The organism is Actinosynnema sp. NPDC020468, from assembly GCF_040642015.1.
In the GTDB taxonomy this organism is placed as follows: Bacteria; Actinomycetota; Actinomycetes; order Mycobacteriales; family Pseudonocardiaceae; genus Actinosynnema.
In genome coordinates this window covers 1-57,671 of sequence record NZ_JBFAEO010000002.1, presented here as the reverse complement: position 1 = coordinate 57,671, position 57,671 = coordinate 1, and the positions used below count along the sequence as shown (strand labels likewise).

50 protein-coding genes (1 of these 50 running past the window's edge) are annotated in these 57,671 nt (G+C 72.0%); 20 read left to right on the top strand and 30 right to left on the bottom strand.

Annotated features, from left to right (window positions below):
* Positions 1-462, top strand: the 3' portion of a protein-coding gene (locus tag AB0G50_RS02425) for a GGDEF domain-containing protein (RefSeq protein ID WP_360101381.1). Its footprint begins 321 nt before the window's first position; 462 of the gene's 783 nt are visible here — the last part of the coding sequence; its start codon lies beyond the left edge, outside the window; its stop codon occupies positions 460-462.
* A 597-nt stretch (positions 463-1,059) separates the two neighbouring features.
* Here the strand turns inward: AB0G50_RS02425 and AB0G50_RS02420 are convergent.
* The 3 genes from AB0G50_RS02420 to AB0G50_RS02410 all read right to left on the bottom strand — a co-directional run bounded on the left by AB0G50_RS02420 (position 1,060) and on the right by AB0G50_RS02410 (position 7,373).
* The gene (locus AB0G50_RS02420) at positions 1,060-3,996 is read right to left on the bottom strand and encodes a hypothetical protein (protein ID WP_360101379.1); all 2,937 of its coding nucleotides are present in this window, start codon (positions 3,994-3,996) and stop codon (positions 1,060-1,062) included.
* Positions 3,997-4,196: 200 nt separating this feature from the next.
* Positions 4,197-5,021 carry a hypothetical protein gene (locus AB0G50_RS02415; RefSeq protein WP_360101377.1) on the bottom strand — a complete coding sequence of 275 codons (825 nt, stop codon included), beginning with the start codon at positions 5,019-5,021 and terminating at the stop codon, positions 4,197-4,199.
* A gap of 186 nt (positions 5,022-5,207) precedes the next feature.
* Positions 5,208-7,373 carry a hypothetical protein gene (locus AB0G50_RS02410; RefSeq protein ID WP_360101375.1) on the bottom strand — a complete coding sequence of 722 codons (2,166 nt, stop codon included), beginning with the start codon at positions 7,371-7,373 and terminating at the stop codon, positions 5,208-5,210.
* 125 nt (positions 7,374-7,498) lie between these two features.
* Between AB0G50_RS02410 and AB0G50_RS02405 the strand changes: the two genes are divergently transcribed.
* Entirely contained in the window at positions 7,499-8,650 is a 1,152-nt protein-coding gene (locus tag AB0G50_RS02405) for an AI-2E family transporter (RefSeq protein WP_360101373.1), read from the top strand.
* 4 nt (positions 8,651-8,654) lie between these two features.
* Here the strand turns inward: AB0G50_RS02405 and AB0G50_RS02400 are convergent, their stop codons facing one another.
* Positions 8,655-9,851, bottom strand: a complete 1,197-nt coding sequence (locus AB0G50_RS02400; RefSeq protein WP_360101371.1) for a diguanylate cyclase — start codon at positions 9,849-9,851, stop codon at positions 8,655-8,657.
* A 161-nt stretch (positions 9,852-10,012) separates the two neighbouring features.
* On the opposite strand from AB0G50_RS02400, the gene AB0G50_RS02395 reads away from it, so the two are divergent.
* The 8 genes from AB0G50_RS02395 to AB0G50_RS02360 are packed head-to-tail and all read left to right on the top strand — an operon-like array spanning position 10,013 to position 17,256.
* A complete protein-coding gene (locus AB0G50_RS02395; protein ID WP_360101369.1) occupies positions 10,013-11,155 on the top strand; it encodes a DUF5931 domain-containing protein in 1,143 nt (380 codons plus the stop codon).
* A complete protein-coding gene (locus tag AB0G50_RS02390; RefSeq protein WP_360101367.1) occupies positions 11,152-11,811 on the top strand; it encodes a response regulator transcription factor in 660 nt (219 codons plus the stop codon). Before AB0G50_RS02395 ends, AB0G50_RS02390 begins: the two co-directional genes overlap by 4 nt.
* A gap of 20 nt (positions 11,812-11,831) precedes the next feature.
* On the top strand, positions 11,832-12,380 hold the full coding sequence (locus AB0G50_RS02385) for a DUF1707 domain-containing protein (RefSeq protein WP_360101365.1): 549 nt from the start codon (positions 11,832-11,834) through the stop codon (positions 12,378-12,380).
* A 29-nt stretch (positions 12,381-12,409) separates the two neighbouring features.
* Positions 12,410-12,604: a hypothetical protein gene (locus AB0G50_RS02380; RefSeq protein ID WP_360101363.1), complete on the top strand. Its 195-nt coding sequence runs from the start codon at positions 12,410-12,412 to the stop codon at positions 12,602-12,604.
* Between the two features lie 27 nt (positions 12,605-12,631).
* On the top strand, positions 12,632-14,095 hold the full coding sequence (locus tag AB0G50_RS02375) for an SDR family oxidoreductase (RefSeq protein WP_360101361.1): 1,464 nt from the start codon (positions 12,632-12,634) through the stop codon (positions 14,093-14,095).
* 36 nt (positions 14,096-14,131) lie between these two features.
* A complete protein-coding gene (gene tdh, locus AB0G50_RS02370) occupies positions 14,132-15,163 on the top strand; it encodes an L-threonine 3-dehydrogenase (protein WP_360101359.1) in 1,032 nt (343 codons plus the stop codon).
* Between the two features lie 3 nt (positions 15,164-15,166).
* Positions 15,167-16,345, top strand: a complete 1,179-nt coding sequence (locus AB0G50_RS02365; RefSeq protein ID WP_360101357.1) for a glycine C-acetyltransferase — start codon at positions 15,167-15,169, stop codon at positions 16,343-16,345.
* Positions 16,342-17,256, top strand: a complete 915-nt coding sequence (locus tag AB0G50_RS02360; RefSeq protein WP_360101355.1) for a LysR family transcriptional regulator — start codon at positions 16,342-16,344, stop codon at positions 17,254-17,256. The genes AB0G50_RS02365 and AB0G50_RS02360 overlap by 4 nt, the downstream gene beginning before the upstream one ends.
* Before the next feature lie 65 nt (positions 17,257-17,321).
* Here the strand turns inward: AB0G50_RS02360 and ptsP are convergent, their stop codons facing one another.
* Together ptsP and AB0G50_RS02350 are read right to left on the bottom strand one after the other, a co-directional pair.
* Entirely contained in the window at positions 17,322-18,953 is a 1,632-nt protein-coding gene (gene ptsP / locus AB0G50_RS02355) for a phosphoenolpyruvate--protein phosphotransferase (protein ID WP_360101353.1), read from the bottom strand.
* Positions 18,954-19,017: 64 nt separating this feature from the next.
* Positions 19,018-19,848 (bottom strand): ribokinase, encoded by an 831-nt coding sequence (locus tag AB0G50_RS02350; protein WP_360101825.1) that lies wholly within the window; start codon positions 19,846-19,848, stop codon positions 19,018-19,020.
* 99 nt (positions 19,849-19,947) lie between these two features.
* On the opposite strand from AB0G50_RS02350, the gene AB0G50_RS02345 reads away from it, so the two are divergent.
* Entirely contained in the window at positions 19,948-21,825 is a 1,878-nt protein-coding gene (locus AB0G50_RS02345) for a DUF2339 domain-containing protein (RefSeq protein WP_360101351.1), read from the top strand.
* A 145-nt stretch (positions 21,826-21,970) separates the two neighbouring features.
* Here the strand turns inward: AB0G50_RS02345 and AB0G50_RS02340 are convergent, their stop codons facing one another.
* The gene (locus AB0G50_RS02340; protein WP_360101349.1) at positions 21,971-24,022 is read right to left on the bottom strand and encodes an MMPL family transporter; all 2,052 of its coding nucleotides are present in this window, start codon (positions 24,020-24,022) and stop codon (positions 21,971-21,973) included.
* Between the two features lie 165 nt (positions 24,023-24,187).
* On the opposite strand from AB0G50_RS02340, the gene AB0G50_RS02335 reads away from it, so the two are divergent.
* Positions 24,188-24,916 (top strand): TetR/AcrR family transcriptional regulator, encoded by a 729-nt coding sequence (locus AB0G50_RS02335; protein WP_360101347.1) that lies wholly within the window; start codon positions 24,188-24,190, stop codon positions 24,914-24,916.
* A 58-nt stretch (positions 24,917-24,974) separates the two neighbouring features.
* Here the strand turns inward: AB0G50_RS02335 and AB0G50_RS02330 are convergent, their stop codons facing one another.
* The 9 genes from AB0G50_RS02330 to AB0G50_RS02290 all read right to left on the bottom strand — a co-directional run bounded on the left by AB0G50_RS02330 (position 24,975) and on the right by AB0G50_RS02290 (position 35,256).
* Positions 24,975-26,120: an N-acetylmuramoyl-L-alanine amidase gene (locus AB0G50_RS02330; RefSeq protein ID WP_360101345.1), complete on the bottom strand. Its 1,146-nt coding sequence runs from the start codon at positions 26,118-26,120 to the stop codon at positions 24,975-24,977.
* Positions 26,121-26,313: 193 nt separating this feature from the next.
* Positions 26,314-26,640 carry a thioredoxin gene (gene trxA, locus AB0G50_RS02325; protein WP_360101343.1) on the bottom strand — a complete coding sequence of 109 codons (327 nt, stop codon included), beginning with the start codon at positions 26,638-26,640 and terminating at the stop codon, positions 26,314-26,316.
* Positions 26,641-26,665: 25 nt separating this feature from the next.
* On the bottom strand, positions 26,666-27,661 hold the full coding sequence (trxB, locus tag AB0G50_RS02320) for a thioredoxin-disulfide reductase (protein ID WP_360101341.1): 996 nt from the start codon (positions 27,659-27,661) through the stop codon (positions 26,666-26,668).
* 103 nt (positions 27,662-27,764) lie between these two features.
* On the bottom strand, positions 27,765-28,526 hold the full coding sequence (locus tag AB0G50_RS02315) for a hypothetical protein (RefSeq protein WP_360101339.1): 762 nt from the start codon (positions 28,524-28,526) through the stop codon (positions 27,765-27,767).
* On the bottom strand, positions 28,523-29,140 hold the full coding sequence (sigM, locus tag AB0G50_RS02310) for an RNA polymerase sigma factor SigM (protein WP_360101337.1): 618 nt from the start codon (positions 29,138-29,140) through the stop codon (positions 28,523-28,525). The genes AB0G50_RS02315 and sigM overlap by 4 nt, the downstream gene beginning before the upstream one ends.
* A 148-nt stretch (positions 29,141-29,288) precedes the next feature.
* The gene (locus AB0G50_RS02305; RefSeq protein ID WP_360101335.1) at positions 29,289-30,809 is read right to left on the bottom strand and encodes a protein kinase family protein; all 1,521 of its coding nucleotides are present in this window, start codon (positions 30,807-30,809) and stop codon (positions 29,289-29,291) included.
* Positions 30,810-30,846: 37 nt separating this feature from the next.
* A complete protein-coding gene (gene murJ / locus AB0G50_RS02300; RefSeq protein WP_360101333.1) occupies positions 30,847-32,478 on the bottom strand; it encodes a murein biosynthesis integral membrane protein MurJ in 1,632 nt (543 codons plus the stop codon).
* Between the two features lie 7 nt (positions 32,479-32,485).
* A complete protein-coding gene (locus tag AB0G50_RS02295; RefSeq protein ID WP_360101331.1) occupies positions 32,486-34,744 on the bottom strand; it encodes a DUF6049 family protein in 2,259 nt (752 codons plus the stop codon).
* Positions 34,741-35,256 (bottom strand): NUDIX hydrolase, encoded by a 516-nt coding sequence (locus tag AB0G50_RS02290; RefSeq protein ID WP_360101329.1) that lies wholly within the window; start codon positions 35,254-35,256, stop codon positions 34,741-34,743. The genes AB0G50_RS02295 and AB0G50_RS02290 overlap by 4 nt, the downstream gene beginning before the upstream one ends.
* A 1,347-nt stretch (positions 35,257-36,603) precedes the next feature.
* Between AB0G50_RS02290 and AB0G50_RS02285 the strand changes: the two genes are divergently transcribed.
* Both AB0G50_RS02285 and AB0G50_RS02280 read left to right on the top strand, forming a co-directional pair.
* Positions 36,604-38,040: a CCA tRNA nucleotidyltransferase gene (locus AB0G50_RS02285; protein WP_360101823.1), complete on the top strand. Its 1,437-nt coding sequence runs from the start codon at positions 36,604-36,606 to the stop codon at positions 38,038-38,040.
* Positions 38,041-38,145: 105 nt separating this feature from the next.
* Positions 38,146-38,424, top strand: a complete 279-nt coding sequence (locus AB0G50_RS02280; protein WP_360101327.1) for a LuxR C-terminal-related transcriptional regulator — start codon at positions 38,146-38,148, stop codon at positions 38,422-38,424.
* On the opposite strand, the gene AB0G50_RS02275 is transcribed toward AB0G50_RS02280, so the two are convergent.
* Positions 38,389-39,696: an MFS transporter gene (locus tag AB0G50_RS02275; protein WP_360101325.1), complete on the bottom strand. Its 1,308-nt coding sequence runs from the start codon at positions 39,694-39,696 to the stop codon at positions 38,389-38,391. The two genes, AB0G50_RS02280 and AB0G50_RS02275, sit on opposite strands and share 36 nt — an antisense overlap.
* 263 nt (positions 39,697-39,959) lie before the next feature.
* Here AB0G50_RS02275 and AB0G50_RS02270 point away from each other — a divergent pair, with 263 nt between their 5' ends.
* Positions 39,960-40,541 carry a YqgE/AlgH family protein gene (locus tag AB0G50_RS02270; protein WP_360101323.1) on the top strand — a complete coding sequence of 194 codons (582 nt, stop codon included), beginning with the start codon at positions 39,960-39,962 and terminating at the stop codon, positions 40,539-40,541.
* Positions 40,542-40,582: 41 nt separating this feature from the next.
* Here AB0G50_RS02270 and leuS read toward each other — a convergent pair whose 3' ends face one another.
* Both leuS and AB0G50_RS02260 read right to left on the bottom strand, forming a co-directional pair.
* Entirely contained in the window at positions 40,583-43,354 is a 2,772-nt protein-coding gene (gene leuS, locus AB0G50_RS02265) for a leucine--tRNA ligase (RefSeq protein ID WP_360101321.1), read from the bottom strand.
* 155 nt (positions 43,355-43,509) lie between these two features.
* Positions 43,510-44,595 (bottom strand): esterase-like activity of phytase family protein, encoded by a 1,086-nt coding sequence (locus AB0G50_RS02260; RefSeq protein ID WP_360101319.1) that lies wholly within the window; start codon positions 44,593-44,595, stop codon positions 43,510-43,512.
* Between the two features lie 118 nt (positions 44,596-44,713).
* Here AB0G50_RS02260 and AB0G50_RS02255 point away from each other — a divergent pair, with 118 nt between their 5' ends.
* Positions 44,714-45,112, top strand: a complete 399-nt coding sequence (locus AB0G50_RS02255) for an SdpI family protein (RefSeq protein ID WP_360101317.1) — start codon at positions 44,714-44,716, stop codon at positions 45,110-45,112.
* Between the two features lie 16 nt (positions 45,113-45,128).
* Here AB0G50_RS02255 and AB0G50_RS02250 read toward each other — a convergent pair whose 3' ends face one another.
* Together AB0G50_RS02250 and AB0G50_RS02245 are read right to left on the bottom strand one after the other, a co-directional pair.
* Positions 45,129-45,884: a metalloregulator ArsR/SmtB family transcription factor gene (locus tag AB0G50_RS02250; protein ID WP_360101315.1), complete on the bottom strand. Its 756-nt coding sequence runs from the start codon at positions 45,882-45,884 to the stop codon at positions 45,129-45,131.
* Positions 45,885-45,955: 71 nt separating this feature from the next.
* Complete coding sequence (locus AB0G50_RS02245; protein WP_360101313.1) at positions 45,956-46,600, bottom strand: GNAT family N-acetyltransferase; 645 nt, start codon at positions 46,598-46,600, stop codon at positions 45,956-45,958.
* 151 nt (positions 46,601-46,751) lie between these two features.
* Here AB0G50_RS02245 and AB0G50_RS02240 point away from each other — a divergent pair, with 151 nt between their 5' ends.
* Entirely contained in the window at positions 46,752-48,071 is a 1,320-nt protein-coding gene (locus AB0G50_RS02240) for a PLP-dependent aminotransferase family protein (protein ID WP_360101311.1), read from the top strand.
* A 14-nt stretch (positions 48,072-48,085) separates the two neighbouring features.
* Positions 48,086-49,030: a D-alanine--D-alanine ligase gene (locus tag AB0G50_RS02235; RefSeq protein ID WP_360101309.1), complete on the top strand. Its 945-nt coding sequence runs from the start codon at positions 48,086-48,088 to the stop codon at positions 49,028-49,030.
* Between the two features lie 83 nt (positions 49,031-49,113).
* Here AB0G50_RS02235 and AB0G50_RS02230 read toward each other — a convergent pair whose 3' ends face one another.
* The 4 genes from AB0G50_RS02230 to AB0G50_RS02215 all read right to left on the bottom strand — a co-directional run bounded on the left by AB0G50_RS02230 (position 49,114) and on the right by AB0G50_RS02215 (position 52,366).
* Positions 49,114-50,091: a ParB/RepB/Spo0J family partition protein gene (locus AB0G50_RS02230; RefSeq protein ID WP_360101307.1), complete on the bottom strand. Its 978-nt coding sequence runs from the start codon at positions 50,089-50,091 to the stop codon at positions 49,114-49,116.
* Positions 50,088-51,005, bottom strand: a complete 918-nt coding sequence (locus AB0G50_RS02225; RefSeq protein ID WP_360101821.1) for a ParA family protein — start codon at positions 51,003-51,005, stop codon at positions 50,088-50,090. The genes AB0G50_RS02230 and AB0G50_RS02225 overlap by 4 nt, the downstream gene beginning before the upstream one ends.
* 86 nt (positions 51,006-51,091) lie before the next feature.
* On the bottom strand, positions 51,092-51,769 hold the full coding sequence (gene rsmG, locus AB0G50_RS02220; RefSeq protein WP_360101304.1) for a 16S rRNA (guanine(527)-N(7))-methyltransferase RsmG: 678 nt from the start codon (positions 51,767-51,769) through the stop codon (positions 51,092-51,094).
* Positions 51,770-51,913: 144 nt separating this feature from the next.
* Positions 51,914-52,366, bottom strand: a complete 453-nt coding sequence (locus tag AB0G50_RS02215) for an NUDIX hydrolase (protein WP_360101301.1) — start codon at positions 52,364-52,366, stop codon at positions 51,914-51,916.
* Between the two features lie 72 nt (positions 52,367-52,438).
* Between AB0G50_RS02215 and AB0G50_RS02210 the strand changes: the two genes are divergently transcribed.
* Positions 52,439-52,891 (top strand): hypothetical protein, encoded by a 453-nt coding sequence (locus AB0G50_RS02210; protein ID WP_360101298.1) that lies wholly within the window; start codon positions 52,439-52,441, stop codon positions 52,889-52,891.
* Between the two features lie 91 nt (positions 52,892-52,982).
* Here the strand turns inward: AB0G50_RS02210 and AB0G50_RS02205 are convergent, their stop codons facing one another.
* Genes AB0G50_RS02205 through rpmH form a run of 5 tightly spaced genes read right to left on the bottom strand, consistent with a single transcriptional unit; the run spans position 52,983 to position 55,477 of the window.
* Entirely contained in the window at positions 52,983-53,525 is a 543-nt protein-coding gene (locus AB0G50_RS02205) for a R3H domain-containing nucleic acid-binding protein (RefSeq protein ID WP_360101295.1), read from the bottom strand.
* A gap of 18 nt (positions 53,526-53,543) precedes the next feature.
* Entirely contained in the window at positions 53,544-54,608 is a 1,065-nt protein-coding gene (gene yidC / locus AB0G50_RS02200; RefSeq protein ID WP_360101292.1) for a membrane protein insertase YidC, read from the bottom strand.
* Between the two features lie 3 nt (positions 54,609-54,611).
* A complete protein-coding gene (gene yidD, locus AB0G50_RS02195; RefSeq protein WP_360101289.1) occupies positions 54,612-54,884 on the bottom strand; it encodes a membrane protein insertion efficiency factor YidD in 273 nt (90 codons plus the stop codon).
* 31 nt (positions 54,885-54,915) lie between these two features.
* The gene (gene rnpA, locus AB0G50_RS02190; RefSeq protein ID WP_360101286.1) at positions 54,916-55,320 is read right to left on the bottom strand and encodes a ribonuclease P protein component; all 405 of its coding nucleotides are present in this window, start codon (positions 55,318-55,320) and stop codon (positions 54,916-54,918) included.
* Between the two features lie 13 nt (positions 55,321-55,333).
* Entirely contained in the window at positions 55,334-55,477 is a 144-nt protein-coding gene (gene rpmH, locus AB0G50_RS02185) for a 50S ribosomal protein L34 (RefSeq protein WP_073897783.1), read from the bottom strand.
* 410 nt (positions 55,478-55,887) lie between these two features.
* On the opposite strand from rpmH, the gene dnaA reads away from it, so the two are divergent.
* Entirely contained in the window at positions 55,888-57,468 is a 1,581-nt protein-coding gene (dnaA, locus tag AB0G50_RS02180) for a chromosomal replication initiator protein DnaA (RefSeq protein WP_360101282.1), read from the top strand.
* The last annotated feature ends 203 nt before the right edge of the window (positions 57,469-57,671 follow it).

Below are 57,671 nucleotides of genomic sequence, written 5' to 3'. Positions count from 1 at the left end.
GACGTGCCGCACAGCGCCGGGTTGTTGGACCCGCTGACCGGGCTGCCCGGGCGGACGCTGCTGTTCGACCGGCTGGCGCAGGCGTTGACCAGGGCGCGGACGCACGGGACATTGGCCTCGCTGGTGGTGGTGGACGTGCACCGGCTGTCCGAGGTGAACCGGGCGCACGGGTTCGAGGGCGGCGACGAGCTGCTGACCGCGCTGGCGGGCCGGCTGCGGGACGGGTTGCGCGCGGACTACACGGTGGCGAGGTACGGCGGTGACGAGTTCGCCGTGGTGACCGAGCACCAGAACGGCACCGGAGAGGCGGTCGCGGACCTGGTGCGGGAGCTGGCCGACCGGCCGGTGCGGGTGGCGGGCACGCGGGTGCGGCCCGGGGTTCGGGTGTGCTGGGTGACGACGGACGGCGAAACGCCCCTGCACTCGGTGATCGCGCACGTCGAGGAACGCCTGCGGCACTGACGCGCGCCGGGTCCCGGCGGCCTTCGGCGGTGGCGGCTTCGAGCTCGGCGGAGACCTGCGGTCGCTGCCGGTGGCCGACCTTCGGCGCCGCACGCGGCAGACCATCGGCAGCGACCGCGGTCGGCCCCGGCGGGGAAGCTCACGGCGGGGAGGCTCACGGCGGGGAAAGCGGAAGGTGGCAAACCGCAGGGTGCGCCGCCATGCCGGGGAGGTCGCCGGGATTCCGCGAACCGCGCGGCCAACAGTCGACACCTCACGCCGACCCCGCGTCGAACACTGGAAGGTCCCGGCATCGCGGCAAACCCCAGGGTGCGTCGCCGAGCCGGGACGGTCGCCGGAGTTCCGCGAGCCGCGCGGCGACCAGTCGGCACGTCGCGGCGGTCCGGCGTCGAGTGCGGGAAGCCCCGGCAGCGCGGCAAACCCCCTGGCCGAGACGTGCTCGGCACCGGGCTCGGGGCGGCTCCGGGCGGAGAAGTTTCGGGTGCGTCGCCGTGTCGGGGGCGCTCCGGCGGGCGTCGGGTGGCACGTGGTGGCGGCTCGCCGGACGCGGGAAGGCCCCCGGCGGGGAGCCGGGGGCCTTCGCGGGTCGGGCGTGGATCAGAACAGGGTGCCGACGATCCGGGTGATGCCCGCGGTCGGCGTGCTGAAGGAGCGCGCGGACTGGGTGGGCAGCGCCGGCAGGCCCTGGAGCGGGTTGAGGTCCAGGTTGGTCAGCGAGGCGCCGGACGGGAGGATGCCCGCCAGGCCGGGGACGGCCGGGAGTGCGCCGGTGCGGGGCTGGGCGAAGCCGGCCGTCGGCAGGCTGCGGCCCGCGGGCACCAGGCTCGTGAGGCCGCCCAGGCCACCGATGGTGCCCAGGCCCGGCAGGCCGCCCTGGGTCAGGTTGAGGCCGTCGCCCACCAGGGGCAGCTGGCCCTTGAAGGACCGGTCCTGGGCCACGGGCAGCTTCGGCAGCTTGGTCAGACCGCCCAGGGCCGGCACGCCGGTGGCCGGGAGCAGGTGGTCGACGCCGCCGGGCAGCTCGATGCCGCGGGCGTTGGTGGCCGAGGCCTCCTCGCCGGTCAGCTGGGTGTTGTCGTCGGTGACCGTGGTCAGCGCCTGGCCCGCGATCTCGGCCGGGATGTCGTAGGCGCGGACGGCGCTCTCGATCGGCGCCTCGATGACGCTGCCGCTCAGGGCGTGGTCGCCGGTGGTGGTGGCCTTGCCGCCGGCCGAGGTCAGCGCGGTGCTGTCGGCCACCGTGGCGGCCTTGCCCAGCGCGGTCACGGCGTTGCCGTGCGCGGACGGCTGCCCGTTCACCGGCACGTTGGCGAGGATGCCGGACACCGCGGCGTCGGTGCCGTCGGTCGTGCTGTCGCCGCCGGACACCAGGGTGGAGTCGTTCGTGGTGGTGGACTTGCCGTTGCCGCCCACGGTGACCGCGTCACCCTGCACCTGCGACGGGATGGCCGGCGCGGCGGAGACGCCGTTGCCCGACAGCGACCCCTCCTTGCCGGTGGTGGTGACCTTGCCGCCGGAGAAGTTGGTGAGCGTGTTGTCCACAGTGGACTCGGTGTTGCCGAGCCCGTTGATCGCGTGGCCGTAGACCTGCGGGGACGAGGTCTGCGGCGCGGTGATCACGTTGCCCGCGAGCGAGCCGCCCTCGCCGGTCGACGTCGAGTCGCCGCCCGAGGTCGCGTCCAGCGAGTTCGCCACCGTGGACGAGCCGTTGCCGCCCAGCAGCACCGTGTCGCCGAAGATCTGCGCCGGGTTCGAGGTCGGGACCTGCACGATGTTGCCCGCGACCGAGCCGTGCTTGCCGGTCGCGGTGGCCTCGCCGCCCGCGGTCAGCGTGGTGTTCGAGTCGCCGGTGGCGGTGGGGTTGGAGAACGCGCCGCCCGCGAGGCCGAACGCCTGGGCGCCCAGACCGGTCGGCACCGACACCACGTTGCTGGAGATCGTGCCGTTGTCGTCGCGGGTGTTCGTGTCGCCGCCGACCCGGACGCCCTTGTCCTCGACCGCGGTGCCCGAGGCGTTGCCCGCCACGCCGATGCTGTTCGCGAAGCCCTCGCCCGGGATCGCGACCGGGAGCTGGCCGATGTTGCCCGAGCCGACGCTGTCGTTGCCGGTCGTGCCGTTGTAGCCGCCGACCTCGGTGATCACGTCGTTCTCGCAGACGGCGCTGGAGTTGCCGCCGCCCGCCACGCCCGTGCCGCACAGGTCGACCGCGCCGCCCACCGGGGCGTTCGCCGAGTTCGCGCCGAGCACCGAGCGGTCGCCGTTGGTGTACGTGCCGCTGCCCGCGACCGCGGTCACGTCGTTGGTGTGGTCGGCGCGCACGTTGCCGAGGCCGCCGACCGCGTTGCCGCCGCCGGACACCGGCAGGGCCGCCGGCGCGTCGACCAGGTTGCCCGCGAGCGAGCCGCCCTCGGCGGTGGTGCTGGTGAACCCGCCGACCTTGGCGAAGTTCGTGGTGGAGCTGGTGGCGCTGCCGTTGCCCGCGCCCGCCACCGCGTTGTCGTCGACCGAGACCGGCCCGGCCAGCTGCGGCTGGATGACGTTGCCCGCGAGCGAGCCGTCCTTGCCGGAGGTCTCGAGCCAGGTGTCGATGTCGTTGACGCCACCGGTGTGCGTGCTGCCGGCCTCGGCGGTGGAGGTGTTCTCCGCGACCGTGTCCGCCTTGCCGGCGACGGCCGCCGCGTTGCCGTTCACGGCCGCGATCGGGGCCAGCGGCGCGCCGAGGACGTTGCCGCCCAGCGCGCTGCCCTCGCCGGTGGTGGTCAGCGAACCGGGCGCCAGCGCGGTGTTCTCCGCGGTGGACTCGCTGTTCGCCCGCCCGCCGACGGTGGCCGCGTTGTTGGTCAGCTGCACCGGGACGGCGCTCTGCACCGCGGCGATGTTGCCGGACAGCGAGCTGTCCTTGCCCGAGGTGGTGATGTCGCTGCCGGCCGACGCGCTCTGCGAGGCGGTCGTCTTGGCGTCGGCGGTGGCGAGCACCGACACCGCGTTGCCGGTGATCTGGGTCGGCGTCGCGTTGGCGATCGACACGACGTTGCCGGACAGCGACTGGCCCTCGCCGTCGGTCTCGATGGCGTCGCCGCTGACGATGTCGTCGTACGAGCAGTCGGCCTCGACGGAGGCGTTGCGCAGCACGGCGACCGCGTTGCCGCACGCCCGGATCGGGACGACCACGTCGGCGTCGACGCGGTTGCCGGTCAGCGAGCTGCCGGTGCTGACGGCGCTGACCTTGTCCTGCGCGCCGCGCACCAGCGGGTTGGCCGCGCCCGTCTTGCCGGACAGCGCGCCGGTCACGCCCTCGGTGCTGATCGAGCGGTGCACCTCGGGGGTGGTGATGGTGCCGAGGGGCGTGGCGACGACGTTTTCCTTGAGGTCGATCGGCACGATGACGTTGCCGGTGACCCTGTTGCTGTCGATCGCGCTGGGTGCCCGGTCGGGGCTCACGTTCTCGTCCGCCGACGCGATGCCCGTGCCGAGCATCAGCAGGCCACCGGTGACAATGGCGGTCTGGATGCCGCGCTTCGCCCAGGTCTGCATGGTGTTCTCCTTCATCGGATTCCCTTGCTGGGAGGTGAGGGGCGGCCGGACGCTCACCGCGTCAGGCAGACGACCGCCCCGATGGGTTGGGTGGTTCAAGGAAGCGCGGCTTCAACGACCGGGTGTCGGTAGCGCACGCGAACGGCGCGTCGGTCGAATCCCGTTGCCGCCCTTGGGAGGCAACGAACCGCGCGCGTCGGTCAGTCTGGGGTGGTGCCGGGCTGCTTGCCGGGCGCCACGGCGTTCCGCTCGTCGGCGGGGAACAAGGCCCGGGCCGATGCGGAAGCGGTGCGGGCGGAGGCGTACGTCGTGAAGAACGTGGTGCCACCGCTGGGGTTTCCGGAACCGTCGCCACCGCAGGTGCAGTGCGCCGGCGCGCCCACCGGGGGCACGGGCGGCAGGAACGGGGTACCGGAAGGGCCACCGGGGAACGAATCCCGGTGGTAGGTGGGCAGCTCGGTGGTGACCGGCTGCCGGGTGGCCGACGTCCAGCTCTCGCTGAACTCGGCGAAAGCCCCCTGCACCACCGGGGTGCCGGCCTCGACCGGCTCGGCGACGGGTGCGGGGACCGCTTCGGGAGCCTGCTGCGGCACGACGGGCGCGGCGTCCGCGAACTGCTCGGGGACGACGACGACCACGGTGCCCGACGACTGCTCGGCGGGCTGGGCCTGGAGCGGCTGGAGCCAGGTGGTCACGGCGTCGGTGAGACCGGCGGTGACCTGACCCAGGTCGGGTTGGGCGACCTTGCGCACCTTCTCCTGCTGTGCGCGCAACGTCGTGTCGAGGTCTCGGACGGCCTGGTCGACCGGCGCGAGCGCCTCACCCAGGGGGTTGGCGGCCAGGATCGACCCGGTCAACGAGGTCACCGCGTCACCGCGGTCGACCTCCTCCGCGTCGGCCGCGCCCGTCGACAGCGACCACAGGGCGGCGGTGCCCGCCAGCGTGCCACCGGCGACCAGCAGCGCACGGGTGAGCAGCCGCCGCACGCGGCGGGCTCCCGTGGACTCGCGGTCGACAGCGGACAACGCAGGTACCTCCACCTGTGAGCACATCTCGGGGATTTCGGGCCGGCGAGGCGATCGTCGTGATCAAGCCGACGCCGAGAGATTGCCAGTGGGCGAGGGTTGCTCGCACCCTTCTCCGGACCTGTTCCCCGGATCGTGTGACGAACACTGTGTGTTCCCGCACGTGACCCTAAGTAGTGATCCAGGTCAGACCCGCTTGAGCACCCGGGCCGCGCCCGCGGCGGCCGTCGACGCGAGGATCCAGCCGACCGCGATCAGCCCGCCGGCGATCCACTGGGACGCGTCGGTGAACCGCCACTTGCCGTCCTGGCCCAGGTCCACGATCGGCACCAGCAGGTCGACCGCCAGCAGCCACGGGTTCCACACCGGGTTCTCGTCGTCGTTCAGCTTCACCATGGGGTGCCCGAGGAACCACAGCGAACCGGCCAGCCAGAACCCCAGCAGCCAGGTGATCGCGAGCCACGGCCGGTACCCGTAGCCGACCGTCCAGCGCTGGAGGAAACCCCAGACCCGGCCCGCGCGGCCCAGCTCGGAGAACCGGCGGTGCTGCTTCTCCAGCTGCACGGCCTGCGCCAGCTCCTCCTCGCCGCCGTCCCGGTACACCGCGGCCAGCTGCTCGTACGGCCCGGGCGCGAAGTCCGGCTGCACCTCGCGCAGCCACCGCAGCCGGGTGCGCACGTCGACGTGCGGCGTGGACGAGATCGAGCCGAACGTGAAGTCCTCGACGTCCACCCCGCCCGACGCGGCCCACAACCCCGGGCCGTCGGACACCGCCGCGGCCGACACCCGGCGCAGCGACACCCGACCGGTCGGCGCGTCCTCCGGCGCCAGCCGCAGCACCAGCTGCTGGGTGGTCAGGCCGTAGGCGTTGAGCGCGATCGCGCTGCCCGGCGCGCCCAGCCGCGCGCCGGCGAACGTGACCATCTTGCCGATCTCGGCCAGCCTGATCCGGACGCCGCCCTCGGCGGTGAAGCCGTGGCTGCACAGCAGGTCCTTGCCGACCGTGGCGACCCGCGCGTCCAGCGACGGCTTCATCGTGCCGTCGGCGCGGCGGCGCGGACTGGTCAGCCGGGCGCCCGAGCAGTCGAGGGTCGAGCCGATGTCGGCGTTCTGAAGGCGCAGCGAGCCGGTGGCCTCCAGGTCGCGCAGGAACAGCGTGCCGCCGATCTTGAGCCGGTCCGCGAACAGCACGTCGATGCCCGGCCCGTGCAGCCGCACGCCGGACAGACTGGCGCTGCCGCGAACGTCGGCGTCCACCAGCCGGACCTGGCCGTGGGCGCGGAACGCGTGCGCGTGCTCGCCGTTGCCGCGGAACCCGCCGTCCACCGCGCCGCGCGCCTCCAGGTCGCCGCGCACCTGGATGCCGTCCGCGTGCAGGGCCACCGGCACCCGGCCGTCGGGTATCGGACCGTCGTCCGCCTCGGGCCGGCCGATCTCGCCGCCGGACAGCCGCAGGTAGCCGCCGATCTCGGCGTTGGGCAGCCGGACCGTGCCGGAGGAGGTGAACCCGTCGTCGAGCTCCACGTTGCCCTCGACCCGGATCCGGTCGGCGACCAGGGACGCGGCCTCGTCGGCCGTGCCGCGCGGGATCACCAGGACCGGGCGGTCCACGACGGTGGCGCGCAGCCGGGCGCCGGAGAACACCACGTCGCCGCCGACCCGGGAACCGTCGAGCAGGATGCGGCCCTCGGTGGTGAACCGGCCGCCCTCGTCGTCGCAGAACAGGTTGCCCGCGACCACCACGCCGGACGCGTCCAGCACGTTGCGGCCCGCGTTGACCAGCCGGGCACCGCCGAGGTGGACCGAGCCGCCGATGTCCGCGCCGCGCAGCCGGACCTCGCCGTCGGCGCGCAGCGCGATCGCCTGGAGCGAGCCGGACAGCCGGACGCGCGCGGCGAGCAGGGCGTGCCCGCTGCCCCGGCCGCGCAGCACCGCGCCCGCGAGCCGGAACGTGCCCTCGACGGTGGCGTCGGTCAGGTCGACCGTGCCGTCGCTGGTGAAACCGGCCTCCAGCACCAGGTCGCTGCCGACCCGGAGGTTGCGCGCCAGCAGGCCGGGCACCCGGCAGCCGCGCAGGCGCAGGCCGACCAGCCGCGCCATCCGCAGGTCCGGCGGCTGCTCGAACGTGCAGTCCGCGAAGTCCACCACCCGGCGCACCCGCGCGCCCTCCAGGCTGAACCGGCCGAGCACGTACGCGCCGACGAGGTGCAGCGCCGCGCCGCCGGGGCTGGGCGCGAGCAGGAGTTCGGACAGCAGGGTCCCGGGCACGGTCCGCTCCCGCGCGGGTGCGCGCGGGTCGAAGCGCACCCGGCGGCCGGCGGCGAACGCGGCGCGGATCTCGTCCTCGGTCACGGTGCCGATCCGATCATCCCGACACCGCCGCGAGGAAGGGGCTCGGGTGCCCGGACGGGGAACACGCGGTGTCCGAGTGGCGTACTCGGGGGTGTGATCGGGGAGGTGGGAGCTACCGTGGCCGGGTGAGCGACTCGGAGATCAGCAACAGGGTGCCCCGGCTGCTGCGGGTCAGCGCCGCGTTGAGCTGGCGGTTCGTGGCCGTGGTGGCCGCGCTGTACGTGGTGGCGCAGGTCGTGGGGTACCTGACGACCATCGTCATCCCGGCGGGCGTCGCGCTGCTGCTGGCGGCGCTGCTGTCGCCCGCGGTGGCCCAGCTGAACCGGCTCGGGGTGCCGCGCGGGCTGGCCACCGGGCTGGTGCTGATCGGCGGGCTCGGCGTGGTCGGCGGCGTGCTCACGTTCGTGATCACCGAGTTCTCCAAGGGCCTGCCCGATCTCAACACGCAGGTCAGCCACAGCCTCGACACGGTGCAGAACTGGCTGAAGCACGGGCCGCTCAAGCTCAGCGACGTGCAGTTGCAGCAGTACGTGGACAAGATCGTGGAGACGGTCAAGGAGAACCAGGCCGAGATCACCTCCGGCGCGCTCACCACGGCGGCGACGGTCGGCGAGCTGCTGACCGGCTTCCTGCTCGCGCTGTTCACGCTCATCTTCTTCCTGCACGACGGCGACGGCATCTGGCGGTTCATCGTGCGGATCGTGCCGCGCGACGTGCGGGACCGGGCCGACGTCGCCGGGCGGCGCGGGTTCGCCTCGCTGGTCAGCTACGTGCGCGCGACGGCGGCGGTGGCCGTGGTCGACGCGGTGGGCGTGGGCATCGGGTTGTGGGCGGTCGGGGTGCCGCTGGTGGTGCCGCTGGCCGCGCTGGTGTTCCTCGGCGCGTTCATCCCGATCATCGGCGCGGTGCTGACCGGCGCGGTCGCGGTGTTGATCGCGCTGGTCGCGAACGGACCGGTGGCCGCGCTGGTGGTGCTCGGCGTGCTGATCGGCGTGATGCAGCTGGAGTCGCACGTGCTCCAGCCGCTGCTGCTGGGTCGCGCGGTGAAGCTGCACCCGCTGGCCGTGGTCATCGCGATCACCGCCGGGTTGGTCGTGGGCGGCATCGCGGGCGCGCTGCTGTCGGTGCCGCTGCTGGCCGTGCTGAACTCGGGCATCCGGTCGCTGCTCAGCGACTCGGATCGGACGGTCGACCCGAGGGCGGTCGACGTGGACAAGCCGCAGGAGAGCGGGCCCGCCGACCACGCGGGCCAGCGGGTCGACGACGAGATCCCGTGACCGGTCAGGCCATCTCGACCAGGTTGCGGCCGCAGCCCTTGGCGGCCAGCAGCGCCGAGTCGGCGGCCACGAGCAGGCTCGGCAGCTCGTAGCCGAACCGGTCGGTGGTCGCCACGCCGATGCTGACGGTCAGGCCGGTGAGCAGGTGCTCGTTGCCGTCCGTGCCGACGGTCGCCACCGCGAGGTCGGCCACCGCCATCCGCACCCGCTGCGCGACGGACCGGGCGATCGCGGGCTCGGCGTCGGGCAGCAGCACCACGAACTCCTCGCCGCCGAACCGGCCGACCAGGTCGCCCCGGCGCACGGTCCCGGACAGCAGCAGCGCGATCGCGCTCAGCGCCGCGTCGCCCGCCAGGTGCCCGACCTGGTCGTTGACCTTCTTGAAGTGGTCGAGGTCGAGCAGCATCACGGCCATCGGCCGGGTCCGGGGTCGGGCCTTGGCCAGCTCGTAGCGCGCCCGGCCGTCCCAGTGCACCGCGTTGGCCAGGCCGGTCTTGGCGTCCCGCTGCGCCGACCGCCGCCAGTGCGGCAGCTGGGCCGCGCGCTCCAGCAGGGCCATCGGCGCGGCCGCCATCAGGGCGTGGACCGGTGTGGTCGTGGCGACGAAGCCCATCAGCCCGCCGATGCTCACCGCGACGATGCCCAGCACCGCGTCGATCGGCTCGCCGACGGTCTCGTCGCGGTCCGCGGCGGGGCTGCGCAGCTTCAACCCGAGCGCGATCAGGGCGGCGCGCACGATCAGCAGCACGGTCGCCGCACCGATCATCACGATCAGCTCGGTCGCCGGGTTCGCCCACCCGATCAGGTAGCGGGTGCCGAACACGGAGAGTGCCGTCGCGGACAGCGTGAACACCCAGCGGTGGGACTCCGGGCGTTGCGCCAACACGCCGTGCAGGGCCGGCCCGAACAGCAGCAGCACCAGCAGGTTGCACGGCAGCGACACCAGGCCCGCGGTGAGGTAGCAGAGGTGCGCGGCCCACGGGTTGCGCTCGGACTCGCCCATCCGGTGGCTGTGGATCGAGCTGCCGATGATCACCACGCCGGCCGTGCCCGCGATCGCCGCGAACCGTCCGACCTGCTCCGGAGTCGGTTGCCCGGAGGAGATCACGACCCACACGACCAGGGCGAGCGCGGCGGCGTCGACGACGAGCCAGTAGGCCAGCGCGGAGCGTCGCAGCGTCCACAGTGGCCAGTCGCGCACGCTCAGCCCTCCCCGCCGATCACCTGGCGCGGTGTCCCCCAAAAGACACTCTCAGTAACAAGGAGAAGCTTTTCACACATGTCGGTATCGGAACAGACGGCCACCTGGGGGTTAGCTGCGCCACTTGCACCCGGCAAGATTGAGCAGGAAAGGAGCACACCGTGCACACGAAGCCGCCCGCGCCGGACCCATCCGTGCGTGAAGACCCCGTCGCGCACCTCTGGCGGGGAACCGTCGCGCTACGGATCGTGACATTCCTGTTCGCGCTCGGCAACGCCGCGGTGCACCACAACGGCTACCAGCGACCGTGGCTCGCGTGGGCGGCGATCGGCGCGATGGCCGCGTGGTCGGTCTTCACCGTGCTGGCCTACAGCAGCGACAAGGGCCGCCGGCGGTGGGTCGTCGCCGCCGACCTGGTGGTCGCGTGCGGGCTGATGTCGCTCTCGCCGCTGATCATGACCGACGCCCAGTTCCTGTTCAACGTCCCGCTGATCACCACCATCTGGGCGTGCGTGCCCGCGGTCGCGGCGGGCGCGCTGAGCGGTCCGACGGCGGGCGCGGCGGCCGGGCTGGTCGTCGGCCTGTCGACCTACCTCAACCGCCGGTCGATCAGCATCGACCTGACCAGGGACGTCGTGCTGCTCGCGGGCGCGGGGTTCGTCGTCGGCATGGCGGCGGCCACGGCCAGGCGGTCGGCGGTGCGGCTCGCCCAGGCGTTGCGCACCGAGGCGGCCACCGCCGAGCGCGAGCGGCTCGCGCGGTCGATCCACGACGGCGTGCTCCAGGTGCTGGCCAGGGTCCGCAAGCGCGGCAACGAACTCGGCGGCGAGGCGGCCGAACTGGCCGAGCTCGCGGGCGAGCAGGAGGTGGCGCTGCGCTCGCTGGTCGCCGCCGCGCCCGCCGAGTCCACAGTGGATGGTGATGCGGACCTGCGGCCGGCGCTGCAACTCCTGGCCACGTCCCGGTTCCAGGTCGCCACGCCCGCGACCAGGGTGATGCTGCCCGCCACCACCGCGTTCGAGCTGACCGCCGTGGTCCGCGAGGCGCTGTCCAACGTGGACAAGCACGCGGGCGAGCACGCCAAGGCGTGGGTGCTGCTCGAGGACCTCGGCGACGAGGTGGTGCTGAGCGTGCGCGACGACGGTCCCGGCATCCCCGAGGGCCGCATCGAGGGCGCGGAGGCCGAGGGCCGGATGGGCATCGCCCACTCGATCAGGGGACGCGTCGAAGCGCTGAGTGGGACCCTCGACCTCCAGACGGGTCCGGGGGAGGGCACGGAGTGGGAAGTGCGGGTGTACAGATGAGCGTGTCCGTGATGGTGGTGGACGACCACCCGCTGTGGCGCGACGGGGTGGCCCGCGACCTGGCCGAGCGCGGTTTCGCGGTGGTCGCCACGGCGGGCGACGCGGCGTCCGCGGTCCGCATCGCGCGCACCGTGCGGCCCGACGTCGTGCTGATGGACCTCAACCTCGGCGAGCAGACCGGTGTCGAGGCCACCACGATGATCACCGGTGAGCTGGCGGGCACCCGCGTCCTGGTGCTGTCCGCGAGCGGCGAGCACGACGACGTGCTGGAGGCGGTGAAGGCGGGCGCGTCCGGCTACCTGGTGAAGTCGGCGTCCGCGGAGGAGCTGGTCGAGGCGGTCAACCGGACGGCCGCGGGCGACGCCGTGTTCACCGCCGGGCTGGCCGGGCTGGTGCTCGGCGAGTACCGCCGGATGGCCGCGACGCCGGACGAGGACAAGCCGCAGCTCACCGACCGGGAGACCGAGGTGCTGCGCCTGGTGGCGAAAGGCCTGACGGCGCGGCAGATCGCGAATAGGCTGGTGATTTCCCACCGCACGGTGGAGAACCACGTCCAGTCCACGCTCCGCAAGCTCCAACTGCACAACCGCGTCGAGTTGGCGAGGTACGCCATCGAGCACGGTCTGGACGTCGAACCGGAGGAGGGCGCGCGGTGACCAGTCCCAGGGACCTTCGAGTGTCGGACGCGGAGCGCGAGCACGTCGTGGGCGTGCTCCAGAAGGCGATCGGTCGCGGGCTGCTGACGCTCGACGAGTTCACCGAGCGCACCGACACGGCGCTGGCGGCCAAAACCCGCGGCCAGCTCAACGCGGTGCTGCTCGACCTGCCCGGCGTGGTGCACGACGAGCAGACCGTGGTGGTCGCCTCGCAGGAGAACGTCGAGTTCAAGGCGACCCTGTCCACGGTCAAGCGGCGCGGTCCGTGGGTGGTGCCGCGGACGATCGTGCTGCGCACGACCATGGGTTCGGCCGACCTGGACTTCCGCGAGGCGGTGATCCCGCACGCCGTGGTCGACATCGAGCTGGACCTGACGGCCGGTTCGCTGAAGATGGTCGTGCCCGACGGCGCGTCGGTGGACACCGACGGCCTGGAGCTGTCGGCGGGTTCGGTCAAGGACAAGGGCGGGCGGACCGCGGGCGGTCGGCCGCACTTCGTGGTGCGCGGCGTGGTCAAGGCGGGTTCGGTGGAGATCAAGCGGAAGCGCTCGATCCTCCGTAATGCGTGACTGCTCCGTTTGCCGTAGTTGTATGGCCCATGTCGAACACTGACGTCCGGTTCACCCTGGACGACGAGACGCGGTCGCGGATCGAGCGCGCGGCCGCCGAGGCCGGTCACACCACCGCCTCCTACCTGGCGGAACTGGCCGCGAACGCCGCCGACGGGGTGTACGGACTGCCGTCGCCGCGCTCGTTGAACGCCGCGTACTGGCACTCCGTCCGTCATGCGTGACGGCCGCCGGTCGCACAGGATCGGGGCATGCGCTGCCTCGTCACCGGTGCGACCGGTTATCTCGGCGGACGGCTCGTACCCCGGCTGATCGCCGAGGGTCACGAGGTCCGCTGCCTCGTCCGCGACCCCGGCAAGCTGCGCGACGTGCCGTGGGCGGGTGACGTCGAGGTGGTGCGCGGCGACGTGCTGTCGCCGGACACGCTCGGCCCGGCCATGGCGGGCGTGGACGTCGTGCACTACCTGGTGCACTCGTTGCAGCACGACGACTTCGCGGACGCGGACCGCCGGGCGGCGGAGAACACCGCCCGCGCCGCCGAGGCCGCGGGCGTCAAGCGGGTCGTGTACCTGGGCGGGCTGCACCCCGAGGGGGTGGCGCTGTCGCCGCACCTGGCGTCGCGCAAGGAGGTCGGCGAGGTCTTCCTGGCCTCGGCGGTGCCGGCGGTCGTGCTCCAGGCCGCGGTGGTGATCGGGTCCGGGTCGGCGAGCTTCGAGATGCTGCGGTACCTGACCGAGCGGCTGCCGGTGATGGTGACGCCCCGGTGGGTGCACAGCCGGATCCAGCCGATCGCGGTGCGGGACGTGCTGCGGTACCTGGTGGGCGTGGTGGACCTGCCCGACGGCGTGAACCGGACGTTCGACATCGGCGGGCCGGACGTGCTGACGTACCTGGACATGATGAAGCGGTACGCCGCGGTCGCGGGCCTGCGGCCGCGGCGGGTGCTGACGGTGCCGTTCCTGACGCCGCGGCTGTCGTCGCACTGGGTCAACGTGGTCACGCCGGTGCCGAGGTCGATCGCCGCGCCGCTGATCGAGTCGCTGGTGCACGAGGTGGTGTGCCGGGAGGACGACATCCGGGCGCTGGTGCCGGGTGAGACCACCGCGTACGACCGGGCGGTGGAACTCGCGCTGAACCGGATCCGCGACGCGGACGTGGAAACCCGGTGGTCGAACGCGTCGGTGCCGGGCGCGCCCGCGGACCCGCTGCCGTCGGACCCGGACTGGTCGGGCGGCTCGTCGTTCGTCGACGTGCGGGAGCACGACACGACCGCGTCGGTCGAGCGGCTGTGGGCGGTGGTCGAGGGCATCGGCGGCGAGCACGGCTGGTACTCGTTCCCCCTGGCCTGGGCGGTGCGCGGGTGGTTGGACCGGCTGGTCGGCGGCGTCGGGCTGCGGCGCGGGCGGCGCGACCCGAAGCGGCTGCACGTCGGCGAGGCGGTGGACTGGTGGCGGGTCGAGGAGATCGACCGGCCGCGGCTGCTGCGGCTGCGCGCGGAGATGCGGGTTCCCGGACTGGCCTGGCTCGAACTCCGAGTGGCGGAGCGGGAGGGCGGCGGGTCCACTTACCGCCAGCGCGCGGTGTTCGTGCCGCGCGGACTGGCCGGGCACGCGTACTGGTGGCTGGTGTGGCCGTTCCACGGACTGGTGTTCGGCGGCATGGTGCGCAACATCGCCAGTGAAGCGGAGCTTACGAGCGAGGTTAGAAAGTCCTGATGGACTGCACAAAGTGGACGGGAGCAGACTGCCGCCATGAAGGCACTGGTCAAGGCGACCGCCGGGCCGGGACTCGAGTTGACCGACGTCCCCGACCCCGCGCCCGGTCCCGCCGACGTGGTGGTCCGCGTGCTGCGGACCGGCATCTGCGGCACCGACCTGCACATCGACGCGTGGGACGAGTGGGCGGCGGCGACCGTCCGGCCCCCGCGCGTGCTGGGGCACGAGTTCGTCGGTGAGGTCGTCGAGGTCGGCGCCGCGGTGACCGGGGTGGCGGTCGGCGACCTGGTCAGCGGCGAGGGTCACCTGGTGTGCGGCACGTGCCGCAACTGCAAGGCGGGCCGCCGGCACCTGTGCGCCCGGACCAAGGGGCTCGGCGTGCACAGCGACGGCGCGTTCGCCCAGTACGTGGCGCTGCCGGCGCAGAACGCGTGGGTGCACCGCTCGCCGGTCGACCTGGACGTGGCGGCGATCTTCGACCCGTTCGGCAACGCCGTGCACACCGCGCTGTCGTTCCCGGTGATCGGCGAGGACGTGCTGATCACCGGCGCCGGCCCGATCGGGATCATGGCGGCGGCGGTGGCCAAGCACGCGGGCGCGCGCAACGTGGTGATCACCGACGTGAGCCCGCACCGGCTGGAGCTGGCACGTGAGGTCGGTGTCGACCTGGCGCTGGACGTGTCGACGGCGACGATCGCCGACGCGCAGGTCGAGCTGGGCATGACCGAGGGCTTCGACGTGGGCATGGAGATGTCCGGGCAGCCGGTGGCGTTGCAGGACATGATCGGGAACATGGCGCACGGCGGGCGGATCGCGATGCTGGGGCTGCCCTCGGTGGAGTTCCCGGTGTCGTGGAGCGACGTCGTGTTCAAGATGCTCCAGATCAAGGGCGTCTACGGGCGGGAGATGTTCGAGACGTGGTACTCGATGTCCGTGCTGTTGCAGCGCGGGCTCGACCTGTCGCCGGTGATCACCCACCGGTTCTCCTACACCGAGCACGACAAGGCGTTCGCCACCGCGCGCGAGGGCAAGTGCGGCAAGGTCATCCTCGACTGGGACGGGAGCTGACGGATGTACGGCGCGATGCGCGAGGGTCTGCGCGCGGGACTGGACGAGATCCGGGCGGCGGGCCTGTACAAGGCGGAACGGGTGATCGCGACACCGCAGGACTCGGCGGTGCGGGTGGGTTCGGGCGCCGAGGTGCTGAACTTCTGCGCCAACAACTACCTGGGTCTCGCCGACCACCCGGTGCTGGTGGAGGCGGCGAAGGACGCGCTCGACCGGTGGGGTTTCGGGATGGCGTCGGTGCGGTTCATCTGCGGCACGCAGGAGCCGCACAAGGAGTTGGAGGCGCGGCTGTCGGCGTTCCTCGGCACCGAGGACACCATACTGTACGGGTCGTGCTTCGACGCGAACGGCGGCCTGTTCGAGACGTTGCTCGGCGCGGAGGACGCGATCATCTCCGACGAGCTGAACCACGCGTCGATCATCGACGGCGTGCGGCTGTCGAAGGCGACCCGCTACCGGTACCGCAACCGGGACCTGGGCGACCTGGAGAAGCAGCTGGTGGACGCGGCCGGCGCGCGGTACCGGCTGATCGCGACCGACGGCGTGTTCTCGATGGACGGCTACCTCGCGCCGCTGGACGAGATCTGCGCGCTGGCCGACGAGCACGACGCGCTGGTGATGGTGGACGACTCGCACGCCGTCGGGTTCACCGGCCCGACCGGCCGCGGCACGCCCGAGCTGTTCGGCGTGCAGGACCGCGTGGACATCGTGACGGGCACCCTGGGCAAGGCGCTGGGCGGCGCGAGCGGTGGCTACACGTCGGGTCGGGCCGAGATCGTGGAAATGCTGCGGCAGCGGTCGCGGCCGTACCTGTTCTCCAACTCGCTCGCGCCGTCGATCACGTCCGCGGCCATCGCGGCGCTGGACCTGCTGTCGTCGTCGGGCGAGCTGCTGGAGCGGCTGCGGGCCAACACCGCGCTGTTCCGCGAGCGGATGACCGCCGAGGGCTTCGACCTGCTGCCCGGCGAGCACCCGATCATCCCGGTGATGATCGGCGACGCGGCGAAGGCGTCGCGGTTGGCCGACCTGCTGCTGGAGCAGGGCGTCTACGTGATCGGGTTCTCCTACCCCGTGGTGCCGCACGGCAAGGCGCGGATCCGGACCCAGATGTCGGCCGCGCACTCCACCGACGACGTGCACCGGGCGGTGGACGCGTTCGTGGCCGCCCGGGCCGGGATGTGATCGACCCCCGTCGGCTGCGGGTGCTGCGGGCGCTGGCCGACCACGGCACCGTGACGGCGGCGGCGTCCGCGCTGCACCTGACGCCGTCGGCGGTGTCGCAGCAGCTCGCGGCCCTGGAGTCGGAGGCGGGGCACGAGCTGCTTCGCCGTCGTGGTCGACGGGTGTCGTTGACCGCGGCAGGCGAGCTGCTGGTGGCGCACGCGGTCGCGGTGGCGGCCGAGTTGGAGCGCGCGTCGGCGACCTTGGCGGCGTTCTCGGCGGGCACCGTCGGCCGGGTGAACGTGGGCAGCTTCGCGTCCGCGATCACCCAGGTGGTGGCGCCGGCCATCGCGTCGCTGCGGCTGACCGCGCCGGGCGTGGAGGTGCGGGTCCGGGACGTGGAGGGGCACGCGAGCGTGCCGCTGCTGCTGGACGGCGGCATCGACCTGGCGATCACCGAGGAGTACCGCCTCCGCACCTCCGACGAGCGCCTGACCCGCTTCCCGCTCTACACCGAGCCGTTCGACGTGGTCCTGCCGCCGCGGCACCCGCTGGCGGGCGCGGAGTCGGTGGACCTGGCGGCGCTCGCGGACGAGCCGTGGATCGCGACGCTGCCCGGCAACCCGGTCCGCGACGTGGTGGAGCTGGCCTGCGAGAACGCCGGTTTCGCGCCGCGCATCGAGCACACGTCGGACGACTTCAGCGCGGTCGGCGCGCTGGTGCGGGCGGGTGCGGGTGTGGCGCTGGCGCCCCGCAACGCGCTGCGCGGCGTCCCCGTCTCCGGAGACGCCCCGCTACGGCGGGTTTTCGCGGCCGTGCGCCGGGGTAGTGAAGGCCATCCGCTGATCTGCCTGGTCAGGGACGCCCTCACAGTTGTCCACAGGGTTGTCCACAGCGGTGGACAACTCGAACAAGTGTTCGAAGTGGACTGAGCGCGCCCGGAAACGCCGAAGTGCCCCGACCACGGAGCGGTCGGGGCACTCGGCGGAACCGGGTCCTAGTGCGGTGCCTTCGCGGCGACCTTGGCGCCGGCCGGGTCGGCGGCGGCGAGGGCGCCGCGTGCGGCCAGCTGGCACACGTCCAGGCTGGTTTCGGCCAGCTTCGCGCCCACGCCGGCCAGCGCGGCGTGGTTCATCGACAGGCTGGTGACGCCGAGGCCGGTCAGCACGGAGGCCAGCAGCGGGTCGGCCGCGGCCTCGCCGCAGACGCCGACGGGCTTGCCCAGTTCGGTGCCCGCCTCGCCGACGAGCTTGATCAGCCGCAGCAGCGCGGGCTGCCACGGGTCGTTCAGCGCGGCGACGGCGCCCACCTGGCGGTCGGCCGCGAAGACGTACTGGGCCAGGTCGTTCGTGCCCAGGGACACGAAGTCGACCACGGCCAGGATCTCGCGGGCGGACAGCGCGGCGGCCGGGATCTCGACCATCACGCCGGCCCGGTCCAGGCCCGCGGCACGCGCCCGGTCCACGAACCACGCGGCCTCGGCGGCGGTGGCGACCATCGGCGCCATCACCGACACCTCGGCACCGGAGTCCTCCGCGGCCAGGGCGATGGCCTCCAGCTGGCGCTCCAGCACCTCGGGCCGGTCGAACGCCACGCGCAGGCCGCGCACGCCCAGCGCCGGGTTGGGCTCGGGGTCCGGGTCGAGGAACGGCAGCGGCTTGTCGGCGCCGGCGTCCAGGGTGCGCACCACGACGGGCTTGCCCGCGAACGGCGCGAGCACGGCCGCGTAGGCCTTGCGCTGCTCCTCGACGGACGGCTCCTCGGAGGCGGACAGGAAGCAGAACTCGGTGCGGAACAGGCCGACGCCCTCGGCTCCGGCCGCGGCGGCGGCAGCGGCGTCGGCGGGCGAGCCCACGTTGCCGAGCACCTTCACCCGGTGGCCGTCGCGCAGCACGCCGACGCCGTTCCACTCGACCTTGCCGGCGGCGCTCGCGGCGCGGACCGTGCCGTCGGACGGCGCGACCTCGCCGGTGTCGCCGTCGACGGCCAGGGAGGTCGCCTCCAGGGCGAGGATCCCGCGACAGGCGACCACGGCCGGGATGCCGAGCGACCGGGCCAGGATCGCGGTGTGCGAGGTGGGCCCGCCCTCCTCGGTGACCAGCGCGAGCACCTTGGCCGGGTCGAGGCCCGCGGTGTCGGCAGGCGCGAGGTCGCGGGCGACCAGGACGCTGGGCGACTCCAGGTCGGGCACGCCGGGCGCGGCGACGCCGAGCAGTTCGGCCACCACGCGGTCGCGCACGTCGCGGACGTCGCGGGCGCGCTCGGCCATGTAGCCGCCGGCGGCCTCGAGCGCGGTGATGAACCCGGCCGCGGCCTGGTGCACGGCGCGCGCGGCGGGCAGCTTCTCGCCGGTCACGAGCCCGGCGGCCTGCGAGAGCAGGGCGGGGTCGGACGCCATCGCGGCGGTGGTCTCCAGCACGGCCTTCGCGTCGCCGGACACCGTGGCGGCACGGGCGAACAGGCGTTCGGCGACCGCGGCGGCCGCCGGTTCGATCCGGGCGGCCTCGTGATCGAGGTCGGCGGGAACGGGGGTGGACGGCGGTTCGCCCAGTGGTTCCGCCACCCTGACCACGGGGCCGGAGGCCCGCCCCGAACTGACACCGACACCGCTCAGCCGCGCGCTCGACATGGTCTAGACCATACCTTCCCCGTGGAGGTGAGGAGAACAGCCAAACCCACTCGGCGCGAGCCCGCTAGCCGTGCGCCGCGCGGTCGACCGCGGCCCGGTCCGGGTAGGACGGCTGCGCGCCCCGTGCCGTCACCGACAGGGCGGCCACCCGCACCGCGAACCGCGCCGCCGCCACCGGGTCCGCGCCGCCCGCCAACCCGACCGCGAGCGCACCGGTGAACGCGTCGCCCGCGCCGGTCGTGTCGACCACCTCGACCGCGGGCGCGGCGACCCTTCGGCCGTCCACTTCGGCACCGCGCGCGCCGAGCGTCACGATCGTGGCGCGCGCGCCGGTCGGGCCCAGCAGGGCGGCCTCGTGCTCGTTGACCACCACCGGGTCCAGCAGCGCGACCACGTCGTCCGGCAGCGCCACGACGGGGGACAGGTTCAACACCGGCCGCACCCCGTTGCGCGCGGCGAGGCGCACCGCGTGCGCCACCACGTCGACCGGCACCTCCAGCGAGCACACCAGCACGTCGACGCCCGCCCAGTCCACACCGTCCACATCGGACGGTTCCAGCGCCGCGTTGGCGCCGGGCGCGACGACGATCGAGTTCTCCCCGTCCGGGGTCACCGCGATGTGGGCCAGGCCGGTCGGCCGGTCCACCGTGCGCAGCAGCCCGAGGTCGACGCCGGCGGCGGCCAGCGACCCGCGCAGCAGCCGCCCGAACGCGTCGTCGCCGACCGCGCCGAGCAACCGCACGTCCGCGCCCAGCCTGGCCGCCGCGACCGCCGTGTTCGCGCCCTTGCCGCCGGGCAGCACCGCCGTGTCGCCGCCCAGCACGGTCTCGCCGGGCCCCGGTCGACGCGGCACGGACACGACGAGGTCGGCGTTCGCGGACCCGAGCACGAGGATTCCCACGGACCCACCCTGCCGGCGACGTGACCACTTCGTCATGCGGCTTGAGTAGAGGTACGGATTCACCTGATCACTCGAACGGGCGACCCTGACACCATGACTGGACAGGACCCGCTCATACGGCTCTCGGAAGAACTGGGCGTGCTCGGACGGCGCCTCGCGATGGTCGGCGTCGAACTGCGCGACTACCGCCTCCGCACCGAGGCGGCCGAGGCGGCGGAACCGACCGGGGCGCCGAAGCCCGCGCCCGGCCGGCCGGTACCGCCCGTCCCGCCCGTCCCGCCGGTCCTGCCGGTCCCGCCGGTCCTGCCCACGATCCCGCCCCAGCCCGCGCAGGTCGACCGGAGCCTCCCGCCGGCACCGACCCTCGCCGCACCGCCGCCGCCTCCCACCTGGACGCCCCAGCCGCTCCCGGTGGCCCTCCCGCCCCGGGAAAGCCTGTGGGAGCGCCTCGGCCGCGACGGCGTCGGCAGCAAGGTGCTGGCCTGGGTCGGCGGCGCCGTCACGCTGCTCGGCGTCGTGCTGCTGCTCGTCCTCGCCGTCCAGCGCGGCTACCTCGGTCCGCTGCCCCGGGTCCTCGGCGGCGCGGGCCTCGGGCTCGTGCTGGTGCTCATCGGCCTCCGCCTGCACCGCGCCGAGACCGCGCGCACCGGCGCGTTCGCCCTCGCCGCCACCGGCATCGCGGTGCTGTACCTGGACGTCGTGGCCGCCACCACGATCTACGCCTACCTGCCCGCGTTCGGCGGCCTCGCGGCCGGTCTGGTGATCGCGGGCGGCGGCCTGTGGCTCGGCGCGCGCTGGGACTCGTCGGTGCTCGCGATCGGCGTCGTCGCCGCGTGCGCGGTGTGCGCACCGGTGCTGACCAAGGGGTTCACCGCCGAGCTGGTCGGCTTCCTGCTGGTGCTGAAGGCCGCCGCGAGCCCGGTGCACCTGCGCCGGGACTGGCCGTGGCTGGGTGTCGCGGCGGGCGTGCCGCCGCTGCTCGCGATCGTGCTCGCCCTCGGCGACCGCGCGACCGACCCGATCGCCCTGGCCGCGATCGCGCTGGTCGCGGCCCTGGTCGGGGTGGTGTTCGCGGTGCTGACCATCCGGATCCGCCCCGAGGACGGCACGGCGCTCGCGCTGGCGGTCGCCTCGCCGATGCCCGCCCTGCTGACCACCGCGCTGCTGGCGCGGGAGCACGCCGCCGTCGTGGCCGGGTTCGTCGCCGTGCTGATGCTGGTGGTGTGGGCGGCGGGCAGGCGCACGCTGCCCCGCGCGTTCACCGCCGGTGTGGGCGGTGTCGGCGCGTTCGCGCTGCTCCAGACCACCGCGACGATCTTCGACGGCAGCACGCGCGCCGCCGTGGTGCTGGCCGAGGCGCTGGTGCTGGCCCTGCTCGCCGGGCAGCTCCGGTCGCGCGGTCCGCTGCTCGCGTCGGGCGTGTTCGGCGGGTTGGGCCTGCTGCTGACGTTCGGCCAGGCCCTGCCGCCCGCGCTGCTGCTCCTGGAACCGCTGCGGGTGCTGCGCCAGGCCGACCTGGTGACGGGTCTGCTGACCGCGGTCGTGCTCACGGCGTTCGCGATCGCGCTGCCGTGGGTGGCGAACCGGCTGGGCGTGCTCGGCGGCAACCCCGTGCCGTGGATCGCGGCGGGTGTGGTCGCGCTGTACGGCGCGGCGGGCGTGGTGCTGTGCTCCGCCCTGCTCGTGTCACCGACCGTCACCGGATTCGTCTTCGGTCACACGATCGTCACCGTGTCGTGGACGCTGATCGCCCTGGTGCTGCTGGTAAAGGGCGTCGACGTGCGCGTTCTGCGGGTTTCCGGGTTGGTGCTGGTCGGCGCGGCGGTGGCCAAACTGCTGCTGTTCGACCTCGCCGCGCTCGACGGGTTCGCCCGGGTGCTCGCCTTCATGGGTGCGGGGCTCATCCTCCTCACGGCGGGCACCCGTTACGCCAAGTTGGTGGCAACGCGGAGAATTTCGGCGAATTCGTAGCTCTCTGGATCCAAAACGCCTCCCTTTGCGTCAACCTGGTGGTAGTCCTACCAAGTCGGGGTACGACCACCGGTGCACCGCACCGGGAGGAGTCCGGCGTCGGTCGTTTCGCCCCCCGAGCGACCGGCGCCGGACGCACACCCCGCTAGACGGGCGCCGGCACCTTCTCGTCCTCCACCGGCGACTCCTCGTGGATCGCCATCCGCTGCTGGATCCGCTTGAGCGGACCGGGCGCCCACCAGGCCGCGTCGCCCAGCAGCTTCATCACGGCGGGCACCAGCAGCATCCGCACCACGGTCGCGTCCAGCGCGAGCGCTAGGATCATGCCGACGCCGACGAACCGCATCATCGTGATCTGCGAGAAGGCGAACGCGCCGGTCACCACGATCAGCAGCAGCGCCGCCGCGGTGATCACCCGGCCGGTCTTGGCCAACCCGGTCGTCACCGCCTCGACGCTGGAGGCGCCCCGACCGCGCGCCTCGACCATGCGGGACAACAGGAACACCTCGTAGTCGGTGGACAGCCCGAACACCATGGCCGCCATCAGCACGACGATCCCGGACTCCAGCGGCGAGGGCGTGACGCCGAGCCACGACGCCAGGTGCCCCTCCTGGAACACCCACACCAGCACGCCGAACGTGGCGGACAGGCTCAGCGCGCTCATCACGACCGCCTTGATCGGCAGCACCAGCGACCCGAACGCGAGGAACATCAGCACGAACGTGGCGCCGACGAGCAGCAGCACCATCCACGGCAGCCGCGAGGAGATCGCGTCCAGGCTGTCGGACACCATCGCCGTGCTGCCGCCCACGAGCACCTCGGAGCCCGGCCCCTTGAGCGCCCGGACGTCCTTGAGCGCCTGCTTCGACTTGTCGCTCAACGGTTCCTGGTCGAGGCTCGCGGCGAGCAACCAGGTGCCGTTCTTCGGCTCGGCGCCGATCCTGGCCTCGCCGACTCCGTCCACCGCGCCGACCTCGGTCGCGAACGCCTGCACGGCGGCGGCCGACGGGTCGCCGGTGACGACGATCTTGAAGCCGTTGTTGGCCAAACCCTTGAAGTCCGAGTTGATGGTCTCGGCCGCGACCCGCACCGAGTTGCCCGCGGGCAGCACCTTCTCGGTGACCTCGCCGAACTTCACGTTCAGGAACGGCGCGCCCATGGCCAGCAGCACCACCACGATCGGCAGCGCGAACAGCAGCGGGCGCTTCATCACGGCGGCGGCGACCGAGCGCCAGCCGCGCTCGGACGGGTTCTTCTTGCGCCACGGCACGGCCAGCTTGTCCACCCGGTGGCCGAGGACGGCGAGCAGCGCGGGCAGCAGCGTGAGCGAGACGACGGCGGCGATCGCGACCGCGGACATGCCGCCGTAGCTCAGCGACTTGAGGAAGCCGTGCGGGAACAGCAGGAGGCCGGCGAGCGCGATCACCAGCAGCGTCGCGGAGAACACGACGGTGCGGCCGGCGGAGGCGACCGTGCGGCGGACCGCGTCCTCGGTGCTGCGGCCGGCGGCCAGTTCCTCGCGGAAGCGGCCGACCATGAACAGGCCGTAGTCGATCGCCATGCCCAGACCCAGCAGGCTGGCCACGTTGACCGCGAACGAGTTCACGTCCAGGCCGAGCGAGATCAGGTGCAGCACGCCGAGCGAGCCCATGATCGCGAGACCGCCGACGAGCACCGGCAGCGCCGCGGCGACCAGCCCGCCGAAGATGATCACGAGCAGGATCAGCACGATCGGCAGCGACACCGCCTCGGCCTTGGTGAGGTCGGAGGAGGAGAGCGCGTTGATCTCCGTCTGGGTCGGCACCAGGCCGCCGACCACCGAGTCGACGCCGTCCAGCGCGAGCTTCGGCTCGATCTCCTCGTACTGCTTGATCTGCGCGTTGGAGTTGTCGCCGCGCAGGGTGATGACGGCGAGGGACTTGCCCGCGGCCGGCTGGGGGATCAGCTGCGACTGGAGCACGGCATCACTCGGCAGGTCCTTGAGCCGCTGCCCGATTTCGGCGGACCTGGCGGGATCGACCGTGTTGTACACCACCAGGACGTCACCGCCCTGGCGGCCGAAGGCGTCCTGCGCGACCTGGTTGGCGCGCGCCGCCTCGCTGCCGGGCGCGTCGTAACCGCCCTGGCTGAGGCGGTCGAACACGCCCAGGCCCCAGACACCCCCGGTCACGGCCAGCACCACCGTCGCGATCAACACCACCCATCGGCGGCGGTATGCCAGTGATCCCCACGTCGCGAACACCGCGACCTCCCTCGATCAGGTGAGCTACCGTTGCGTAAATGGCGTGAACTCGGTAAACACCGTTCACTGAGGCCGAAGCTACGCGCGGTGAACACCGTTTACAACCCGATGGGGTGACATATGACCGAGGCCACGCGACGAGAACGACTCCGGGCGGAAACCGAACGCGACATCCGGCGTACCGCGCGTGCCCTGTTGGTGGAGCGCGGGGCGGACGCGGTGACGCTCCGTGCGATCGCCCGGGCGGTCGGCATCACGGCGCCCGCGCTGTACCGGTACTACGACTCGCGCGAGGACCTGCTGGCCAGGCTGTGCGACGACATCTGCGGCGACCTCGACCGCGCGCTGTCGGCCGAGCTGGACGCGCAGGCCTCCGACGACGTGCCGGCCCAGGTCTTCGCCGTCGGCAGGCGGTTCCGGAAGTGGGCGCTCGCGCACCCCAGCGAGTTCGCGCTGGTGTTCGCCTCGACCGACGGCAGGGTGAAGGAGGAGGGCGACCAGTTCGGCAAGATCTTCCTGCAACTGGCCGCCGGCCTGGTCGCCGCGCACCCGTTCCCGAAACCGGTGCCCGAGGACGTGCCGGAGAGCCTCGAGGCCGACCTGCGCGCGTTCCAGCACGTCATGATCGAGACGGTCCGCGAGCGCGGCGTGGAGATCGACGAGGACGTGCTGCACCTGGGCGCGATCTACCACATCCTCCAGAGCTGGGTCCGCCTGTACGGCCACGTCGCCCTGGAGGTCTTCGGCCGCTTCCCGTTCGTGGTCTCGAACCCGGAGGCCATGTTCGACCGGATGCTGGGTCAGATGCTCGGCGAGCTGAGCCTGACCCACCGCCCCGACCGGCCGTAGCACCGGTCGGCGACGCCGGGGGCACCTCCGGCGCCCCCGGCCTCCACCCGGACCCCGACTAGCGCGGGGTGGTCCCGGTGGCGAGTTCGTGCTTGAGCAGGTCGCTCAACGTGAACGTGCCGGTGGGCTGGTCGTTCTGCCCGAGCAGGTACAGCCGCTTCACCGCGACGAGGATGCCCTCGGCCACCACGTCCCGGAACGACGGGTTGGCCAGCCGCTGCCGGTCGCCCGCGTTCGTCAGGTACCCGACCTCGACCCGGACCGCCGTGCACCGCGTCATCCGCAGCATGTCCCACGACTTCGGGTGCGTGCCGCAGTCGGTCAACCCGGTCCGCGCCACGATCTCGCGCTGGATGAACCCGGCCAGCGCCTCGCCGACCGTGGACGACGTCCCGTTGCCGGTGCCGAAGTGGAAGCTCGCCACGCCCGACGCCAGCGCCGAGCGGTTGGCGTCGGAGTGCAGCGACAGGATCAGGTCCGCGCCCGCCTCGTTCGCGAACCGGGCCCGCTCGCCCTCGTCCGGGCAGTGGTTCGGCCCGCGGGTGAGCAGCGCCTCCATGCCCGTCGCGGCCATCTTGCCCTCGAGCTTGCGCGCGAGGTCCAGCATCACGTCGGCCTCGGACACGCCGTCGACCACCACGCCGCGGTCGGCGCCGCCGTGACCGGGGTCGATGATGATCCGCTTGCCGCTCAGCCGCGGCCCGGCCCGGCGCACGCGCTCCTGCTCGCGCAGGAACACCGGCCGCCCGCCGCGCACCTTGGGCTGCAACTGCCGCAGCGCGCGCACCGTGTTCGGCCCGCACATGCCGTCGACCATGAGCCCGTAATCGCGCTGGAAACTGCGCAACGCCTGCTCGGTCTGGTGACCGAACTCGCCGTTCGCGCGCCCGGCGTCGTACCCGAGTTCCAGCAACCGCTCCTGCAAGGCCGACACGTCGTCACCGGTGACCGGCTGGGACATGAGGAACGCCAGCGGCCGGTCGCCCAGGTTGAACGTCGCGTCGCGCAGGGCGCGGTACGTGGCCGGTCCGACCAGACCGTCGGTGATGAGACCTCGCTGCTGCTGGAACGTGCGCACTGCGTGCTCGACCGGGAGGTCGAACACCTGCGACGGCTGCGGGTCGGACAGCAGTCCGAGCCTGGTCAGCGTTGCCCTGACCTCGGCGACGTCCGGCCCGAAATCACCGCGGCGGAGTAGCAGCATGCACCCCTCGCTCACTTGTGCGCCGACACCCGTCGACGCGGTAGACGCTGGACTGACCGACCTATTGTGCCTTGCTCATCCGACTGCCCCACGCAGGGCTACAGCCCGTGGTTACCCGCCACAAAAGCGTGAACCCGTCCGCCTTATACAAAGACGGACGGGTCACTCTAAGGGTTGCACCCGGGTTTGCGCCTCAGAGCACGTCGGCCAGGTCGTTGAGCAGCGCGGCCTTCGGCTTGGCGCCCACGATCTGCTTCACCGGGCGGCCGCCCTGGAACAGGATCATGGTCGGGATCGACATGATCTGGTAGTCGCGCGCCACGTTCGGGTTGGCGTCGATGTCGAGCTTCGCGACGGTGATCTTGTCGGCGTGCTCGGCGGCGATCTCCTCCAGCACCGGCGCGACCATCTTGCACGGGCCGCACCACGTCGCCCAGAAGTCGACCAGAACCGCCTTCTCGCTGGTCAGCACGTCGTCGGCGAAGGACTTGTCGGTCACGACCACGGTCGAGCCTGCCATGTTGATCTCCTCTTGGTACGAAAACTCAGCTGGTGGTGACGGGCTCGCCGTAGCCGCCGCCGACGTGCTCGGCGGCGACGTCGGCCTCCGGGACGCCGTGCTCGGACAGCCAGCGCTCCGCGTCGATCGCGGCCGAACACCCGGACCCGGCCGCGGTGATGGCCTGCCGGTAGGTGTGGTCGACCAGGTCGCCCGCCGCGAACACGCCGTCCAGGTTCGTGTAGGTCGACCGGCCGACGACCTGGACGTAACCCTCGTCGTCCACGTCGACCTGCCCCCGCACGAGCGCGCTGCGCGGGTCGTGCCCGATCGCCAGGAAGAAGCCGGTGAACGGCTGCTCGCCGACCTCGCCCGTCCGGGTGTCGCGCACCTTGACGCCGGACACCGCGCCGTCGGTGCCGACGACCTCGACCGCCTCGGCGTTGAGCAGCCACTTGATCTTCTCGTTGGCGCGGGCGCGCTCGAGCATGATCTTCGACGCGCGGAACTCCTCGCGCCGGTGGATGATCGTCACCGACCGGGCGAACTTGGTCAGGAACGTCGCCTCCTCCATGGCCGAGTCACCGCCGCCGATCACGGCGATGTCCTGGTCGCGGAAGAAGAAGCCGTCGCAGGTGGCGCACGCCGACACGCCGCGGCCGAGCAGCTCCTGCTCACCGGGGATGTCGAGGTAGCGCGCCGCCGCGCCCATGGCCAGCACGACCGCGCGGGCCGCGTAGCGCTGCCCGTTGGCCGTCACGTACTTGACCTCACCGGTCAGGTCGACGCTCTCCACGTCCTCCGCGCGCAGCTCGGCGCCGAAGCGCTTGGCCTGCTCGCGCATCTGCTCCATGAGGTCGGGACCCATGATGCCCTCGCGGAAGCCGGGGTAGTTCTCGACTTCGGTCGTGGTCATCAGGGCACCGCCGTACTGCGAGCCCTCGAACACGAGCGGTTCGAGTTGCGCGCGGGCGGCGTAGACCGCGGCCGTGTACCCGGCGGGCCCCGATCCGACGACGATCAGGTTCCGAACGTCCGACACCCTCGACCTCCGTAAGTCGTGACAGGCTTTGTCGGCCTGCACTGTGCTCAACGGATCGTAGGGCGCGACCATTCCGCGCCGGCGGGGTGAGGTGGGCTACGTGCTAGCCGATCACGCTGGTGGCGAGCACGCCGTTCGGGTTGTCCGGACCGCACGTGTCGGGATCGAGCACCACGAGCTTGAACTTCCCGGCCTGGCCGGTCGGCAGCACGGCCATCACCGCAGCCTTGCCGGACAGCGTGATGGGACTGACCCCGAGCGGCTTGGCGCTGGTGATGTTCGCGCCGGCCAGGCACCCGGCCAGCGTCTCCTGGTTCTCCAGCGGCCCGTAGTTCTGCGCCTTCAGCACGTCGCCGAGCACCGCGCCGAGGTCACCGGGAGCGACTTCGGGAATCTTCACCGCGCTGCCACCCGACGGCTGGGGCGACGAGTCGGCGGGCGCGGTGGAGGGCGTCGCGGCGGGCGGAGCGGCCACGTCACCGACCGGCGACCCACCCTTGGGGAGCGCGACCACGACCACGCCGACGGCCACCGCGGCCGCGGCGAGCAATCCGGCGCCCCACCCGAGCCGCTTGCGCCGACGCGCCGCGGCGAGGTCCACGACGACCCCGGCCCCACCGCGCGCCTCGGCCGCCAGCGCGGCGTCGATACGGGCGGCGACGGCCGCGGGCATGGGCACGTCGGGCAGGTTCCTCAGGTCATCGAGCGTCGCGTCGAGTGCGGCGAGTATCTCCAGAGCCTCGGGATCGTTCTCCACGATAGGCCGTAGCTCTGCCTCGGTCCGCGCGTCCAACGCGCCCGCGTGCAGGTCTGCCAGCAGGTCGACGGACCACGGCGGCCCGGAGCGCCGCACATTGCCGGTCATCGTTCCTCCAACTGACGTCCCTGTTGCACCTGCACATCGCTCCCTGGGACGTTCGCTTCTGCACTCCGGTTCCGGAGGTGCCCGAGAACTTTGGCGAGTTTGGCCCTCCCGCGGGCACACCGCGACTTGACCGTGCCCTCCGCAATCCCCAACAACTGGGCCGTTTCCGCGACCGAGTACCCCTCCACGTCCACCAGCACGATGGGCGCCCGCTGCTCCTCGGGAAGCTCGTTGAGCGCGGCCAACACCACCAACCGGGTCTCCCGCTCCGCCATCGCGTCCCGCGGCGCGGCGGGCTCCCCGGGCCCGGCCTCGGGCAACGGCACGGTGGGTCGGGTCTGCCGCCGCCTCATCCGATCGAGGCAGGCGTTCACCACTATTCGGTGAAGCCAGGTGGTGACCTGACTCTCCGCCCGGAAACTGGCCGCCGCCCGGAACGCCGAGATGAAGGCCTCCTGGAGCGCGTCGGCAGCCTCCTCGGGGTCCCGGAGCGTCCGGAGGGCAACCGCCCACATCCGATCCCGGTGCCGTCTGACCAGCTCGGAAAAGGCGTGCGGGTCACCCGCGGCGTGCGCCGCGATGAGGTCTGCGTCCGAGCTGGCTGCGGCGGTCACGCAAAGAGCCTATCGGCCCTGACCACCACCGGAACGTTCACCCTTTGGCCGTACCACCGGCGCAACCGTCGTGCCGACCGGGCCTTCACCCCGGAGGGCGCCGACCGTCCGGCGAGGACGCCCCCGGATCCCCGAACCCGAGCACCCGCTACTGAGCCCGGGTGTAGATCAACTCACCGACCTCGGTCTTGTTGTTCTTGCCGCCGCCGGCCAACTTGGTGATCCACACCAGCACGTGCTGCGAGGGCTCCATGTTGCTCAGCTGGATCTGGGTCTGCCCGGCGGCCAACGTGGCCGTGGCCAGCACCTTGGTCTCCTGGATCCCCACATCGCCCCCACCCGCGGACCGGATCTCCACCACGGTCCCCTCGGACGGCGACACCACCGTCACCGAGGCCAACTTCACCGGCTCCGCGAACCCGGCCATCAACCCGAGCCCCGGCTTCAACGCCGGGAACGGCTGGAAGTAGTTGTCCGTCTGCCACACCGTCGTCGGGTTGTTGTCCACGGCCCGATTGGCCCGGTTGGCGTTGTCCGGCTGCCCCGTCACGTCGTACACCTCGAGCGACGCGGGCTGCACGGGCCCGGCGGGCACCGGCGCCGCCGCCACCGACGAGGCCGAGGGGTCGGCGGACTGCCCGATCACCACCGTCGGCCCGCCACCGCCCTTGGTGTCGTCGCTGAAGAAGCTCACGATCTGCACCCCGAGCCACACCACCACGGCCAGCGTCGCCAACGCCAGCACCCCGACGCTGATCAACAACTTCCGCCGGTGCTCCTTGCCGCGCTCCGGCCGCGAGGTCGTCCACACCACGCCGTCGTCCGGCTCGTCCACCACCGGCTTCAGCAACGCGGTCTTCGCCTCGGAGGCGGTGATCTGGTCCAGCACCTGGAGGATCGCCGCGGACGTCCGGATCGCGCCGACCGACGTGTCGTCCAGGCTCCGCACCGCCACCGACGACAACTCGTGCGGCACGTACGGCCGCAACGACGACGGCGGCACGACCGCGCCGTCCGGCCCGGTGGGCGCGACCGGCACCCCGTCCGGACCGCCGGGCAACGGCCACCGCCCGGTCAGCAGCAGGTAGAGGACCGCGCCGAGCCCTTTGACGTCGTCCCGCGCGATGGCGTCCGGCCGCGGCCCCGGGAACGCGAGCCGCAACCGCCCGTCCGACGACACCCGGATCCGCTGCGGGTGGTCGGCGCCGAGCACCAGCCCGGCGTGGTGCGCGCCCTCGATCGCCGCGCCCAGCGGCGCCAGCAGCCGGGCCGCCGCGCCGGCCGGCAACGGCCCCTCGCCGAGCACGTCCATCAGGTCCGTGCCCTGGGTCCACTCGGCGACGACGATGCCGAGGATGCCCTCGTCCCACTTGATCCCGGACCCGGGCGTGAGCACGTCGATCACCCGCGCCACACCGGGGTGTGTGAACGACGACGAGTGCATGGCCCGCTCGGCGGTCCGCTTCGCGCGGGCCAGGGCGGCGTGGTCGCCGACGTTCCCGACCAGCACGGTCAACGCGACGTCCCGGTTGAGCTGCCCGTCCCGCGCGCGCCACAACTCGGCGTCGCAGCGGGAGTCCACGCCCGACCGGGCGAGCAGCCGGTACCGGCCGTCGCCGATCACCCCGCCGGGCGTCAGCGAGGTGTGCTGGAGGGGGCCGCTGCTCACAGGTCCGAGATTACGGCAGGGAACGAAATACCGTGGTTCATCGGCGACGCACCAACCGGATGATCTTGTCCAACGCGGGTTTCACCTCGGGCACTCGGAACACCGCCAGGAGCCCGAAGGACAGTGGCAGGCCCACAACCGTCAACACGACCATCTCGATCCAGCCCTTCACCACCGGCGAGTCGACGCCCAGCCCGTGCACCACGAGCCAGGCCGCACCCGCCGCCGCGGCGAAGCCGATCGCCGACGCCACCACCGTCAGGCAGATCGTCCACGCGGTGTACCCGGTCCGCAGGCGCCCCAACCGGATCCGCAGCCACACCTGCCCGATCACCGCGCCGACCACGAAGCTGAGCGACCACGCGATCGACACCGCGACGCCGAGCTTGTCCGCCGGCACGATCGCCTCGAACAGGTAGAGCATCCCGATGCGGGCGCCGACCATGAGCGCCTGGATGAGCGTGGGCGTCCGCGCGTCCTTCATCGCGTAGAACACCCGCAGCTGCAACAACGTGATCGCGTACGGCACGAGCCCGAACACCGACAGCGCGAGCGCCGTGCCGATCCGCTCGCCGCCCTCCAACCCGGACGCGCCGTGCGAGAACACGGCCAGCCCGATCGCCACGCCCGCGACCGTCATCAACGCGCTGAACGGCATCAGCAGGATCGCCGACATCCGGTTGCCCAGCGAGAGGTCGCGGACCAGCGCGTCGGTGTCGTTCTCCGCCGCCGCACTGGACATCCGCGGCATCAACGCGGTGAGCAGCGACACGCCCAGCACGCCGTAGGGCACCTGGGCGATCAGCCACTGGTAGTTGAAGACCGTGATCGCGCCCGGGTCGTTGGTCGCCACCCGGGTCAGCACCACGATCGACGCGAACCCGAGGCCGACGTAGAGCAGCAGCCAGAAGGCCAGTCCGCCGAACTCCTTGAGCCGCGAGTCCCAGCCGAACCGCACCCGGAACCGGATGCCGGTGCGCCTCATCGCGGGCAGCATCACGGCCGCCTGCACCACCACGCCCAGCATCGTGCCGAGGCCGAGCACCAGCAGCTTCGGCTCGCCCATCCGCACCGGGTCGAGCGAGATCTCGCCGGGCATGAGCCAGTACACGCCCAGGATCAACACCACCACGATGTTGTTCAGCACGGGCGCCCACGCGGGCGGACCGAACACGTGGCGGGCGTTCAGCACCGCGCCGAGCAACGCCGACAGGCCGTAGAACACCACGCCCGGCAGCACCAGGTAGGCGAACGTGGTCACCAGCTCGGGGTTCGCCTTGGCGGAGGAGTTGCTGATGAACACGCCGGTCAACAGGTTCGCCGCGGCGACGGCGACGACCGTGCCGACGAGCAGCAGCGACACGCCCATGGTGATCATCCACTGCGCGTACGACTCGCCGCCGTCGCCGTCCTCCTTCTCCGCGCGGACCAGCAGCGGGATCGCCACACTGGTCAGCACGCCGCCGAGGAGCAGCTCGTTGATCATCGTCGGCAACGTCGTGGCGACCTGGTAGGAGTCGTTCAGGACGCCCGTGCCGATCAACGTCACCAGCAGCAGCTTCGAGCCCAGACCCGTCGCCCGGCTCACCACCGTGGCGATGGCCATCGAGCCGCTCGCCTTCGCCAGCGACGGCACCTGCCTCTTCTCGCGGACCACTGCCTCGCTCATGCCTCGCTCAACTCGCGCTCGACTTCTCCGGCGTGACACCGCTGGCGTCGTTGGGCACCTGCGCGCGGACGGCCCTGGACGCGCGGACCCGGCGGTAGATCCGCCGTGCCGACAGCAGCACGAGGGTCGCGCCCGCGAGGCAGGTGATGACAAGGGTGATCGTCCCGTACGCGGACGACGAGACCTCCAGCCGGGCGCGGTCGCCGAGTTCGACGCCGGACGGGGTGGTCAGCCGCATGTGCACGCTGAACCGCCCGGACCGCAGCACCTCCACCGGCACCGTCACCAGTCGGTCGCCGCGTGCGGGCAGCACCTGGTCGGGCAACTGCTTGGCGAGGATGCCCGGCGTGTCCTCCACGACGATCCGCACGGTGACCCGCACGTCCAGCCGGTTCTTGATGGTGACCGGGATCGGGCTGTCGCCGGAGCCCAGCAGGATCGGGCTGTTCGGCTCGTTGACCGTGACCTGGCTCTGCAACCCGTCGATCTGGCTCGTGCCCAGCGCCAACGCCGACACCGCGCCCGACTCGTCGCCGCGCCACGCCCCCGACACCACCCGGAGCAGGTCCAGCCGCAGCGGGTCGACCAGGTCGGCCGGCTGCGCGGACGCCGCGTCCTGCTGGCTCATCGCGCCGGCCATCTGCTCGAGCTGGTGGAACGAGTCGGCGACCTGCCCGGTGATGGTCGACGGGATCTCGCGGCTGCCGCCGTCGGCCGGGTAGCTGATCGTCGCGGCCTGGTCGGGTACCGCCGCGGCGAACAGCGACTCCAGGCCGGTCGCGGTCGCGTACCCGCCGCCGACCAGGAACTTCGCCGTGTCCAGGAAGGTGACGATCTCCCCGGCCGGCGCGTTCCAGCGGCGTGGCGGCGCGATCACGACGTTCTGCCCGGTGCTCTGGAACCCGGCGCGGTAAGTGAGCGCGGCGAGCGCGTTCTGCACCGACACCGGCTGGCTCTGCTGCGCCGTGGCCAACCCGGCGACCGGCCGCGCGACGGGGGTGTCGCGCAGCGCGTCCGACACCATGCCGTCCACCCGGACCGCGGTGGTGGGCGTGCCGGCGTCCCCGCCGCCCTGGTCGCCGAGCCGGACCGGGGCGGTGCCCGGCGTGCCGGCGACCGTGGACTGGTCCACGACCAGCGACGTCACGCCGCGGGTGGACAGGTCGGCGAGCGTCTGCTGGTCGACCAGGCCGTCCTCGGGCCACGTGGCGTTCGCCAGCGGCTGGACCTGGAGCACCTCGCGGATCACGTCGGCGCCCTCGAGCGCGAGCCCGGTCAGGCCGCCGAGCTTGGCCCGGGACAGCGCGACCAGGTCCGCGTCGGCGTCCGGCAGCGCGATCACGCAGCGGCCGCCGGTGCGCAGGCGCAGCTGGTCGAGCCACAGCTTGGCCTCGGACCGGCCGCGGCCCTCGTGGCCCGCGACCTGGTAGCCCTTGCTCATCGCGTCGACGGTGCGGATCAGGTCGGGGTCGACGGCCAGGCAGACGCCGGCCGCGAGCGGGCTGTCCAGGGCCGACTCGTAGGCCTTGAGCAGCGTGTACAGGCGTCCGCCGAGGCTGAGCGAGCCGGCCAGCTCGTCGTCGGAGAGCACCGCGGGCGACTCGCTGATCAACCTCGGCCGGTCGGCCAGCGGCCAGATCAGGGTCACCTTGGCGGGTGCCGCGGGCACGCCGACGCTCTCGCCGCCGGGTACCGCGACGACCGGGAGCAGCGTGCTGAGCGCGGCCAGCCGGGCGCGGCCGCCGAAGTCGGGCTGGCCGTTGATGTTGGCCAGGATCGGGTAGACGCCGGGTTTGGTGATGTCCAACGACGTGGGCGCGTCGCCCTTGAGCGGGACGGTGAGGGAGAACTGCTTCGTCTCGTTCGGCTGGAGTTCCTTGGCGATCGAGGTGAACTCCGGCTGCACGACCTCGGCGTCGGTGGGTTCGCGCAGCGCCTTGCGGACGGCGTCCTCGCTGTCGAGGGGCTGACCGCGTTCCAGGCGCAGTTCGATGTCGAAGACCTTGCGGTCGCTGACGTTGACGACCTTGCCGGAGACGGTGACCGAGTCGGGTCCGGCGGCCGTGACGACGCGCGGCGACAGCTGCTCGACGTCCAGGCGGACCCAGGTCTCGGACTGCTGGGACTGGACGCGCGTCGACCAGACCTGCGTCGCGGGGGCGGGCTTGACCGGCACGCGGCCGCCGTCGTTGGGCGCCGCGGAGGCGACCGGCGCCGCGGCGAGGAGGAACCCAGCCGCCGCAACCGCGGACAGCAGCCGTTTCACGCCGACTCCGCTCCCAGGTCAAGGCCGCCGAGCAGATCGGCGGCACGTCGCACCAGTCTGCGCTCGTCGGCGTAGGCCAGGCGTTCGTCCAGTTCCCCAAGGGGCACCCAAGCCACCTCGGTGACCTCCACGTCTTCGTCGGAAAGCTCACCACCCAACGCCTCGAGGAGGAAGTGGTGGACGGTCTTGTGCACGCGCCGATCCTCGGCGACGAACCAGTAGTCGATCGAGCCGAGTGGGCGCAACACCCTGCTATGAATACCGGTTTCCTCGGCCACTTCGCGAACCGCGGTCTGCTCGGCGGTCTCACCAGCCTCGATGTGCCCTTTGGGCAACGACCACAACAACCGCCCGCGCCGGTCGAGCCGCCCGATCACCGCCGCACAAGATCGTGAGACGTCGACCACAAGCCCCCCGGCGGACGTCTCGTCCACAGTCCGCAACCGCCGCCCCCGCCGCCGGCCACGCCGCCGCGACCTGGGAGCACCGGACCGCCCGGCCGACTGGGACATGCCCTGATGGTAGTCACGCACCGGGCCGCCCCGACGCGACAACCCGCTCCCCCTACCCGCACCCGCACGCTGCCGGCTACCCCGAACAGCGGCACCCCGGCACCGCCGAAGGCAGTGGGAATCGTTCAACAAATACCCAAGTAGGATCGTTGAACAATCCAACCTAAGAACAATTCCCACCCCCACAATGCCACCCACCCCGAACCAGACCCACGCCCCGAACACACCCCGCCACACCCGCCAAATTGAAGGCCCGCCCCGACCCCGGACCGCGCCGGGCGGGCGCGGGAACAACGGGTTCGGGAACAAACGGACAAACGAATGCCCGCGACCGGCCGCAGCGACAGGCGACAGGTGTTGGGAGGCAGGAGGCAGGAGGCAGGAGGCGGGGGGAGCAGGTGCCCGGAGGCGCAAGGCGAGCAACGGGAGGCGATCGGCGGCAGGCGTCAGTCGAACGGCGGGAGGGTCGCGACAGGTGTCGGGAGGCGGGTGACAGGTGCCGGGAGGCGAGCGGTGGGAGGCGAGCAACGGCAGGCGTCAGGCGATCGGCGGGAGGGTCGCGCGACTCCGGCAGGCAGCGGTTCACCTGGGAACAGCACCAATCGCTCAAGATCCCGACCGCTCGCCACCGACCGCCGCGCCTACCGCCCGCCCTCCCGACCGCCGCCCGGCCACCACGCCGCCCGGCCACCAACCGCCACCAACCGCCGCCCGGCCGCCGCACCGACCAGCCGCCTGACCGACCGGCCAACCGACCAACCGCCCGCCACGCCTACCGGCCAACGATCCGCCCATCCGCCCGAGGGTTACGCCGACCGACCGGCCAACCGCCCCTGGTCGCCGCCCGCCATCACACCTCCCCACCGACCGCCCGCCCGCCTGCCCGCCTGACCGGCCGCCCCACCAACGGCCCGACCGTCCACCACCTGACCGACCGCCCGTCTGACCGCCCCACCTACCGACCGCCGCCCGGACGCCGCGCCGACCGACTACCTGACCGATCGCCCGACCCCCACGCCTACCGGCCAACCATCCGCCCAACCGCCCGAGGTCACGCCGACCAACCGCGCGGCTGGCGCCCGCCACCACAGCTCCCCACCAACCGCCCGACCGCACGCCCGTCCGACCGCACGCCCGCACGCCCGCACGCCCGTCCGACCGGCCGCCCTCCGACCACCGCCCGACCACCACGCCGCCCAACCGCCCTGCCAACCGCTCGACCATCTCCGAGCGACGGGGTGCCCAGCACCGCGCGCCGAGGAATGTGGGATTGTTGAACGATTCTCTTCGGGTAGTTCGGGAGCCGGGCGGTTCCCAGTAGGGTGGCTCCTCGTGTCCGGGTCGAACGTGTCCGCCGCGCAAGACGGTGCGCAGGACGGTGCGCTTGTTGGATTGTTGAACGATTTTCCCGTCACCCAGGAACTGGCCAAGCGGTTCGCCGCAGCCGGGTTCCGGCTGTACCTGGTCGGCGGGAGCGTGCGGGACGCGTTGCTCGGGCGGGCGGTCGGCGACCTGGACTTCACGACCGACGCCCGGCCCGAGGCCATCCTGGGGCTGCTCAAGGGCTGGGCCGAGGCCATCTGGGACACCGGGATCGCGTTCGGCACGGTCGGCGCCGCCAAGTACGGGCACACCGTCGAGATCACCACGTTCCGCGCCGACACCTACGACGGCGTCACCCGCAACCCCGAGGTGACGTTCGGCGACACCATCGAGGGCGACCTGGTCCGCCGCGACTTCACCGTCAACGCGATGGCCTTCGACATCGCCGGCAACACCCTCGTGGACCCCACCGGCGGTCGGGCGGCGCTCGACGCCCGGGTCCTCGACACCCCGGCCACCCCCGAGCAGAGCTTCGACGACGACCCGCTGCGCATGCTCCGCGCCGCCCGCTTCGTCTCGCAGCTGGGCTTCCACCCGGCCGACCGGGTCCGTCGGGCCATGACCGACATGGCCGGCCGCATCGAGCGCATCACCGCCGAACGCGTCCAGGCCGAGCTGTCCAAGCTCCTCCTCGGCGCGAACCCGCGCGAGGGCGTCGAGCTGGTCGTGGCCACGGGCCTGGCCGACCACGTGCTCCCCGAGCTGCCCGCGATGAAGCTCGAGATCGACGAGCACCACCAGCACAAGGACGTCTACAGCCACTCGCTGACCGTCCTCGACCAGGCGATCGACCTGGAGACCGACGGCCCGGACCTCACCCTCCGGCTGGCCGCCCTGCTGCACGACATCGGCAAGCCGGGCACCCGCCGGTTCGAGGACGGCGGCGGCGTGAGCTTCCACCACCACGAGGTCGTCGGCGCGAAACTGGTGCGCAAGCGTTTGCGCGCGCTCAAGTACGCCAAGGACATCACCGAGGACGTCGCCCAGCTCGTCTACCTCCACCTGCGCTTCCACGGCTACGGCTCGGGCGAGTGGACCGACTCGGCGGTGCGCCGGTACGTCACCGACGCCGAGCACCTGCTGACCCGGCTGCACAAGCTGGTCCGCGCCGACTCGACCACCCGCAACAAGCGCAAGGCCAACGCGCTCCAGCGCACCTACGACGACCTCGAACGACGCATCGAGCGGCTGGCCGAGGAGGAGGACCTCAAGCGGGTCCGGCCCGACCTCGACGGCAACGAGATCATGCGGCTGCTGAACCTGGAGCCCGGCCCGAGCGTCGGTAGGGCGTGGAAGTTCCTCAAAGAACTCCGACTCGACCGCGGCCCGCTCGACCACGACGCAGCCGTGGCCGAACTGCTCGCCTGGGCGCAGCGAGAGGGAATACACCCCCCGATGTAACCGAATACGACACCCAGCCGGCCGAATTGTGACGACTCGTTGGCCAAGTGACAGCGAGTTGCGACACCATGACTGTGCGCGTCGAACGCACAGGGGGTGGTGCGCGTGAACGCTTGGGGATTGTCCACCGAGGGGGGAACCCGAGCAGGTGACCTGGCGGCGTTGTCCGACCAGCAGCGTGTGGTCCTGCGGTGCCTGGCCAGGGGGTTGGCCGACCACGAGATCGCGCGGGTGCTGGCGCTCAGCCAGTCCCAGGTCGGAGGGGTGGTCACCGACATCCTGCGGGTGCTGAGCCTGCGGGACCGGATGGCGGCCGTGGTCTTCGCCCACGAGACGGGGGTGATCCGGCTACCCGTGCCCCGTGACCTGACCGCGCCGCGCTAGCAGCAGGAACCCGCCGGCGCCGACCAGGTACACGGCCGTCGCGGCGAGCACGAGGCCGGGAGACCGGCCGTCCAGGGGGACCAGTGCCGCCGCGACGGACACGGCGGCGACCTGCGAGGCGTTGAACAGCGTGTCGTACAAGGCGAACACGCGGCCGCGCACCTCGTCGCCGACGTCGCCCTGCACCGAGGCGTCCACGCACAGCTTGATCGTCTGCCCGGCGTAGGTGAGCAGGAACGACGCCACGAGGATCGTCGGCAGCAGCATCGGCAGCCCGAGCCCGACCTGGGTGACCGCCGCGAGCACCAGCGCGCCGACCACGACGCCGCGCCGCCCGAACCGGTCCACGAGCCGGTCGGTGACCAGGCCGGCGACCAGGATGCCCAGCCCGCCCGCCACCGCGACCTCGCCCAACCCGGCCAGCCCGGCCTTGAACGGCCCGAAGTCGGTCAGCGTGTTGCGCATCAGCAGCAACGTGAGCAGCAGCGACGCCCCGAACCCGATCCGGTGGGCGAGCAGTGCCAGCAGCGCGGCCGTCACGCTCGGCGTGTGCCACGCGGCCCGCCCGCCGTCGAGCAGCCCGCGCGCCACGGCGGTGATCGTGCGACTGGGTTCGTCCACCTCGTCCGGCCCCAGCACGCCGCGCCCGAACCGGGACGCCAGGAAAGCCGCGAGCACCGACCCGACCACCGCGACCGACGTGGTCCACGACGAGCCGCCGTCGCCCGCGCCGAGCAGTCCGCGCAACCCGACCGCGCAAGCCGCGCCGACGACCGCCGTCAACGCGCCGAGCGTCGTCACGAACGCGTTGGCCTCGACCAGGTGGTCGCCCTCGACCACGTGCGGCAGCGCGGCCGACGACCCCGAGCCGACGAACCGGCTGACCCCGGTGACCATCAGCGCGGACGCGTACAGCGGCACGCCGTCCAGCCCCGCACCCACCGCCAACGCCGTGAGCAGCACGAACACCGCGCGCACCAGGTTGGCCACGACGAGCACCCGCCGCCGGTCCCACCGGTCGAGCAGCGCGCCCGCGAACGGGCCGACGACCGAGTAGGGGAGCAGCAGCACGGCGAACCCGGCGGCGATGGCCAGCGGGTCGGCGTGTCTCTCCGGGTTGAACAGGACCGCGCCCGCGAGGCCGGCCTGGAACAGGCCGTCACCCCACTGGGCCGCGAGGCGGGACAGCAGCAGTCGGCGGAAGTCCGGGATCGCGAGGAGTTTCCGGACGCCGAGGTGGTGCTGGGACGCGGTCGTCCCGGCGGTCGTCACGGGGTGAAGCCTATGCCTCCCGGTCGACCGGCCAGGAAACGCGGCGAGAACCGCGGAGGCCGGATCCACGAGGGGATCCGGCCTCCAGGGCATCGGGTGCCCGGTCGCCTCTCGGCGGTTCGCACTGCGCGGCTCCAGCCGGACGGTATTCCGCGGAGGCGGTTTTCTCTGGGTCCGGGGGACTCGAAGACACCCGACTCCTCCCTCAACGAACGGACCCCGTCGGATGTTCCACCCCGGGTGTGCGCACGGCGTCTGGGATCATGGACTCCGTGCGAGCTGATGCCGACGTCGAGCCGGGGACACTGCTGGTGGCGGCCACGAGCCTGACCGACTCGAACTTCCGGCGCACGGTGGTCTACATCATCGACCACCGGGACCAGGGGACGTTGGGCGTGGTGCTGAACCGGCCGAGCGAGGTCGCGGTGCACGACGTGCTGCCGAACTGGGGTCCGCACGTGTCGAACCCGCAGTCGGTGTACATCGGCGGCCCGGTGGAGCAGAAGACCGCGCTGTGCCTGGCGACCCTGAAAACCGGCCAGGACCACCGGTCGATCGACGGGGTGGTCGGCGTGCACGGCCCGGTGGCGCTGATCGACCTGGACTCGGACCCGGACGCGCTGGCGCCGAAGGTGCGCGGCATGCGGGTGTTCGCCGGCTACGCGGGCTGGGGCGACGGCCAGTTGGCGGGCGAGATCGACCGCGGCGGCTGGATCGTCGTGCCCGGCCTGCCGGACGACGTGCTGACCCCGCCGGACGTCGACCTGTGGGGTCGGGTGCTGCGCCGCCAGGGCATACCGACGGCGCTGCTCGCGACCTACCCCTCCGACGTGCGCCGCAACTAGCGGCGGTCCCCACCCGGTGAACGCCGGGTGGGGACCGGGCGTCACAGCACGATGTTGACCAGTCGGCCGGGCACCACGATGACCTTGCGCGGGGTCGCGCCGCCGGTCGCCGCGGCCACCTTGTCGTCGGCCAGCACGGCGGCCTTGACCTCGTCCTGGCCTGCGGACGCGGCGACGACCACGCGGGCCTTCACCTTCCCGTTCACCTGCACGGGGTACTCGACGGTGTCCTCCACCAGGTACTTCTCGTCCGCCGCCGGGAACGGGCCGTGCGCCAGGGACGTCGCGTGCCCCAGCCTGGACCACAGCTCCTCGGCCACGTGCGGGGCCAGCGGGGCCAGCATCAGCACCAGCGGCTCCAGCAGCGCACGGGGCGCGCCGGACGCGTAGTGCTTGGTCACGAAGTTGTTCAGCTCGATCAGCTTCGCGCCGGCCGTGTTGTACCGCAGGTTCGCGTAGTCGTCGTGCACGCCCGCGATCGTCCGGTGCAGCAGGCGCAGCGCGTCCTCGGACGGCTCGTCGGCGGTGACCCGCAGCCCGCCGGTCGTCTCGTCCACCAGGTTGCGCCACAGCCGCTGGAGGAACCGCTGCGCGCCGACGACGTCCTTGGTCGCCCACGGCCGGGACACGTCCATCGGCCCCATGGACATCTCGTAGAACCGGAAGGTGTCGGCGCCGTACCGCTCGCACATCTCGTCCGGCGTCACGACGTTCTTCAGGCTCTTGCCCATCTTGCCGTACTCGCGGCGCACCTCCTCCGAGCGGAAGAAGTACTTCCCGTCGCGCTCCTCGACCTCCTCGGCCGGCACGTAGACCCCGCGGGCGTCGACGTAGGCGTACGCCTCGATGTAGCCCTGGTTGAACAGCCGCCGGTACGGCTCGTCGCCGGACACGTGGCCCAGGTCGAACAGCACCTTCTGCCAGAACCGCGCGTACAGCAGGTGCAGCACCGCGTGCTCGACGCCGCCGATGTACAGGTCGACGCCGCCGGGGTCGGTCGCGCCGTGCTCGGCCGGGCGCGGGCCCAGCCAGTAGCGCTCGTTCTCCTCGTTGACGAACCGGGTCGACTCGGTCGGGTCCACGTACCGCAGCTGGTACCAGCACGAACCGGCCCAGTTGGGCATCGTGTTGGTCTCCCGGCGGTACGTGCGCGGCCCGTCGCCCAGGTCCAGCTCGACGGTCACCCAGTCGCCCGCCCGGGACAGCGGCGGCGACGGCTCGGAGTTCGCGTCGTCGGCCTCGAACGTGCGCGGCGAGTAGTCGTCCACGTCGGGCAGTTCGATCGGCAGCATCGACTCGGGCACCGCGACGGGCGTGCCGTCTTCGTCGTACACGATGGGGAACGGCTCGCCCCAGTAGCGCTGCCGCGAGAACAGCCAGTCGCGCAGCTTGAACTGGACGGTGCCCTCGCCGTGGCCGTGCTCCTCCAGCCACGCGATGATCGCCTTCTTGCCGTCGGCGACGTCCAGCCCGTCCAGGAACCCGCTGTTGATCGCCGCGCCGGACCCGGTGTAGGCCTCGCCCTCGAAGTCCGCGGGCGGTCGCACGGTCCGGATGATCGGCAGGTCGAACGCCTTCGCGAAGTCCCAGTCGCGCTGGTCCTGGCCGGGCACCGCCATGATCGCGCCGGTGCCGTAGCCCATCAGCACGTAGTCGGCGACGTAGACGGGCAGCTCGCGCCCGTCGACCGGGTTGACCGCGACCGCGCCGGTGAAGACGCCGGTCTTCTCCTTGTTCTCCTGGCGGTCCAGCTCGCTCTTGCGGGCGACCTCGCGCCGGTACGCCTCGATCGCGGCGACCTGCCCGGGCGCGGCGATCTCGTCCACCAGCGGGTGTTCGGGCGCCAGCACCACGTAGGTCGCGCCGAACAGGGTGTCCGGGCGGGTGGTGAACACCTCGACCCGGTGGTCGCCGACCGCGAACCGGACCCGGGCGCCGTGCGAGCGGCCGATCCAGTTGCGCTGCATGGCCTTGACCTTCTCCGGCCAGTCCAGCCGCTCCAGGTCGTCCACCAGGCGGTCCGAGTACGCGGTGATCCGCATCATCCACTGGCGCAGGCTGCGCCGGAACACCGGGAAGTTGCCGCGCTCGCTGCGCCCGTCGGAGGTGACCTCCTCGTTGGCCAGCACGGTTCCCAGGCCGGGGCACCAGTTCACCGGCGCCTCGGACAGGTAGGCCAGCCGGTGCCCGCCCAGCACCTTCTCCCGCTCGGCGCCGGTCAGCTCGGCCCACGGGCGGTCCGCGACGCGCTCACCGGACGCGTACTGCGCCTCCAGCTCGGCGATCGGCCGGGCGCGACCGGCGGTCTCGTCGTACCAGGAGTTGTAGATCTGCAAGAAGATCCACTGCGTCCACCGGTAGTACGCCGGGTCGATGGTGGAGATGCGCCGGCGCTCGTCGTGGCCCAGGCCCAGGCGGCGGATCTGCCGCAGGTAGGTCTGGATGTTGTCCTCGGTGGTCTTGCGCGGGTGCTGCCCGGTCTGCACGGCGTACTGCTCGGCGGGCAGGCCGAACGCGTCGAAGCCCATGGTGTGCAGCACGTTGCGGCCGGCCATCCGGTGGTACCGGGCGAACACGTCGGTGCCGATGAACCCCAGCGGGTGGCCGACGTGCAGACCCGCGCCGGAGGGGTACGGGAACATGTCCTGGACGAACAGCTTGTCGGCCGGGACCTCACCCCGGAGCGGGCCGACCGGGTTGGGGGCGTGGAAGGTGCCGTGCTCCTCCCAGTGCGCCTGCCACCGCTTCTCGATCTCCCCGGCCAGTTCCGCGGTGTAGCGGAACGCCGGCGTCTCGGCCGCCTCGGTGCTCATCTCGGGATGTCCCTCTCGGATCGACAGCCTGCCCTAACACGACGAAACCCCTCAGCCCGGGAACGGGCGTGAGGGGTTGCCGCGCCTGACCTCCTCGCGGGGGTCGGCGCGGCTAGCTAAGGAGCAGGCGGGCCGTGCTCATGTCGTCAACGGTATCAGCGGAGTGCGAGCGCGATGAACTGGGTGGACCAGTCGGGGGAGAAGTTGTCGTCGCTGACCAGCACCAGCGTGCGCTCGCCGGTCGGCAGCCGCGGGCCCCAGGTGAGGCCCTCGACGTTGTCGGTCGGCAGCGGGAAGTCGGCCAGGTCGGCGAGCAGCGTCTTGCGCACCGGCCGGGCGTTCGCCGGGATGGCGTCGGTCGGGTTCGTGCCGAGGTTGGTCGCGCCGAGCGTGTCGACCTGGAACAGCCGCACCTTGTAGTCCGGGCCGGGGATCCAGGTGCGTTCGAGGGCGTAGTAGCGGCCGGGCACGTACTGGTCGGCGAGCAGCGCGGGCACGCCGGTGTCCGGGCCGTACGGGCCGGGTTCGGGCGTGGCGAACAGCTTCTCCAGCTCGTAGACGTGCTGGGTGAGCACGTGCCCGAACCGGTCCTGCACGGTGAGCCGGTTGCGCGCGCCGTGCGCGGTGGTCGGCTGGTCGCCGTCCTGGAGCAGCGGGCCCTCGACCACGGTGGTGACGAGCGCGCCGCCCGCGGAGAACGCCAGCGACTCCAGCGCCTGGTTGCGGCGCGGACCGCGGTCGGCCTCGATCGCGTAGTTCTTCGGCAGCGGGAAGTTCCGGTCGTACCCGCCGGTGCGGGTCGAGCTCTGGACCGACGGCTGCACGAGCGCGGTCGCCGTGCGGTCGCCCTCCTGGGTCCACCAGTACTTCCCGGTGAGCGGGTCGACCCGGATCTCCTCGGGGTCGATCGCGTTCGCCGGGTCGGCGGCGGGCGAGGGGTACACCTGCCCGTTCGGCCGCTTGAGCTGGTGCACGCTCGTGACCTGCACGTTCTTCGGGCCCTGCGCCGTGACGTCGAGCGTCGCGGTGTAGAGGCGGGGCGCCTCGGTGTAGCCGCGGTCGTCGCTGATCAGCACGTACTCGCCGGTGCGCGGGTCGCGGTCGATGCCGGAGAGGCCGCCGACGGTGGTGTCCTGGAAGCGGAGCTTGTGCGGGACGGTGGTGAAGCCGAGGTAGCGGACCTGCGGCGCCGCCTGCGCGGGTGGTGCGACGAGCAGTGCCGCAGCGGCTGCGACGACCACCGCACATGACCTGAGTCTCATGATGATCACTCTTCCGGTGATCGCGCAGGTCAGGAACCCTCCTCTTCGGGTGAACCCGGTTCGACCCGCCGTGGTGGTCGGATCTACGCTCGGCAGCGTGAACATCGTGCTGCTCGTGGTGTTGGGCCTGGTCGGGGTCGCTTTCGTCGCGACCGGCTTCCTCGGCGTGCGCGGCAGGCTGCGCCCGAACCGCTTCTTCGGGGTCCGCACGGCGGCCACGCTGCGTGACGAGGAGACGTTCGCGGTGGCGAACCGGATCTCGGGCGTGCCGATCCTGGTCGCCGGCCTCGTGGCCCTCGCCTCGGGCGTCGTGGTCGCGGTGAACCCGTCGACCGCCCTCGTGGTCGGCCTGGTGGGCCTCGTGGGCACCCTGGTCATCGCCGCGGCGGGCAGCGTCGTGGCCCACCGGGCGGCCGAAGCCCTGCCCGCCGCGGAACCCGCCGGCTGCGGCGGTTGCGCGTGCGCCGGCGCGTGCGGCGTGTTGCAGCGCGCCTGACCTTCCGCCTCGGCGGCTAGACCGACCGGGCCGGCATGTGCCAAGGCTCGGTCGGCAGCACGCTGCCGGTTTCCAGCAGCGACTTCAGGTTCGACAGCACGGCGGGCCAGCCGCCCGAGACGGCGGCGAGGTCGGACTCGGACGCCAGGTTCTCGTGGGTCACGGTCAGGCGCACGATCGGGCCGTGTTGTTCCACGTGGAACGTCACGGTCGAGGTGACGTCCGGGGTGGCCGGTTCGGCCCACGTCGTCACCAGGCGGGTCGGGGGAGTGCTTTCCACGACGGTGCCCACCACGTCGACCGCGTCGGAGTCCAGGCGGCGGTGGGCCCACGGCGCGCCGGGCTCCCAGGTCGACTCGTTGCGGTGGCCCCAGTAGGTGGCGGTGAGGTCGGCGTCGGTCAGCGCCTCCCACACCCGCTCGGCGGTGCTCTCGATGTAGGTCACGTACACGAAATCGGGTTTCACGACGGTCTCCGCTCGGCGTTTGATCGCGTTCAGGGCATCCAGACGCGGGCGTTCGAAGCGGGAGATCCACCGGTCCTGCACCTCGTGCAGCGGCACGGGGTTCAGGTAGTGCAGCTTCTCCCGACCGCGGCGGACCGAGGTGACCAGGTTCGCCGCTTCGAGCACGCCCAGGTGTTGGGTGGCGGACTGCCTGGTCATGCCCAGGCTCGCGCACAGCTCCGACAACGTCTGGCCGTTGCGCTCGTGGAGTCGGTCGAGCAGGTAGCGACGGGTGTCGTCGGCCAGCGCCTTGAAGACCTTGTCCACACCGCGAACATTAGGCAGGTAAATGCCTGCATGTCAACGCACGCCAAGAAACCCGCAGGTCAGAGCGGGGATCAGACCGGGCGGAACTGGGGTTCGGCGATCGGTTTGGCGGTCGACACCGTCACCGAGTCGAGCAGGCGCTCGAGGGCGGCCTCGACGTCTTCCTTCCACGAGGACGCGCTGCGCAGCTCCAGGCGCAACCGCGGCCAGCGCGGGTGGGGGCGGAGGGTCTTGAAGCCCACCTGGAGGAGGAAGTCGGCCGGGATCACGCACGACGGCTTGTCCGGGTCCGGCTGGTTGTCGCCGAACGCCTCGACCGCCTTCACGCCGCGACGGGTCAGGTCCTTCGCCACCGCCTGGACCAGCACGCGGGCCAGGCCGGTGCCGCGGAACTCCGGCAGCACCTCGAGCGAGGTGATCAGCACGGCGTCCGCCGACACGGGTGAGGTGGGGAACGCCAGGGAACGCGGGACGGCGGCGGGCGGCGCGTAGAAGACCGAGCCGGCCGGGATGCCGTCGCAGTACACGATCCGACCGCAGGAGCCCCACTCCAGCAGCACGCTGGAGACCCAGGCCTCCTTCTCGAACTCGGTGTCCCCGAACTCCTCGGCCTGCTCCTTGAGGTGCGGCGCGAGCTCCCAGAAGACGCACGTGCGGCTGTGCTTGGACAGGTTCTCGAGGTTGTCCAGAGTGACGCCCACAACGCGTCGCGACACTCGGACCTCCCAGACCCCCGCTTGCACAGTGCAACCCCTACGAGGATATGCGGATGTGACCCCTGCCCGGAAGGCAGATGCCCCGAACGGGACGGCGGTTACACTCAGCCGGGAACAAACCCGCCGGTAACCACTGCTAACGGAGTTCCCCGTGAACCTACCCGGACAGCCGCCCAAGCCGGGCGCCAGAAGCCTCGACCCCCACCTGCGCCGGTACGCCGCGCGCACGGCAGGGATGACGGCATCGGAGATCCGGGCGCTCTTCGCGGTGGCGAGCCGGCCCGAGGTGGTGTCCCTGGCGGGGGGGATGCCGCACCTCGCGGCACTTCCGCTCGACGCGCTCAGCGCCGAGGTGGGCGACATCGTGGCCAAGGACGGCCTGGTCGCGCTCCAGTACGGCAGCGCCCAGGGCATCCCCGAGCTGCGCGAGCAGGTGTGCGACGTGATGGCCCTGGAGGGCATCCACGCGCACCCGGACGACGTCGTGATGACCGTCGGGTCGCAGATGGGCCTGGACATGGTCACCCGGATCTTCTGCGACCCCGGTGACGTGGTGCTCGCCGAGGGTCCGTCCTACGTCGGCGCGCTCGGCTCGTTCTCGGCCTACCAGGCGCAGGTCGTGCACGTCGGGATGGACGCCGACGGCCTGGTCCCGGAGGCGCTGCGGGCGGCCATCGCGGCCGTCGAGAAGACCGGGCAGCGGGTCAAGTTCCTCTACACCATCCCGAACTTCCACAACCCGGCCGGCATCACGCTGGCCGTGTCGCGGCGGGCCGAGGTGCTGGAGATCTGCCGCCGGCACAACATCCTCGTGGTCGAGGACAACCCGTACGGGCTGCTGGGCTTCGACGGCGTCACCTACCCGGCGCTGCGCTCGACCGACCCGGACAACGTGGTGTACCTGGGCTCGTTCTCCAAGACGTTCGCCGCGGGCCTGCGGGTGGGCTGGGTGCTCGCGCCGCACGCCGTGCGGGAGAAGCTGGTGCTGGCGGCCGAGTCCGCCACGCTGTGCCCGCCGACCCTGAACCAGCTGATCGTGTCGCGCTACCTGTCGACGCACGACTGGAAGGGTCAGATCAAGATCTACCGCGAGGCCTACCGGGAACGCCGGGACGCCGCGATCTCCGCCCTCGAGCAGCACATGCCGCTTGGTTCCACGTGGAACAAGCCCAACGGCGGGTTCTACGTCTGGCTGACCGTGCCCGAGGGCATCGACACCAAGGCCATGCTGCCGCGCGCCATCACCCAGCGGGTCGCGTACGCGTCGGGCACCGGGTTCTACGCGGACGGGCTCGGCAGCCGCCAGCTGCGGATCTCGTACTGCTACCCGACGCCCGAGCGGATCCGCGAGGGTGTCCGCCGGCTCGCCAACGTCATCAAGGACGAGATGGAGCTGCACGAGACGTTCGGACCGGCCACGCCGGGCCGCGCGATCCCGGGTCCGCAGAACCCCTCGCCCGACACCGCCTGATCAGGAGTAGTGAGTTGTCCAACCGCTGGGTCGCAGTGCTGTCCGGTGGCCTGTCGCACGAGCGGGAGGTGTCCCTGCGGTCCGGTCGCAGGTTGTCGGCCGCGCTCCGCTCGGCAGGTCTCGTGGTCGAGGAGTGGGACGCGGACGGGCGGTTGCTGACGCGCTTGCGCGAGCACCGGCCGGACGCCGTGGTCGTCGCGCTGCACGGCGGCGAGGGCGAGAACGGGTCGGTGCAGACGATCCTGGAGCTCGCCGGGGTGCCGTTCGTCGGCACGGACTCGCGCGCGTGCCGACGGGCGTGGGACAAGCCGACCGCGAAGGCCGAACTGGCCAGGGCCGGTCTCGCCACGCCGGAGTGGGCCGTGCTGCCGCGCGACACGTTCCGGGAGCTGGGCGCGACGCCGGTGCTCGACCAGATCGTGAGCCGGCTCGGGCTGCCGCTGATGCTGAAGCCGGACCAGGGCGGCTCGGCGCTGGGCGCCCAGGTCGTGCGCAACGCGACGGACCTGCCGGCCGCGATGGTCGGGTGCCTGGCGTACGGGAACACGGTGCTGGCCGAGCGGTTCATCGAGGGCGTAGAGGTCGCGGTCGCGGTGGTCGACGGTCCGGACGGGCCGTACGCGCTGCCGGCGGTGGAGATCGTGCCGGAGGACGGGATCTACGACTACACGTCGCGGTACACCGCCGGGCTCACCGACTTCCACGCGCCGGCGCGGTTGGACGAGAAGGCGTCCGCGGCGGTGGGGGAGCTGGCCGTCGCGGCGCACCGGCTGCTCGGGCTGCGGGACGTGTCGCGGACGGACGCGATCGTGGCGGCCGACGGCACGGTCCACTTCCTGGAGGTGAACGTGTCGCCGGGGTTGACCGAGACGTCGCTGCTGCCGATGGCGGTCGAGGCCTCCGGCGGGTCGTTGGGCGACATCTACGCCGGTCTCGTGGAACGCGCGGTCAACCGCTAGACGACGCTAGAAACACTTACGGCCCGTGTTCCTCGGAACACGGGCCGTATTTGTCACCGTGACATAAGACCCCGGTGTGATCCCTAGTCGGCCGAACGAGTCCGATTTGTCTGTTCCGGCGACATGAGGTGGATGATCCTTTCAAGATCGTCCACGGACCCGAATTCGACCACGATCCGGCCCTTCCGCTGCCCGAGTTCGACCTTCACGCGGGTGTCGAAGCTGTCCGACAACCGCTCGGCCAACTCCTGGAGACCCGGCGCGAGCATCGGCTTGCGCCGGACCGCCTTCGCCTTCGCGGGCTCGGCGCCCTTCGCCAGCGTCACGGCCTCCTCGGTCGCGCGGACCGACATGCCCTCCGCGACGATCCGGGTCGCCAGCTCCTCCTGCGTCCCCGCGTCCTCCAACCCGAGCAGCGCGCGGGCGTGACCGGCGGACAGCACGCCCGCCGCCACCCGCCGCTGCACGGGGAGGGGGAGCTTGAGGAGTCGGATCGTGTTGGTCACGACCGGCCGGCTGCGGCCGATCCGGTCGGCCAACTCCTCGTGCGTCACGCCGAACTCCTGGAGCAGCTGCTGGTACGCCGCCGCCTCTTCGAGCGGGTTCAGCTGCACGCGGTGGATGTTCTCCAGCAGCGCGTCACGCAGCATCACGTCGTCCGCCGTGTGCCGGACGATCGCGGGGATGGTCTTCAAGCCGGCCAACTGGGTGGCGCGCCAGCGGCGCTCACCCATGACCAGTTCGTAGGTGTCGGTCCCGGTCGCCCGCACGACGATCGGTTGCATGAGACCGAACTCGCGGATCGAGTGCTCCAGCTCGCGCAGCGCGTCCTCGTCGAACACCTGCCGCGGCTGCTTCGGGTTCGTGCGGATCGCGGTGACCGGCAGCTCCTGGTACACGGCGCCGGCCACTTCACCGCCCTCGATCGGGGCGGCCTGCGCAGGCAGGGTCTTGACACCGTTCGGAACGGCCCGGATCGGTGTGGGAGCACCCGGCGGCGGACCACTCGGGATCAGAGCCGCCAGTCCTCGGCCCAGACCGCCCCTGCGCTGTTCCGTCATGCCGACCCCATCTCCGCGCCGAACTCGGCGATTTCCCGTGCCGCGTCGAGGTAGCTCATCGAGCCCCGTGAGCCGGGATCGTAGGTGAGCACCGTCTGACCGAATCCTGGTGCCTCGGAGACCTTCACGCTCCGCGGGATGACCGTCTTCAGCACCGTGTCACCGAAGTGGCCGCGCACCTCGCTGGTCACCTGGTCGGCCAGCTTCGTGCGGCCGTCGTACATGGTGAGCAGGATCGTGGAGACGTTCAGGTGCGGGTTCAGGTGCGCCTGCACGAGTTCGATGTTGCGCAGCAGCTGGCCCAACCCCTCCAGCGCGTAGTACTCGCACTGGATCGGGATCAGCACCTCCTGGGCGGCGCACATCGCGTTGACGGTCAGCAGGCCGAGCGAGGGCGGGCAGTCGATGAACACGTAGTCCGGCTGGATGGTGTCCAGCGCCTCGGGGCTGAGCGCCTCCTTGAGCCGGGACTCGCGCGCGACCATCGAGACGAGTTCGATCTCCGCGCCGGCCAGGTCGATCGTGGCGGGCACGCAGTAGAGGTTGGGGGACGTCGGGCTCACCTGGGCGGCCTCGGCCACGGACATCTCGCCGATCAGCACCTCGTAGACGGAGGGGGTGCCGGAGCGGTGTTCGACGGCGAGCGCGGTGCTCGCGTTGCCCTGCGGGTCGAGGTCGATCACGAGCACCTTGAGCCCGTGGATCGCGAGTGCGGCGGCGATGTTCACCGTGCTGGTCGTCTTGCCCACGCCACCCTTCTGGTTCGCGACGGTGAAGACGCGACGGCGGGCGGGGCGGGGGAGGGAGGAGGAGTCGGGGTGCAGCACGCGGGTAGCACGCGCTGCTTCTTCCGCGATCGGGGTCCACACGGTGTTTTCTCCTGCGGGGTCCACGGTGTTGGTCGGGCGGAGCACTTCACCCGCGCCCACTGCGCCGTACTCGGTTTCACGTGAAACACCGGCCGCTTGGAACACCGGCTGCAAGGGGTCGGGGCTCACGATCACCGTTCCTTCCTTCTGCGGCGGGCCGCGGCACGGCCCGTCGGCTCGTCGCGCTCCACCAGCACGACGGTCGTCGGTAGTTCGAGAACGTCGCCGCCGACCGTGGTCACGCTCATCCGGGAGCCCCCGGCCCTGCGCACCGCGTCGGCGTCGCGCTCCAGTTCCTCCGCGGCGCTCTCACCTTTGAGCGCCACCAGGCGACCACCCGGCCGCAACAACGGCAGGCACCACCGCGCCAGCTTCTCCAGGGGAGCGACCGCGCGTGCGGTCACCGCGTCGCTCCCGTCGAGCTGCTTGCGCACCGGTCCTTCCTCGGCACGGCCGCGCAGCACCGTCACGTTCGCCAGGCCGAGCGCGTCGACGCACTCGGTCAGCCACTTCACCCGACGCTCCATCGGCTCCAGGAACGTCAGGTCGAGGTCGGGTCGGACGATCGCCAGGGGGACGCCCGGCAGTCCGCCGCCCGAGCCGACGTCGACCACCCGACTGCCCTCGTCGAACAGCTCGGCGACCACGGCGGAGTTGAGGAGGTGACGGTCCCAGAGGCGGTCGACCTCACGTGGTCCGATGAGCCCGCGCTCGACTCCCTGTTCGGACAACATCGTGGCGAAGGCGACCGCCTTGTCGGCGTGGTCACCGAAGACCTGCTTCACGCGGTCTTCGACATCTCCGGTCATGGCTCCGTCCGGGGGCGTTTCACGTGAAACCACACGGCGCGGAGACCGGTGGGATGGAGGTGGGCTGCCGCGGACGTGCCGCGAAACAGGCTGGGATCACTATGACGGATCACCGGCCCGTGATGCCAAATCCGAGAGCGTGTTTCACGTGAAACTTGGCGCACGTCCATCGGCCGGGCGTTTGCGCCAGAGTTCGAGCGCGTAGTCCACCGACTCGACGTGCTCTTCGGGGATCTCGTCCAGGGCGAACCACGCGGCCTGGTCGGTCGACCCGTCGACCTCGAACGTCAACTCGCCGCCCACCACGTGCGCCTCGTACAGGACGCGGATCCGGTGGTAGTCCCACTCCTCGCCGTCCCGGTCGAGGGGACCGTGCACGGTCTGGATGCCGAGCAGCGCGTCCACCGCCGCGTGGTAGCCGGTCTCCTCGAACACCTCCCGGACCACCGCGTCGTACGGGTCCTCGCCGTGCTCCAGTCCGCCACCGGGCAGGATCCACATCGGCCTGTCCGGTCCCAGCCACCGCGACAGCAGGATCCGCCCCTCGTCCACCACCACCGCGTACGCCGCCACCCGCAGCTTCCGGATCTGAGTCATACCGCGACCGTTTCACGTGAAACACGGCGAAGGGAAGCGATCGTGTTCCACGTGAAACAACAAGGAGATCTGTTGTACCGAGTCCGCCCGGGGTTGAGCATCGACTCCCACCCGCTCGACCTGACCCACGTCCGCGCGTACGCCCGACACGGCGTCACGCTCGTGGTGTCCGCGCTGACCGACCAGGAGAACGCCGAGCTCGACCTGCGCGCCGAGGGGGACACCGCGCGCTCGGCCGGCATGCGCTTCCGGTCGGTGCCGATCCCGGACTACGGCGTGCCGGGGGAGGAGCCCGCACTGGACGACGTGGCGCGCGAGGTCGAGGACGGCCACGTCCTCATCCACTGCTGGGGCGGCGTCGGCCGCTCGTCGCTCCTCGCCGCCGCCGTGCTCGTCCACCTCGGCGTCCAGCCCGTCGACGCGTGGAGGGAGATCGCCGCCGCGCGGGGGAGGGACGTGCCGGAGAACGACGCGCAGCGGGAGTGGGTCGACCGGTTCCACCGCGCCCGCCGAGTCGGGCGGTGACCACGGGACCTCGATCCGGCCGGGAGACCCCGGCACGCAGAACGCCCCCGGTTCCTCGTCGGGAACCAGGGGCGTTCGGACCTGCGGACGATCAGGGCTTCGGCAGCACCACGACTCGGCGCTGCGGCTCCTCGCCCTCGCTCTCGCTGTGCACACCCGCCACCGCGGCGACGGCGTCGTGCACGACCTTGCGCTCGAACGGGGTCATCGGGTGCAGGCGCACCTTCTCACCCGAGGCCGCCACCTTCTCGGCCGTGGTGCGACCGAGGTCGGCGAGTTCCGCCCGTCGACCGGCGCGCCACCCGGCGATGTCCAGCATGAGCCGGCTGCGCACGCCGGTCTCCTGCTGCACGGCCAGCCGGGTCAGCTCCTGCAACGACTCCAGGACGGTGCCGCGTTGGCCGACCAGCTTCTCCAGGTCGTCACCACCGTCGATGCTGACGATCGCCCGACCGGCCTCGACGTCCAGGTCGATGTCGCCGTCGTAGTCGAGCAGGTCGAGCAGCCGCTCCAGGTAGTCACCCGCGATGTCGCCCTCCTGGACGAGCAGGTCCTCCGAACTCCCCGAGCGCGCCTGCGGGACTTCCTCCTCCGCCGGGGCGTCCGAGTCGGTCGCCTGCAACGTCTCCGACACGATGTCTCCTCTCCAGGGTCAACGACGCTTCTTGTTGCCCTGCTTCTTGCTCACGGAACGGTCCGGGCTCAGACCGGGAATCTCGGTGGACGGCTTGCCGTTGGCGGCGGGCTCGTCCTCGGGGGCGCTGTCCTGCACGGCCGGCTTGGCGGTGGCGGAAGCGGTGCCGGCGGGCTTGGCGGCGGGCTTCGCACCGGCGGCCGGCTTGGCGCCCGGCTTGGGCGCACCGGGCTTCGCCGCGGTGGGCTTGGCTCCCGGCTTCGGCGCGAGGGCCTGGCGCTGGGTGGTGGCGGCGACCTTCTTCGCCTCCTCCTCGCGGTCGATGCGCGAGTACACGAGGCGCTGCTGACCGAGCGTCCAGCCGTTGTTGCTCAGCCAGTAGAGCAGGATCGCGACGGGGAAGAAGAGGCCACCCACGAGCACGCCCAGCGGGAAGACGTACAGCGTCAGCTTGTTCATGATCGCGGTCTGCGGGTTGTCGGTCGCGGCCTGCGCCTGGCGGGCGACCGAGTGCCGCGCGGTGAAGTGCGTCGCGATGGAGGCGATGATCATCAGCGGGATCGACACCAGCATCACGGACGTGCGCTCGGTGCCGAACTTCGCCAGGTCCTCGGCCGGCATGGTGATGAACGTCGACAGGTTCGCGCCGAACAGCTTCGCGTTGACGAACGAGTCGACGCCCGCCTTGTCGAAGAAGTAGACCTCGCCCCAGCCGGGCCTGAACGAGCGCAGCACGTGGAACAGACCGATGAACACCGGGATCTGGACCAGCATGGGCAGGCAGCCGCCGAGCGGGTTGACCCCGTGCTCGGACTGGAGCTTCTGCATCTCCTGCGCCTGGCGCTGCTTGTCGTTCGCGTACTTCTTCTTGATCTTCTGAAGCTCCGGCGCGAACTCCTGCATCTTCCGCATGGAGCGCACCTGGCCGACGAACGGCTTGAACAGCAGCGCCCTGAGCGTGAAGACCAGGAACACCACCGACAAGGCCCACGCGAACCCGCTCGACTCGCCGAAGACGTGGCCGAACACCCAGTGCCAACACCACAGGATGAAGGACACCGGGTAGTAGATGAAGTTGAGCACTAGCTACTCCTCGGCAGGAAGGTCGGGGACCGTGGTCCGCCTCGGCGGTACCGGGTCCAGGCCACCAGGGTGCCAGGGTCCGCAGCGGCCGAGCCGGCGAATCGTCAGCCAGCTGCCGCGCAACGGACCGTGGACGGTCAGCGCTTCGACCGCGTAGGCGCTACAGGACGGGTGGAAACGGCAGGTCGGCGGCAGCGCGGGCGACACGAACCGCCGGTAGAAGCGGATCGGCAGCAGCAGCACGCGCGTCACCGGACCGACCTGTGCGGTCGTCATCGCGGGCACCCCCGTCGTCGCGGCGTCGCGGTCATCGCAGGACCTTGCGGAGCGCCGCGTCGAGGTCGCGCCCCAACTCGGCGCTGTCCGCGTCCGCCGAAGGGGCCAACGCGCGCACGACCAGCGAAGTTCCAGACGGCAGGTCCGCCAGCCGGTCCCGGACCAGGTGTCGCAACCGGCGACTCACCCGGTGGCGGACGACGGAGTTGCCGACGGTCTTGCTCACGACGAAGCCCACCTTGGGGGAGGTTCCCCCCGAGGTGGGCTGCGACGAGGTACGCGGTCCCGCCGACGGGAGGCCTTGCGGCCCGGCCCCGTCGGGCGGGATCGACGTCAACACGTGCACGACGAGCCGAGGCCGTCCGGCCCGGCGGCCTCGGCGGACCACCAGGCCGAAGTCCTGGCTGCGGGTCAGCCGGTTGGCCGCGGGTAGCACGGCGCTGCGGCGATCAGGCGGACAGCTGCTTGCGGCCCTTGCCACGCCGCGCGGCCAGGATGGCGCGACCGGCACGGGTGCGCATGCGCAGCCGGAAACCGTGCGTCTTCGCACGGCGGCGGTTGTTGGGCTGGAAGGTGCGCTTACCCTTGCTCACGGTCGGACTCCCGGTGCATCACAGGTCGGTGGTCGTCCCCGGCGACAGGCAGTCAGGCGCACGCGAAAGGCGCCCCTGGAAAGCAGGAGACCCCCCGAGGGTACGCAGGCCGACCCCGGTACCTCAAATCGGGGTGGTGCCGGCCACCCTCCGTGCCCCGAAAACGCTTGCGCGGCGGTGCGCCTTGTGAGCCGGCCCCCACCTTGTTAGCGTGCTCCCTTCGCGGGTGGTCTCCGGTGGGCCCGGAGCCGCCGGGAGGACTGTTCACGGTCCGGAAGCAAGCGGGGGGATCCGCCACACGCCGACCCCCGTTCGTGCACAGTTGTGGATAACTCTGTGGATACCTCTATTCTCCGTGTCCACGTCGTGGCACAGCGCCGCGGGGGAACCGAGGGGAGGGGAGCGCGGAGGTGTCCGACCACCAGGCCGACTTGGGTCTCGTCTGGGAGCAGGTCGTGCAGGAACTCGCCGCCAGCACACTTTCTCCCCAGCAACGCGCGTGGATGCGGGTGACCAGGCCCATCGGCCTGCTCGACGGCACCGCGCTGCTGGCCGCGCCGAGCGACTTCGCGAAGGAGGCGATCGAGCGCGCGCTGCGCGACCCGATCACCGCCGCGCTGTCCCGTCGGCTCGGCCGTGCCGTGTCCCTGGCGGTGAAGGTCGACTCGCCGGAGCCGAGCAGCCCGCCGACCACGCCCATCCCCGTCCAGGTGCTCCCGTCCCTGCCACCGCTGCCGCCGGCGCCGAACGGCGAACTGCCGCTCGTCGTGCCGACGGCGCCGACGCAGGTCGAGGAGACCGAGGTCGCCGCCGAGGCCGAAGAGGTGGACGAGCAGGCCGAGGCACTGGCCACCGTCACCGAGATCTGGCCGACCTACAGCGGCGGCGCGACGGCCACCGCCTCGCCGAGCGGCACGCCGTTCACCCGTCCGGCGAACCCGGCGTCGTCGCAGACCAGGCTCAACGAGAAGTACAACTTCGACACGTTCGTGATCGGCGCGTCGAACCGCTTCGCGCACGCGGCGGCGGTCGCGGTCGCCGAGGCGCCGGCCCGCGCGTACAACCCGCTGTTCATCTGGGGCGAGAGCGGACTGGGCAAGACGCACCTGCTGCACGCCGTCGGGCACTACGCCCAACGGCTGTTCCCCGGGATGCGGGTCCGGTACGTCTCGACCGAGGAGTTCACGAACGACTTCATCAACTCGCTGCGCGACGACCGCAAGGTGGCGTTCCAGCGCCGCTACCGCGACATCGACGTGCTGCTGGTGGACGACATCCAGTTCCTGGAGGGCAAGGAAGGCACCCAGGAGGAGTTCTTCCACACCTTCAACACGCTGCACAACTCGAACAAGCAGATCGTGGTGTCCTCCGACCGGCCGCCGAAGCGGCTGGAAACGCTGGAGGACCGCCTGCGCACCCGGTTCGAGTGGGGCCTGATCACCGACATCCAGCCGCCCGAGCTGGAAACCCGGATCGCGATCCTGCGCAAGAAGGCGGCCCAGGACCGGTTGGCCGCGCCCGCCGAGGTGCTGGAGTTCATCGCGGCCCGGATCGAGCGCAACATCCGCGAGCTGGAGGGCGCCCTCATCCGGGTGACCGCGTTCGCCTCGCTCAACCGGCAGCCGGTCGACGTGCAACTGGCCGAGATAGTGCTCCGGGACCTCATGCCCGACTCGCACGCGCCGGAGATCACCGCGCCGACGATCATGGCGGTCACCGCCGAGTTCTTCGGCGTGACGATCGAGGACCTGTGCGGTCCGGGCAAGACGAAGGTGCTCGCGCAGGCGCGGCAGATCAGCATGTACCTCTGCCGCGAGCTGACCGACCTGTCGCTGCCGAAGATCGGGCAGACGTTCGGCGGCCGCGACCACACGACCGTCATGCACGCGGACAAGAAGATCCGCAAGGAGATGGCCGAGCGCCGGCGCATCTACGACCAGGTGCAGGAGTTGACGTCGCGCATCAAGCAGCGCGCGCGCCACATGCCCTGACCTCCGATCCGCGTCCGAAGGGCGCCACTCCCGCACCGGGGGTGGCGCCCTTCGGCGTTGCGGGACGCCTCCGCACCCGGGTGCGGGTGTCGTCGTCGCACCCGGGTGCACCCCGGGGGAGCCGGGGGCGCGGGGGGCGGGCGGTGGTGGGGGCGCCCACCCCGAGCGGCCCCGGGGGGGGGGGGGAGGGGGCGCCCCCGGGG

Coding starts and splice junctions, on each gene's coding strand:
- AB0G50_RS02335 (WP_360101347.1), top strand. CDS start 24,188: ATGACCGAGGCCACGCGACGAGAACGACTCCGGGCGGAAACCGAACGC.
- tdh (WP_360101359.1), top strand. CDS start 14,132: ATGAAGGCACTGGTCAAGGCGACCGCCGGGCCGGGACTCGAGTTGACC.
- rsmG (WP_360101304.1), bottom strand. CDS start 51,769: ATGACCGGAGATGTCGAAGACCGCGTGAAGCAGGTCTTCGGTGACCAC.
- ptsP (WP_360101353.1), bottom strand. CDS start 18,953: ATGTCGAGCGCGCGGCTGAGCGGTGTCGGTGTCAGTTCGGGGCGGGCC.
- murJ (WP_360101333.1), bottom strand. CDS start 32,478: ATGAGCGAGGCAGTGGTCCGCGAGAAGAGGCAGGTGCCGTCGCTGGCG.
- AB0G50_RS02290 (WP_360101329.1), bottom strand. CDS start 35,256: ATGTCCCAGTCGGCCGGGCGGTCCGGTGCTCCCAGGTCGCGGCGGCGT.
- AB0G50_RS02345 (WP_360101351.1), top strand. CDS start 19,948: ATGACTGGACAGGACCCGCTCATACGGCTCTCGGAAGAACTGGGCGTG.
- yidD (WP_360101289.1), bottom strand. CDS start 54,884: ATGACGACCGCACAGGTCGGTCCGGTGACGCGCGTGCTGCTGCTGCCG.
- AB0G50_RS02390 (WP_360101367.1), top strand. CDS start 11,152: ATGAGCGTGTCCGTGATGGTGGTGGACGACCACCCGCTGTGGCGCGAC.
- AB0G50_RS02365 (WP_360101357.1), top strand. CDS start 15,167: ATGTACGGCGCGATGCGCGAGGGTCTGCGCGCGGGACTGGACGAGATC.
- AB0G50_RS02375 (WP_360101361.1), top strand. CDS start 12,632: ATGCGCTGCCTCGTCACCGGTGCGACCGGTTATCTCGGCGGACGGCTC.
- AB0G50_RS02315 (WP_360101339.1), bottom strand. CDS start 28,526: ATGACCGGCAATGTGCGGCGCTCCGGGCCGCCGTGGTCCGTCGACCTG.
- AB0G50_RS02330 (WP_360101345.1), bottom strand. CDS start 26,120: ATGCTGCTACTCCGCCGCGGTGATTTCGGGCCGGACGTCGCCGAGGTC.
- AB0G50_RS02215 (WP_360101301.1), bottom strand. CDS start 52,366: ATGACTCAGATCCGGAAGCTGCGGGTGGCGGCGTACGCGGTGGTGGTG.
- trxA (WP_360101343.1), bottom strand. CDS start 26,640: ATGGCAGGCTCGACCGTGGTCGTGACCGACAAGTCCTTCGCCGACGAC.
- AB0G50_RS02380 (WP_360101363.1), top strand. CDS start 12,410: ATGTCGAACACTGACGTCCGGTTCACCCTGGACGACGAGACGCGGTCG.
- AB0G50_RS02270 (WP_360101323.1), top strand. CDS start 39,960: ATGGACTCCGTGCGAGCTGATGCCGACGTCGAGCCGGGGACACTGCTG.
- leuS (WP_360101321.1), bottom strand. CDS start 43,354: ATGAGCACCGAGGCGGCCGAGACGCCGGCGTTCCGCTACACCGCGGAA.
- AB0G50_RS02420 (WP_360101379.1), bottom strand. CDS start 3,996: ATGCAGACCTGGGCGAAGCGCGGCATCCAGACCGCCATTGTCACCGGT.
- AB0G50_RS02230 (WP_360101307.1), bottom strand. CDS start 50,091: ATGACGGAACAGCGCAGGGGCGGTCTGGGCCGAGGACTGGCGGCTCTG.